Raw genomic sequence first — 51,359 nt, 5'->3', positions numbered from 1 at the left:
TGTCGCGAGTTCAAGTCTCGTCAACCGCTCCACTGAAAGCCCCGAGGTTCGCCTCGGGGCTTTTTCGTTGTCTCCAAAAGTTTTGTGTCTTAGTGAATAAATCTGCGAGGGGTGGGTGCGGGTGGAAGTGAAATCCCTGGAGAATGGCGAGGCGTTGAAGCGGGGGCGTGGGATGCGGTAATTCTGTGCTGGTCAATCTCGCACTAACCCTCTAGCTTGTCCGAGGTGTTTTCCGAATCGGATACCTTGAGTTGATTTCTAGGTAGTGGCTGGGATTCAAAAAAACCTCAAAAATTTTGGTGGGCAAATCGTGCGGGGGAGGGGTGGAAACTGCGTTCTGGACCCTCCTTCGACTGCTTTGAGGGGCTAAAATCGGCTCCAGAGCCCTCTCTTTGAGGTTTTTTAAAGAATTTTTTGACCCCAAAAACCCCGGAATTCTGCGGAAGTAGCGGATACCGGGGCGAGAGTGTGAGGCAGGTTACCGCATTTCGGCTTGCGTGCTTCCCGAAAGCCCCGTATAGTTATTACTCGTTCCGGTGATGAGCCGAAAGGCGAAAGGCGGAACGGTAACTCAATAGAGTAATGGGATATGGTGTAATTGGCAACACGAAGGTTTCTGGTTCCTTTGTTCTAGGTTCGAGTCCTGGTATCCCAGCTAACCTCCATCTGGAGGTTGCGGCCCCATCGTATAGCGGCCTAGTACTCCGCCCTCTCACGGCGGCAACACCGGTTCAAATCCGGTTGGGGTCACACTAGGAAAAAGCCTGGTTTCTTCGGAAGCCAGGCTTTTTTGTTTATGTCTTTATTCGTTAGAACTCTCTGGCTCTGCGGTGCCGTTCCGATGGGAGAGGGCGGCAAAGTTTTTCAAAAAAGTTGGTTCCTCAATTTGACCTCCCCTCAAACCGTCGGTATAGTCTTATCCGTAAGCGTGATTGGCGCAGTGGTAGCGCGCTTCGTTCACACCGAAGAGGTCACTGGTTCGAACCCAGTATCACGCACCAAAGAACCCCCGTTTCAAGGAACGGGGGTTTTATTGTGTCCACCCCGGCACCCCCTCCACAAAGGCTCCGAACCCCCGCAGACCGCTCGGTCGCCCCGCCGAGGGAACGCCAACCCCGACACGGCCCCACCACGAACGAGGTACCCCCGTGACATCACCCGAACTCGCAACCTCCACCGACTACGGACGAATGTACTCCCGCAAGCGCGGGGGAGAACTGCTCGTGCCCTCCATTACCACCGTCATCGGCCAGCACGCCACCGACCTGAGCGGCTGGCACGGATACATGGCCGCCAAGGCCGCACTCGAAGACCAGCGCGCCTACCGCGCCTCCGGATCCCACGGCCTCAAGTTCGCCATTATCCGCGACGCCGCCAACGCCTCCGAACGATACCGCGACGCAGCCGCCGCCCGAGGCGACCGTGTGCACAACTACGCCGAAAACGTCGCCCTGCGCGCCATGGGACGTGACCACGACGTCGCCGGATGCCGCGAGCTGCTCATCGCTAACGGCGAGCAAGCCTACGCCGACCGCTTCGACGAGTGGTGGGAAGCCTTCAACCCCCGCCCCCTCGCCGCCGAAATCACCATCTGGAACGACACCGTCGGCTACGCTGGCACCCTCGACCTCGTTGCAGAAATTGCGGGCCGCACCTGCATCATCGACTACAAAACCAAGGGCACCGACAAGCGCGGCCGCGTCAAAGCGCTCGACGAGAAGGTCGTCATGCAGCTCGTCGCCGGCCTCAAAGCCGAAGAATCCCTCGTCGACCCCGACGCCGGCACCTGGGAACCCTGGAAGTACGGGGACGCGCCCGTGCTCATGGGCGTGGCCCTCGGTGAGACGCAGGTTCTGCCACAGCAGGCGAACCCCGCCATCCTCGAACGCAACTGGTACAAGTTCTGCGCCCTGCGCCGCGTCTGGGAATTCGACCGTCAGGTGCAGGAATTCGAGGATCCCGCGCTCATGCCCGTGGTGCCGCCGCCCACCGAGCGACGCTCCGCCGCGTAGCATCACGAGGCAGGGCCGACCGGAACGAACCCCCGGCCGCTCCGCTCAGCTCCCGCGGCGACGACCGGCCCGGGGGTCCGGCTCGGAGACTCCTCCCGGGGACTCAACCCGGAGACTCAACCCGGAGACCTCGGCCCGACACCCTCTAGATTTACCCACCCCGATTCGGGGACAATGGGGGAGAGCCGCACCCCGCGGCACCCCACCGAATATCCGTTAGCACATTAGACCGGCCCGGCGCCGGCAGAGGAGAACTATGACCATCCTGAGCATCCGCACCGTGGGCGACCCGGTGCTGCGCAGCGTCTGCGAACCCATCACCGTCTTCGACGACGACCTGGCGCGACTCATCGACGACATGCTGGAAACCATGTACGACGTGGGCGGCGTGGGGCTCGCCGGACCGCAGATCGGCATCTCCAAGCAGATTTTCACCTTCGGTGGCATTGACGACCGTGAGGGCTACATCATCAACCCCGTGCTCGAAGTCGGCGAAGAAGACCAGGAAGGCGGCGAAGGCTGCCTGTCCGTGCCCGGCCAGAAGTCCGCGACCCCGCGCAAGAACTGGGCGCGCGTGACCGGCGTGGACCGCCACGGCGAACCCCTCGTGCTGGAGGGCGAAGGCCTGTTCGCCCGCATGCTGCAGCACGAGACCGACCACCTGCACGGCAAGCTCTTCATCGACCGCCTGGTCGGCGAGGACCGTCGACGCGTGATGCGTGCCTTGCGCGCCGCCGACTACAGCTCGGTCGCCGCGAAGACCGTGACCGAGCGTGCAACCCGCGTGGGCGGCGCCTTCGGCGGCGGCGGCTCGTTTGGCGCCGGTTCTGCTGGTTCCTCCTTCGGTAGCTTCGGAAAGTAGGCTCACATGCTCAACATCATTTACGCAGGCACCCCCGACGTTGCCGTGCCCCCGCTCGACTACCTCGCGAACTCCGATAAGGTGCGCGTGGTCGGCGTGCTCACCCGCGAGGACGCCCCCGTGGGCCGCAAGCGCGTGCTCACCCCCTCCCCGGTCGCGCAGCGTGCCGAGGAGCTCGGCCTGCCCATCGTGAAGGCAAACCGCTGGAACGACGAAGCCGCCGCAGCCATCGCAGAGCTGAACGCCGACGCAGCCGCCGTGGTTGCCTACGGTGCGCTGCTGCCCCTGTCCGCGCTCGAATCCCTGCGCTACGGCTGGGTGAACCTGCACTTCTCTAAGCTGCCCGCCTGGCGCGGCGCCGCCCCCGTGCAGCGCGCCCTCATAGCCGGTGAGCAGGAAATTTTCTCCACCACCTTCCTGCTCGAGGAGGGCCTGGACACCGGCCCCACCTTCGAACAGGAATCCACCCTCGTGGCCGCCGACGACACCGCCGGCAGCGTGCTGATGCGCCTGGCCACCAGCGGCGGCGCGCTGCTTGAACGCACCTTTGAGCGTCTCGAAGCCGGCGAGCACGGCACCGCGCAGGTCGAGGACGAGTCGGTCAGCTACGCCTCCAAGATGAGCATTGCCGACGGCCGCCTCACCTGGACCGAACCCGCCGAGCAGATTCTGGCACGCTTCCGCGGCGTGACCCCCGAACCCGGTGCATGGTGCGAACTGGGCGAAAACCGCTTCAAGATCGGTGGCCTGGCGGTTGCCGACAAGCGCCTGGTGGCCTCCCTGACCGAGGCAAACGGCGGCCCCCTGGCCCCCGGTGCGGTGCGCCTGCACGCGAAGAAGGTGCTGGTCGGCACCGGTACCGAACCCCTGATGCTGCTGCAGGTTCAGCCTGCCGGTAAGAAAATGATGGATGCGCCCGCCTGGGCTCGCGGCGCTGGCAAGGACATGGCGGAAGGCCTGGTGGTACTCGCATGAGCAACGAAAAGCGCCCCTACAAGGGAGGACACGGCAAGCCCGGTCACTCCGGTAAGCCCGGCAACGGCAAGTTCGGCCCGGACAAGTTCGGCCGCGGCGGCTTCAACCAGGCTGGCGACCAGGGCAACGGCCAGGGCGGCGCGAAGCGTAAGCGCCGCCGCCGCTCCGGCTCGGGTAATGGCTCGGGTGCAGGTGAGCAGAACCGCCAGCAGAAGTGGGATAACAACTCCCGCGGCGACAAGAAGCGCTTCGAGCCGCGCGGCGAAAATCGTCATGAGAACCGCGCAGAATCCCGCACCGGTCGCCGCTTTGACGGCCTGACCAGTGTGGAGCGTGCCGAACGCCGAGCCAAGACCGAACACGAGGACACCAAACGCGGTGGCGGCGGCACCTCCCAGCGCAATAAGAGCGGCCACGAACGCAACCGCCGCTCCATGTCCGCCCGCGAGTTCTCGGCGGCGGCACCCTCGGCACGCTCGCGCACCGCAGACACCGCACGCGCCACCGTCTTCGAGGTGCTGCGCTCCGTGGCGGAATCCGACGCCTACGCGAACCTCGTGCTGCCCAAGGCGATTCGTAGCCACCGCCTCGACCACCGCGACGCGGGCTTCGCAACCGAACTGACCTACGGCACGCTACGCCACCAGGGCACCTACGACGCGATCCTGCGCCACTGCGTGGACCGCCCCCTCGAGAAGGTCGGCACCACCACCCTCATCGTGCTGCGCATGGGCGTGCACCAGCTGCTGAACATGCGCGTTCCCGCCCACGCGGCGCTGAACCAGAGCGTGTCCCTGGCCCGCGAAAAGATCGGGTCGGGCCCGGCAAGCTTCATCAACGCGGTGCTCCGCCGCGTCTCCGAGCGAACCCCCGAAGAGTGGTACGAGCTCATCATCGAGGAGGCTAAGGACGACACCGAGCGCATGGCGCTGCTCGCCTCGCACCCCGCCTGGATTGTGCGTTCCATGCGCCAGGCACTCGTCGCGCACGGCCGCCCCGTCTCCGAAATTGAGCAGCTGCTTGAAGCGGACAACCTCGCCCCCGTGGTGAACCTGGTTGCGCTGCCCGGCCTGGGTAGCCTCGACGAGGCACGCGAACAGGGCGCCGTCGACGGCGAGCTGGTCGAGGACTCGGCGCTGTACGCCTCCGGCGACTTGGCACGCCTGGAATCCGTACGTGAAGGCACCGTCCGCGCCCAGGATGCCGGCTCCCAGCTGGTGGCTCGCGCGCTGGCCGCAGCCCCCCTGGACGGCCCCGACACCGCCTGGCTCGACCTGTGCGCCGGCCCCGGTGGCAAGGCGGCGCTGCTGGCCGCCCTCGGCGTGCAGCGCGGCGCATCCCTGATTGCCAACGAGGCGGCACCGCACCGCGCGCAGCTCGTGGAATCCTCCATGCGCCCCCTGCCCGAGGACAGCTACACGGTACTCACCGGCGACGGACGCGAAATCACCTCGACCCTGCGCAAGAACGCCTCCGACCTGCCCGGATCCAATGAGCCCGGTCAGCTCTTCGACCGCGTGATGGTGGATGTGCCCTGCTCCGGCCTGGGCGCCCTGCGCCGCCGCCCCGAGGCACGCTGGCGCAAGTCCCCGCGCGATATTGCCGAGCTGCTGCCCCTGCAACGTCAGCTCCTGGACGCAGCGATTGAGGCGACCCGCCCCGGCGGCGTTATCGCCTACGTGACCTGCTCCCCGCACGCGGCAGAAACCCAGAACATTGTTGCCGAGGTGCTCGAAAGCGGCGCGGTGAGCCTGCTCGACTCCGCCGCCGCACTGCGCGAAGTCGCCCTGCACACCGAAGGCGCGAACGGCGAACCCGTGAGCGTGCTGGCGGGGGAGAAGGACCCCGGCCACACCCCCGAAATCAAGGTCAAGAAGGGTGCCCCGGTCGTGAACGCCTCGGCGACCACCGCTCAGCTGTGGCCGCACGTGCACGGGACCGACGCCATGTTCCTGGCCCTGCTGCGCAAGAACTAGGCTCCGGAAGCCTCGGGCGTAAACCTGGGCGTTTCAATCCCGCAGATCCGGAATTGCAGACCCGAACCCGCGCAAAATTAGACCGTCACTCGCCCCGCCCGGCCCATGCTCCATTCCCCGGAGCGCGGGCCGAGCGCGGGGGAGTGCAACGTAAGGACAACACAATGGGCATTGCCATTAACCCGTCGATTCTCTCGGCGGATTTCGCGAACCTGCAGCGCGAGCTCGAACGCATCTCTACCGCCGACGCCGCGCATATTGACGTGATGGACAACCACTTCGTGCCGAACCTCACCTGGGGTCCGCCGGTGGTCAAGCGTCTGCGCGAGGTATCGCCGGTGCCGTTCGACGTGCACCTGATGATTGAGGACGCCGACCGCTGGGCGCCCCAGTACGCCAGCATGGGCTGCGAGTCGGTGACCTTCCACGCGGAGGCCGCGATTGCCCCCATCAAGCTGGCGCGCACCCTGCGTGCCGAGGGCGCGAAGGCCGGCATGGCGCTGCGCCCCGCGACCGCCGTGGAACCCTACCTGGACATGCTCAGCGAGCTGGACATGCTGCTGATTATGACCGTGGAGCCCGGCTTCGGCGGCCAGGCGTTCCTGGACGTGACCCTGCCGAAGATTGCCCGCGCCGCCAAGGCGATTGAGGGTGCGAACCTGCCGGTGACCGTGCAGGTGGACGGCGGCATCACCGAGGAGACCATTCTGCGTGCGGCCGAGGCGGGTGCGACCTGCTTCGTGGCCGGTAGCTCGGTGTACAGCGTGGACGAGGCGCTGGGCGGTCCGGAGGCGGCCATCGCCTCCCTGCGCGCGGCGGCCGCCTCGGTGCAGCGTTCCAAGACCGGATGCGGTTGCGGCCACTAACGGCCCTCGCCGGTAACGGCGCCCCGCATCGATGACACCCCCGCATCTATAAACATCAACGCCCCGTTGTGAAGACTGCGCCCCGTCGCGAACCCCGCGGCGGGGCGTTTGCGCGTTGTAAAGGGGCGGGGGAGAGGTACGTCTGCGCGCTCGATTATTTTGACACTCTGTCAGCAAAATTATGACAAATATATGAAAAGTAAAAACCTTGAAAATCCACGGTAGGGCGGGTCGTTACGTCGGGAATGTATGCGAGACTCTGAATATCTTGAAGTGACACTCAGATATCTGTAAGGTTAGGTATAGTTTAGTGATATCTAGGGAGAACTATGTCTTTCAACCGTTCCGAGCTGACCGACCCCGAGAACCAGGGCGCATCGGGCGTTAACCGCCGCGCCTTCTTTGGCCTGGCCCTCGCATCCTCCGCTGCCCTCGCCCTCGCGGCCTGCAGCAGTGAGACCACCACGACCACCACCTCCGGCGGCTCCGCATCGGGCGACTCGAACTCCGGTGGCACCCGCACCATCCAGGACGTCGATGACGAAAAGGTTGAGGTCCCCGCCAACCCCAAGAAGGTCATCGTGCTCTCCGAGCCGACCCTCGACGGCCTGCTGGCCCTGGGTGTGACTCCCACCGGTTCCGTCTCCGGTCGCGGCCAGTCCGGCGTACCCAACTACCTTGCCGACCGCGCCAAGGACGTTCAGATTATCGGCACCGTTGCCCAGGTGAACTACGAACAGATCGGCAACCTCGACCCCGACCTGATTCTGGTCGACTCCACCGGCGTGGACAAGCGCTCCGAAGCCTTCGAAACCCTCAAGAAGATCGCCCCCGTGGTCTACTGCGGCTACGCCGGCGGCGACTGGCGCATCAACTTCCGCAACGTTGCGAACGCGATGAACATGGTCGACAAGGGTGAAGAGGTCATCAAGGCCTACGAGGCAAGCGCAGCGGCTCTGAAGGAGCAGCTGGCCCCCAAGTACGGCGACAAGACCTTCTCCATCGTCCGCTGGGCGGGCAACGGCCCCGCCCTGATCCTCAAGGAACTGCCCGCCGGCCAGGTACTCAACGACCTGGGCCTCAAGCGCCCCGAGGCGCAGGACCGCAACGGCCAGGGCCACTCCGAACCGGTCTCTCTGGAGAACCTGGCAACCATCGACGCGGACTACATGTTCCTCGGCACCCTCGGCGGCGCAAGCCAGAAGAACCCGAACGCACAGGGTACCGCAGGTCTGCAGGGCGCCGAAGAAGCACTGAATAAGGCGAAGGAAACCTCCGGCTTCACCAACCTGAAGGCAGTCAAGGACGACCACGTGATTCTCGTGGACGGCTCCAAGTGGACCTCCACCGGCGGCCCGCTGCTGCTCAACGGCATTATCGAGGACGTCAAGAAGGCCCTGCCCCTCTAAGCCCTCACCCCCCCTCTGGCTTCCCGTAGCGGCCCGGTCGCTGCGGGAAGCTTGCACGACTCACCACCTCGCAAGGAACAACCACCATGACCGATCACCGCCCCGCCCGTGCCGCCGCACGGTACGGCGCTGTCGTTGCGCTTGCCGGCGCGCTCGTGGCTCCCGGTGCGGCCCTGACGGCACCGACCGCATTCGCGGATTCCAAACTGCCGATTGGAATCGCCTCGGATCCGGCGGCCAGCCCCTCGGCCACCCCCAGTGCCGAGCCCAGCAAGACCGCGGACCCCACCCAGTCTGTTGCGCCGAGCCCCACCTCCGCGTCACCGAAGTCCACCGACTCCAAGCCCGCGAACCCCGTGAAGGCGACCGTGACCATCTCCACCGAAAAGTGGCGCGAAGGCAAGCTTGTGGTGCGCGGTGAAGGCTTCGTGAGTAATGCCCCCGGCCGCGGTGCCGTATTTGCGGTCAAGTTCCTGGACGCCCGCCCCGATGAGGCTCACCAGGCCATTAACCCCCTGACCAAGAAGGGCGGAAACTCGCCCGCGAACTTCATGGCAATCGCTAATGAAGACGGCACCTTCGAGGTTGAGGTTCCCCTGCCCACCACCGAAAACACCGGTCTGAGTGCTGAAGAACTGGCTAAGGCAGGCTGGGCTACCGAAAATTCCGAGCACAACGTGCAGGTCCTCTCGGGCTCCCTGGGCGGAGCGGATGAGCAGGATAATAACTACGACCGTAGTGTGTCTATTCGACAGAAGATTAAGCTCAGCGACACCGCCCCCGAGTACAAGCCCACCGAGGCACCCGAAGCGATTCACGCGACCGCGCTGACCGACGGCAAGGGCGTGCAGGTGCGCCGCGATGGCTCCACCGTGACCGTGACCGTTCCGGGCGCGGAACCGGGCACCTGGGTGTACGCCGCAACCTACCTGGGGGATTCCCCGCAGGCGCTGTACGCCTCCGGCTGGAAGCGCCTGGACGATAACCGCAGCTTCAGCTACGAAACCAGCGAGACCATGCCATCGGCAACCTATCGCGTGGTCGTGCACAACGGTAACCAGGGCGCCGAGAATGCCGTGCTCGGCTTTGCCGACATGACCGTCGAGCGTGCCGCGGCACCCCGCGAGGACGCATCCGATGACGACATGGGATCCTACGAGGCAGAGCCGACGCTCGCCACGGTGGTCACCCCCGCCGAGACCGTCGTGAACCGCGTGCAGGCCAAAGCGAAGGAAAAAGCTCCCCAAAGCACCGCCGCGAAGCCCGAGGCTAAGGCGACCGCCAAGGCTACCAGCTCGCCTTCCGCCTCGCCGCGTTCGACCACCAGCGCCTCAGCCAGCCCCACGGCCCTGACCGCTCAGGGGCCGACCGTTGAGGGCACCGAGCTGACCGGCGCAACCAAGTGGTTCGTCAACAACGCGAATAATCTGCTGCTCTCCGCGGCCGGCCTGGTGATTCTGGCCCTGGCGCTGACCAGCCGACGCACGAACAAATAACCCCCCCCCAAGAGCCCGGGACCGCTCCCGATAGGGCTCACCCGACCTCCGCCGCCTTTTTCGAGAATGAGCGCGGCGGAGCCGGACCAGAACCAACGGGGCGCCCGGCAACGGGACCGTCGGCCGCCCCGGAAAAATGTGAAAGGACCACCATGCGTGCACCTTTTTCGGCTGCCTCCTCGAAGGCACCCTTCACCCGCAAAGCCCTGACCGCCTGCGCCGCGGCCTCCCTGGCCCTGGGCCTGGGAATGGGTAGCGCCTCCGCCCTGCCCCCGGGCGGCGCGAAGGCTTCCACCCCCGGTACCTCCTCGACCGTCTCCTCCTCTGTGACCGAGCACGGCGTGATTTCCTTTACTCTGAGCGGTTTCCCCGCGAACACCCAGGTGTCGGTGAAGGTTGACGACGGCAACCTGTGCCCCTCCGATGCCGCGCAGGGTGCCTGCGTGGTGCACCAGCAGATGAGCGATGGCAACGGTAACGTCTCCGGCTCCTTCGTGCTGCCGGATGTTGGCACCGGCACTCACACCCTGCGATTCCTGGCTACGGGTGAGAAACACGATAAGGACGGCAAGTACCTGGGTACCGAGGCGTACAGCAACCGTAGCCCCGAGTTCACCGTGACCTCCGAGGGCGGCTCCGATTCGTCGAACTCCTCGAAGTCTTCCTCGCGCCGCACTGGCTCCGAGGACTCCTCGAGCTCGCAGGGCGATGAGTCGAACGGCGAGGTCGAGACCGTGTACACCGATGCCGAGGGCAACGTCATCTCCAAGGAGGAGTACGACCGCCTGAACGCGGAGGCCGGTTCGTCCGAGTCTGCTTCCGCATCGGCTGAGCCGAAGGAAACCGTGAAGGCCACCGCAAGCGCTTCGGCCTCCTCGAGCGCCCCCGCACGCGGCAGCGCCTCGGTGCCTTCGGCCTCGGCATCCGCATCGGCTTCGAGCGTGAATAACGCCGAGAAGACCGTGCAGACCGTGACCTACGGCGCCGCATTCCCGTGGGTCGGCGTGATCGTTCTGGGTCTGAGCCTGGTCGCCGCCGCAGCCGTATTGGTGATTCGTAAGCGCTAATATCTCTGAACGTCGGAGGCGGGTGGGGGAGTGCCCCTCCCGCCCTCGGCGTTTTCTCGCGTCGGCACGCACCGTGCCTGCGTCCCCTGTTTTTGTCCTCATCGAGCATGTCTATAGGAGCAATGTGACCGTTAAGAGTGCATCGCCCAGGCCCGCTCCGCACGAGATGACGACGTCCCCGGCCCGCGTGAAGGATTCCGTGGTGCAGGGCCGAAAGCTGGGCCGCCGCCTGGCCTGGCTGGCCCTGCTGGCGCTCCTGCTGGTGGTCGCTGTGGTTGCCTCGTTGCTATTCGGGTCGAATAATTTGCCGCCGGATCAGGTGGTAGGTGTGTTGACCGGGAATGCCTCGGAGGAGGCCCGGACCATCGTCATGGAGCAACGCGTTCCGCGTACCCTGGTGGGAATTATCGTGGGCGCGGCCCTGGCGATTGCGGGTTCGCTTATGCAATCCCTGACCCGCAACCCGCTGGCCGAGCCCGGCCTGATGGGCGTGAACGCCGGCGCCTCGGTGGCCGTCATTGGCTCCGTGGTGGCGTTTGGCGTGATGGGCATTTGGCAGTACATGATTGCCGCGACGATTGGTGGCGCGCTGGCCGCGATGCTGGTGTATACCCTGGGCCGCGGCCGTGACGGGTCGATCGTGAAGCTGGCGTTGGCGGGTGTGGCGATTTCTGCCGCGCTGTCGGCGCTCGCGCAGGGTTTGCTGCTGGCCAATCAGGATGCGTACAACGAGTTCCGCCTGTGGGTTTCCGGTTCTCTGGAGGGCCGCGGCATGGATATCGTCTCGACCGTTGGCCCCGTGATTGCGGTGGGCGTGCTGATCGCCTTTGTGGTGGCCCCGGCCATTAACGCCCTGGGTATGGGCGAGGAGGCGGCCACGAGCCTGGGCGTGAGCGTGCGTACCACGCAGAACCTGACCCTGCTGTCGGTGACGGTGCTGGCCGGTGCCGCGACGGCCGCGGTGGGCCCCATCAGCTTTGTGGGTTTGGCGGTGCCGTTCGTGGTGCGCGCCCTGCTCGGTAACGATGTGCGCTGGGTGAACTACGGCTCGGCCCTGCTGGGGCCGGTGTGGCTGCTGGGCGCGGATATTCTGGCGCGCGTGCTGGTGGCCCCGCAGGAGACGCAGGCGGGCATCGTGGCGACCCTGGCTGGTGCTCCGGTCTTCCTGTTCCTGATGACCCGTCGCAAGGTGGAGGCGCTCTGATGTCGAATAGTTCTGTTTCGGCGCGCTCCGCGTCGACTGTTTCCTCGGGTGCTGTTTCGGCGGCAGCCGGGGCGGGGTATCCTCGCCGCGGTCGCGACCTGGGCGGTCGTCCCGTTCTGACCGTGCGCGGGCCGCTCAGCGCGCAGATTCCGTGGCGCGTGGTCATCCTGAACGTAATCCTGGTGGCGGCTATCGCTTCGCTGGCCTTCTGGGGCATGTTGCAGGGTGACTACAAGCTCGCCCCCGAGAAGGTCATCCCGGCGCTTCTGGGCGAAGGCAAGCCGATCGCGGTGACCTTTGCCCAGCAGCGTGCGGCGCGCATCGTGGCGGCCCTTCTGGTGGGTGCCGCGCTGGGCCTTTCCGGTTCGATCTTCCAGGTGATTTCGGGTAACGCCCTGGGCTCGCCGGATATTATCGGTTTCACGAACGGCGCCGCGACCGGTGCCCTGCTGCAGATTATTGTGTTCAACTCCGGGCCCGTGGAGGTTGCGCTGGGCGCGGTGATTGGCGGCCTGGCGACCTCGATTCTGGTGTGGCTGATGACGCGCAATACGGGTCTGCACGGTTTCCGCCTGGTGCTGGTGGGTATCGGCGTGGGTTCGACCCTGGCGGCCTTCAATGCGCTGCTGGTCGTGCGCGCCTCCCTGACGCAGGCGCAGACGGCGGCCTCGTGGCTGGCCGGCTCGCTGAACGATATGACCTGGGAGCGCACGTACTCGCTGCTGGGCCTGTTGCTGGTCGTGACTCCGTTGCTGCTGATGCTGGTTCGCCCGCTGGGAGCCATTCGTTTTGGTGATCAGGTGGCCTCCGGCCTGGGTGTGAGCGTGAACTCCTACCGCGTCGCAGCCCTCTTCATCGGTGTGCTTTTGGTCTCATTGGCGACCGCGACGACCGGACCCATCGCCTTCGTGGCCCTGGCCGCGCCGCACATCGCGAAGAGCCTGGGACGCATCGGCGGGGTGGGTTTCACCTCCTCGGCGCTCATGGGTGCGCTCATGGTGCTCGGTTCCGACCTCATCGGTCGATTCGCTATTCCGGGCCGCATCATTCAGGTGGGTGTGGTGACCGGCGCTATTGGCGGTCTCTACCTGATTTATCTGATTTATCGTGAAAGGACGAGGAGCTAGTGAGCACGAAGACTAGCGTGACCAGCCGCCTTGAGGGCGAGCAGATGGTGGTGGCCTACGGCGAGCACACGGTGCTCAACGGGGTGGACTTTCAGGTTCCCGAGGGTGAGCTGACCGTTATCCTGGGCCCGAATGCCTGCGGTAAATCGACGACCCTGAAAGCTCTGGCCCGCGTGAATCCGCTGAAGGAAGGCGAGGTGCGCCTGGACGGCACGCCGCTGCCGCAGATGAAGTCCCGGGCCATCGCCAAGATTCTGGCGATGCTCCCGCAGACCCCGGAGGCGCCCAGCGGCGTGACCGTGGCGGATGTGGTGGCGCGCGGACGTTACCCGCACCAATCGCTGCTGCGTTCCTGGTCCGAGGAGGATGAGCAGGCCTGCGTGGAGGCGATGAAGGCCGCGAACGTCCTGGAACTTGCGGAGCGTCCGATTGAGGCGCTCTCGGGCGGTCAGCGTCAGCGCGTGTGGATCGCCATGACCCTCGCGCAGCAGACCCCGCTGATTCTGCTCGATGAGCCGACGACCTACCTGGACATCACGCACCAGATTGAAGTGCTGAACCTGACCAAGAAATTGCACGCCGAGGGTCGAACTGTTGCCGTGGTGTTGCATGACCTGAACCTCGCTTTCAGGTATGCTACTCATGTTGTGTTAATGAAGCAGGGACGGATTATCGCTCAGGGTGATCCTCGTGCAATAATTACACCGGAACTAATTCAGGAAGTTTTTGATCTTCAATCGATCATTATTCCTGATCCGTGTACTGGAACTCCTTTGGTGATTCCGAAGGAACACCAGGACATCCATATCGCCGCCGACGCTATTTCGGCGGCCCGCGAAAGCGAATAGTTTTCGCCCCTAAGCCGCGTGGGAGTTGGCGCCACCCGTATCTATACGGGAGGAAAAGCCGGGCATTGCGCTCTGCAGCTAGCGAGAGGATCTGAGGGACCCAGGATCCCCCGCGCGTAGGGCGCCTACCCGGTGCTCGCCCGTCTTTGACGCATGAACGGACCCGAGCACTGGGTAGGTTCCATCTCTCATGGGAATCCCCTGAGTAAGGCACCGAGACTGCCGCATGAGGCGTACATTGTTGCGTTTGATGCACGGTCTCGGTGCCTTATTTGTTTCTGTGCCCTATGCGATTGCCCCCGCGGCTCTTTCGGGGCGTTTTTCTCTCTCAGATGACGTCATATTTTTGTTCGCTATTTCGCTCAGGTTTGGGTTAGGGATACCATAGAGTGAGGTAGGGGAGGCTAACCAATATTGATGTTCCTCCTCACCGCTAAAGGAGTACTACATCACGCTACGTTGCTCACGCGCAATATCACCGATGAGGAGGCATGGACAGGGACCGCACGACCCCGAATCCGAAAGCACCATGGAGAGCGCAACCACCACGCAGACTGACACCGCCCCGGCGGACACCACGCTGACCGCCACCCCGCAGGCCGCCGAGAAGGCCGCCGAGAAGGCCTCCGCACAGCAGGTTCGTCCGACCCCTCCCAAGACCCCGCGCCCCGTACCTGCGCCGCGCGTGGATAGCCCCCTCATTACCGCCCTGATTGCCGAGGCGGTCAGCTGTGAGGAGCTGAACGCCCGCATCGTCGAGGTCGTCTCCGAGGGCACCCCCATTATCGAGCCGGTGTACCGTGAAGACGGCAGCATCAGTGAGAACGAGCGCATCGTCACCTTCCTGTACCTCAACGAGCAGGCTGAGCAGGTGCTGATGTTCATCAACCGCCTGACCGACGAGAAGAACCTCGACCGTTCCCTCATGAGCCGCATCGAGGGAACCGGCTGGTGGCAGCTGAGCATGCAGATGGAAACCACATGGCGTGCCTCCTACAACTTCCTGCCCGCGCTGCCGGGGGAGCGTCCCGCCTGGCTGGGCGACGACGACCAGGTGCGCTTGCGCGCCGCCCTGGATTCCGGTGAGGGCGACCCGCTGAACCCCGAGACCGTGTGCAATCGCGTCGGTCGTTGCATGGGTGTGGTGCAGCTTGAGCACGCGCCGGTGCAGGAGTTCATCCTGACTCAGGAAGAGATTGACGCGCTGCCCGCCCCCGAGTGGATGCAGACCTCTGACGGTCACCGCTACGTTCTGGGCCGCGTGGGCGACCCCGCCCCGGACGCGCCGCTGTTCATCCAATTTGATGGTGAGATGTGGTTCAGCCAGGGCATGGAGCAGACCCTCAACCGTGCCCACGAGGCCGGTCGTATTCCGGCGATGCACGTGTTCTTCCTGCACTCTGGCGGCCGTGAGAACCGTTGGAAGGAGCTGAACGGCGACAACCCGATTGCCGACTACCTGGTGGATGTTGCGTTCCCGCACCTGGAGGCGGTGCACGGTATTAAGACCGACCCGCAGAACATTGTGATTAATGGTCAGTCGCTGGGTGGCCTGTCCTCCCTGTTGGCGGTTCTGAGCCGCCCGGAGGCGTTTGGCGGCGCGATTGCGCAGTCCTCGTCGCTGTGGCAGCCGCAGGTCATGGACCGCCTGGACGAGCTGGAGGCGGCGGGTGAGATTGACCGTCTGCGCCACCTGTACCTTGAGATTGAGGTGGGGGAGCAGGAGTGGATTCTGGTACCGCCTCACCGTGAGTTGAAGGCGCGCCTGGAAAAGCTGGGCTTGGAGAACGCGCATTGCACGACCTTCAACGGCGGTCACGATTATGCGTGCTGGCGCGGTGCCATTGTGCCGGCCCTGGAACGTATCATTGATGCTCATCAGCGGAATATTGAACGCAGCGAGGAAGACCTGCGACAAGCCGCGTAGGGTTGCACCCTCGTAAAGACAGCCTCGTCCCGCATCGTGCTCACCGTAGAGAACACCCTGAAGACCGAAACACAGAAATCGAGAGAAGATGACCGTAGAACGTAGCCCCCTGGCCCCCACGCCGCTCATCCCCGAGTCTTTTGCCGCGAAGTACCGCGAGGCCGGCTACTGGATTGACCAGACTATCCCCGAGTTCCTGCTCGATGCTTGCCGCGCTAAGCCGCACTTCCCGGCGTTGGTGGCGCTCTCGCACGCGCAGCTTGATGAGAACGGTAAGCCCCAGCAGATTCGCCTCTCCTACGGTGAGCTGGAGGCGGCAGGCCGTGCCGCTGCGGCGCGCCTCGTGAAGGCGGGCGTGCAGCCGGGTGACCGCGTGCTGCTGCAGCTGGGTAACACCGCCGAGTACCTGGTGTACCTGCTGGGTATTTTCTGGGCGGCGGCGCTGCCGGTGTTCTGCCTGCCGCAGCACCGCACCACCGAGCTCGTGCACTTCGCGACCCGCACCGATGCGGCGGCGCACGTGTTCTCTTCGCTGACCCCCGGCACGGATTTCATTGCACTGCACGAGGACGTTGCCGCCGAGCTGCGCAAGAACTCCCTGGAGCCGCCGGTTGCTATTGACGTTGCCGAGCCGCTGACCCCGCTGACCGAAGAGGAGCTCGCTGAAGAGTTCGTGCCCGGCGTCATCCAGAACACCGAGAAGACCCTCGCGAGCGAGCAGGTGGCGTTTCTGCAGCTCTCCGGCGGTACGACCGGCATTTCGAAGCTGATTCCCCGCACCCACGCCGCCTACCTGTACTCGGTGCGCGGCTCGGTGGATATCTGCAAGCTGAACAACAACACGACCATGCTCGTGGTGCTGCCCGCCGCGCACAACTTCACGATGAGCTCGCCCGGTATTCTGGGCGTCATGTGCGCCTCCGGCAAGCTGGTGTTTGCGGCGGATCCGTCCCCGCAGACCGCGTTCCACCTCATTGAGATGGAGGGTGTGACCACCTCCGCGCTGGTGCCGCCGCTGGCTCAGGCGTGGGTCGCCTCCGCGGAGAAGCGCGGCGTGTCCCTGCCCTCCCTGCAGACCCTGCAGGTGGGCGGCTCGAAGCTGGCACCGGCGGTTGCGGGCAAGATTGAGTCCGTGCTCGGCTGCACCGTTCAGCAGGTGTTCGGCATGGCTGAGGGCCTGGTGAACTACACCCGTTCCACCGACATGATTGAGCTGCGCCTGCGGACCCAGGGTTACCCGATTAGCCCCGACGACGAAATCCTGATTGTTGATGATCAGGACCAGCCGGTCAAGCGCGGCGAGAGCGGCCACCTGCTGACCCGCGGCCCGTACACGATTCGCGGCTACTACCTGGAGGAGAACGCGAACCGCTACGGCTTCACCGAGGACGGCTTCTACCGCACCGGTGATATTGTGCGCCTGGTCGCCGGCAAGTACCTTGAGGTGACCGGCCGCGCGAAGGACCAGATTAACCGCAACGGTGAGAAGATTGCCGTGGACGAAATCGAAGAGCTGGCGCTGACCCACCCCGACGTTTTTGACGCCGTGGTTCTGGGCATCCCGGACGAAACCGTGGGCGAGCGCGTGGGCCTGGTCATTGTGCCGAAGGAAGGCGCCGACCTGGGCGACAACCCGCGCCGCACGATGCACGAGTTCTTCACCTCGAAGAAGCTCGCCGACTTCAAGATTCCCGAGCGCGTGCAGGTTCTGCAGGAGCTGCCCACCACGAACGTGGGTAAGATTTCTCGCCGCGAGCTGCGCGCCAAACTGGCCGAAATTTTCGGCTAGGCACTTTTCGGCTAAGCCGGCTACGCCCCGTTTCTTTGAGGGATTTTGACCGATCCCGACCGACCCCAAAGAGGAGAAAAATGTCCGCAACCGAGACCCTGCGCCCCATCCTGGCGAAGTACATTGTTGAGCCCGATTCCCTGCAGGCAGCGTTCGACGACCCGACCACCGAGCTGTTCTCGCTGGGCCTGGATTCGATGGGTTCCTTCGCCCTGCTCGATGACCTGGCTGCCGAGGGTGCCGTCATCGAGTTCACCGAGCTGGTGGAGAACCCGACCGTGGAGTTCCTCGCCTCCCGCCTGGGCTAAGCCTTACCGCACCCCGGGTGCCTGCCTGCCGGTATTGCAGGCGGGTGCCCGGGGTGTTCTTTCGGTGTTCTACTTTCACCGTTTCGGCTGATTTCAGCTGAGAATCGCGGGGGAGTAGCCCCCACACGCACATCATCCCTAATCCAGACCTTGATTCAGACCTGAGAGGCCACCATGGGCGTAGCTGATACTACCGCACCCGCTAGCTCCGAGACTGCTTCCGACCTTCGCACCGCCGCGAACCCCTCCGCACAGCGCAGCGCTGACAGCCCCTGGCTGCCGCTGACCGCCAACGCACGCGGCATCTACTTTGCCGCCGCGATTGACCCGACGAACCCCTGCTACAACACGGCAGAGGTTCTGCAATGCCCCGCAGACACCGACCTCGCTCTGCTGCGTGGGGCTTTTGAACAGCTCTACCGCGAGAACGAGGGCTTCCGCGTGCGCACCCGCATTGCCGACGGCGCCGCCTCCCAACAGATTCTGCCGCTTGAGGTGTTCCTCGCGGGCATTGACCTGCTCGTGGACGAGGGAGAGCTGGAGGAGGGCGAGCTGAGCGGCACCGCCGAGGCGGGGGAGGAGAACGCCTCTGAGCTGCCCGAATCAGCCCTGCCTGACTCTGATTTGCCCGCGCCGGTACGCGCCTGGGCACAGCGCCTGCTCGCCCAGCCTCTCGCCACCGATGAGGGCGTGACCGTGCGCAGCGCAGTGGCGTGTTACGGCGGGTTCCTCTGGGTGTACCATTCCTTCTCCCACGTGGTTGCCGACGGATTCGCCGCGTTCAACGGCCTCTCCCGCGTGGCGGCGATATACCGCGCCCTGTCCGCTGGTCAGCCGGTTCCGGCAACCCGCCGCATGAGCCTGCAGCAGCTGCTCGACGCCGACGATGCCGCCTCCACCGCCCGTGACGAAGACGTCGCCTTCTGGGAGGCGAGCGGCGCCCTGGAGCAGGAAGACACCTCCCTGGCGGGTCGTACCGCCTCCCCGTCGGCGCAGTCTGTGCGCCTGGCGTTCAGCATTGACGTGCCCACACAGCAGGCCCTGCTGGATGCGGCAAAGCAGCACGCCGTCTCCTGGCCCGTGCTGGCGACTGCCGCCGTCGGCTCGTACCTGGCGCGTGTGGGCGGCTACCCACAGGCTTCGTTCGGCGTGCCGCAGATGAACCGCATGTTCGCCCGCACCCTGCCGGAGACGACCCGCGCCCTGGGTACGGCGAGCGCGCAGACCGGTTGTACCGCGGTGAACGTGCTGCCGGTGCAGGTTGCGGCGACCGGCCCCATCGCGGAGTCCCTGCACTCGGTGAAGGAACAGTACGCCCGCAACGCGGAGCACCCGCTGGCTCGTCAGGAAGACCTCGAGCGTACCGCACGTAACGCCCAGTCCAGGCTTTTTGGTGCGCAGATTAACGTGGTGCCCTTCGACGCGGTGCTGCCGCTGGCGGCCCCCTCCAAGGGCGAGTCCGGATCCGCGGTGCCGACTGCGCGCATCCACAATATCTCTGCCGGTCCCGTTGCTGACGCGACCTTCACCCTGCGCGGCATGCCCGGCCGCGGCAACAGCATCTCCTGCGAGATTGACATGAACCCGGCGCTCTACACCGCTGAGGAGCTGGAACGTCATGCAGCGCGCCTGAGCGAGTGGCTGCCCGCCTACGCCGCGGAGGCGCAGCGCGAGGACGCTTCCCTGAACAACCTTGGTTTGGCGACCGAGGCTGAACTGGCGACCCTGCGCGAGCTGACCGCCCCGGCGCTTACCGAGCACCCGATGGAGTACAAGACCCTGCTGGGTCGCTTCCGTGAAGCGGTGGCGGCGCATCCGCAGGCGCTCGCGGTGCTGGATTCCGCCCCCGCGCCCGGTGAGGTGCTCACCCCCGAGTCGGAGCGCGCCTACGCTTTTGACCGCGCCCTCACCTACGCCGAACTGGACGAGCGCGCCCGTGCGCTTGCCGCGCAGCTGCTGGACTGGGGCGTTCGCCCAGGGGATGCGGTGGGTCTGCGCGTGCACCGCGGCGCCGAGCAGTATGTGGCGCTGTACGCCCTGCTGTACGCTGGCGCCACCTATGTTCCGGTGCTTCCGGATCTGCCCGCCGAGCGTGTGGGGGTGATGATGGAGGACGCCGAGTGCTCCCTGCTGCTGCACGGCCCCGGTCTGCAGCCGCTGAGCGCGCAGGAGCTGAACCCGCAGGAACCGCAGCGTCACGCAAACCTGCCGCAGCATACTCTGCCCCTACTGAGCGACGAGGAACCCAACGGGGAACACTCCTCAGCACCCGCCGCCGAGGAGCTTCCGGGCACGAAAACCGGCCTGGACGAGGACGCTTACGTGCTCTTCACCTCCGGCTCCACGGGCAGGCCGAAGGGCGTTGCCATCAGCCACCGCTCGATTGACAACCGCCTGCGCTGGCAGCAGCACCAGATTCCGGTGGGGGAGGGTGACCGCGTTCTGCACAAGACCCCCATCTCCTTTGACGTGCACGTGTGGGAGCTGTACTGGCCGCTCGCCGAGGGGGCCGCCGTGGTCATTGCCGCCCCGGAGGGTCACCGCGACCCCGCCTACCTGGCGCGCGTGTTTGCCGAGCAGTCCGTCACGGCGGTGCACTTTGTGCCGACCATGCTGTCGGCCCTGACCTCTTCACCGGCGGCGCGCCGCATCCTGGCTGATGCCGGCTTCGGTCAGGATCGAGAGCAGCCCCTGCGCTACGTGGTCTGCTCGGGTGAGGCGCTGCAGAAGGACCAGGTGCAGGCCGCGGGCGAGGTCCTGGGCGTGTACCCGCTGAACCTGTACGGCCCGACCGAGGCAGCGGTGGACGTAACCTTCTGGGAGACGTCCAACGACCCGCAGCGCGAGAGCGTGCCCATTGGCGAGCCGGTCTGGAACACCGGCACCCTGATTCTTGACCCGACCGGCCACCCCGTGCCGGTGGGTGTGACGGGCGAACTGCACCTGTCGGGTGTGCAGCTGGCGCGCGGCTACAAGAACAACCCGCAGGCGACCGCCGCGGCTTTCGTGGAGCAGGCTCCTGCCGGTGCGCTCGCACTGCTGAACGGTGAGAGTCAGCGCCTGTACCGTACGGGCGATTTGGCGTGCTGGGAGATTCTTCCCGATGGCCGCGCCGTCATTGGCTACCGCGGCCGCACGGATTATCAGATTAAGGTGCGCGGTCAGCGCCTGGAGCTGGGCGATATTGAGATGGCTCTTGCCGCGGTTGAGGGTGTGAGCGCTTCGGTGGCTCTGCTGTACCGCGGCCTGCGTGAGCCTGCCCTGGCAGCGGTGCTGGAGGTCGGCGACGTGCCCGCTGAGCGTGCTGAGCAGCTGGTGGAGGCGGCGCGTGAGCATTGCGCGCAGGTTCTGCCGGACTACATGGTGCCGACCCTGTGGCATACCCTGCCTGCTCTGCCGGTGAGCCCCTCCGGTAAGGCGGATCGCAAGCTGTTGGCGTCCCTGAACCTGACCCCGCAGACTTCTGATGCTGAGGGCCCGCACGGTCTGCTGGAGCAGCAGCTGTGCTCGATTATTGCCGGTGTGCTGGGTCGTGAGCGTTTCGGCGTGGATGAGGACTTCTTCGCCTCGGGCGGTCATTCGCTGGCGGCTCTTGAGGTGATTGCCGCGGTGGAGGAGCAGCTGGGTCTGAGCGTGAGCATCGGTGCGCTGTTTGCGCATCCGACGGTGCAGGCTTTGGCGGCGTCCATTGCGGGTGAGCGTGGCGAGGGTGCGGAGTTCGCGCCGGTTCTGCCGCTGCGTGAGCACATTTTGACTCAGCGCGAACACGTTGTGACTCAGCGTGAGCAGCCCGTTGTTCCCGATACTACCGAGGCCCCCGCGCCGCTGTTTATCCTGCCGCCTGCGGGTGGTTTGGGCTGGTGCTATGCGGGGTACCTTTCGCATCTTCCGGCTCAGCAGGGTGTGTATGCTTTGCAAGCTGAGGCGTTCTCTGACCCGCAGGCTGGGTTTGCGTCGAGCCTGCAGGAGCTTGCTGAGGGCTACCTGAAGCTGATTGAGAAGACCCTGGCGGAGCGTTCGTTGCCGCGTCGTTTTGCGTTGATGGGCTGGTCTGTGGGCGGTACTGCCGCGGTGCAGGTGGCGGCTTTGGCGCAGGCTGCGGGTGCGCGGGTTGAGCGCGTCATCCTGTTGGATGCGTATCCTTCGGAGCAGTGGCAGGGTGTGCCTGCGCCGGATGAGCAGGAGAGCTTCCGCGCGCTGTTGCGTATGGGCGGTTTGCCGGAGCCTGCCGCCGGTGAGCAGCTTGATTTGCCGGGTACGTTGGAGCGTTTGCAGCGGGCGGGTTCGGCGATGGGTTACCTACCGGAGGAGAAGCTGGGCGTGTGCCTGGGTAGTATGCGTGCTTCGGCGGCGTTGATGCGTGGTGCTGAGCAGGCGTTCTTTGACGGGGACGTGTTGCTGGTGGGTGTGCCGCATGAGGATCAGCCGTACCTGGATGCGGAGGGTTGGTCGGCGCATGCGTCGTCGTTCCGTGCGGTGCTGCTGGAGGGTACGCACCCTGACCTGGTGAATCCGGCGCGTCTGGCGGAGGTAACCGGCCACTTCGCCGGCTAAACTCGCCAACGCCCACAAGTAACTGAATTAGCCCGGAGGTAATAGTCGTTACCTCCGGGCTAATTTGGTTAAAACATGCAGTTGCGTTAAAACACGAATGCCCCCGGTTGATGAATCATCAACCGGGGGCATTCGTTTAGCTTCTAACGCAGAACCGGGGTTCTACAGTCAAATGCTTAGTGCTGCTCCAGCTCGGAGTTAGCGTTCACGTTCAGCAGGTCGTACTTAGCGAATGCCTTCGCGGGAACGTCTGCTGCAACCTCGCCGCGCTTTGCCAGCATCTGCAGGGTGCGGACAACAACCGACTCTGCATCGATGTGGAAGAAGCGACGTGCACCCGGGCGGGTGTCTGCGAAGCCGAAGCCGTCGGCACCCAGGGTTGCGAAGTCGTTCGGCACGAACTGGCGAATCTGGTCGGGAACATCCGAGGTGTAGTCGGTGGTCGCGATGATCGGGCCAGCAGCGCCTGCCAGCTTCTGGGTCACGTAAGGAACGCGAGCGGGCTGGTTCGGGTTCAGCAGAGCCTCTTCCTCAGCGGCAATGCCGTCGCGGCGCAGCTCGGTCCACGAGGTGACGGACCAGACGTCTGCGGAGACGCCCCAGTCCTCAGCCAGCAGCTTCTGAGCCTTCTCAGCCCACGGAACAGCAACGCCGGATGCCAGCAGCTGTGCCTTGGGGCCGGAGGTCAGCGGGGACTCGCTGATCTTGTGGATACCCTTGATGATGCCCTCAACGTCAACGTTTGCCGGCTCAGCAGGCTGGTGAATCGGCTCGTTGTACACGGTCAGGTAGTACATGACGTTGTGGTCTTCGTCCTTGGTACCGTACATCTGCTCGATACCGCGCTCCACGATGTGAGCAATCTCGTAGCCGTAAGCCGGGTCGTAGATCTTGAACGCCGGGTTGGTGGAGGCCAGAATCGGGGAGTGGCCGTCGTTGTGCTGCAGACCCTCACCGGACAGGGTGGTACGACCAGCGGTTGCACCGATGACGAAGCCGCGGCACATCTGGTCGGCAGCAGCCCAGAAGCCGTCGCCGGTGCGCTGGAAACCGAACATCGAGTAGAAGATGTAAATCGGGATCATCGGCTCGCCGTGGGTGTCGTAGGACGAACCCAGAGCGATGAATGCAGCGGTTGCGCCTGCCTCGTTAATACCCACGTGAACAATCTGGCCCTCGGGGGACTCGGTGTAGGTGAGCATGAGCTGGTGGTCAACGGGCACGTAGTTCTGGCCGTTGGGGTTGTACAGCTTAGCCGAGGGGAAGAAGGAGTCCATACCGAAGGTACGTGCCTCATCGGGGGTGATGGGGGCGATACGGTGACCGAAGCCCTTCACACGCATGAGGTCCTTCATCAGGCGGACGAATGCCATGGTGGTAGCAGCAGTCTGCTTGCCGGAGCCCTTCTTGGTCTGTGCGTAGACCTTGGAATCGGGCAGGGTAATCTCGGGCTGGACGTTCGGACGACCGGGGACGTAGCCGCCGAGTTCCTTACGGCGTGCCTGCATGTACTGCAGTGCCGGGTGGTTTGCCTCGGGCAGGTAGTACGGCGGGTTGTACAGATCCTTCTCCAGCTCCTCGTCGGAGATGGGGATGTTCAGGTGGTCACGGAAGCCCTTCAGTGCTTCCATGGTGAACTTCTTAATCTGGTGGGTGGAGTTACGTGCCTCGAAGTAGGGGCCGAGCTCCGCGCCCTTAATGGACTGTGCCAGGATGACGGTGGGCTTGCCCTTGGTCTCCATAGCTTCCTTGTAGGCTGCGTAGAGCTTCTTGTCGTCGTGGCCACCCAGGCGCAGGTTGAAGATCTGCTCGTCGGTCAGGTCTGCAACCAGTTCCTTGGTCTCGGGGTACTTGCCGAAGAAGTGCTCGCGGATGTAGCCACCGTCTTCGCCACGGAAGGTCTGGTAGTCACCGTCGAGAGTCTCGTTCATCAGCTGGATAAGCTTGCCGCTCTTGTCCTTCTTGAGCAGCTCGTCGTAGTCGGAGCCCCACAGGACCTTGATGACGTGCCAGCCTGCGCCGCGGAAGAATGCCTCGAGCTCCTGAACGATCTTGCCGTTACCACGAACGGGGCCGTCCAGACGCTGCAGGTTGCAGTTGACGACGAAGGTCAGGTTGTCCAGGTGCTCGTTTGCAGCCAGCTGCAGTGCACCACGCGACTCGGGCTCGTCCATCTCGCCATCGCCCAGGAATGCCCAGACGTGCTGCTCGGAGGTGTCCTTAATCTTGTGGTTGTGCAGGTACTTGTTGAAGGATGCCTGGTGGATAGCGTTCAGGGGGCCCAGACCCATGGAAACGGTCGGGAACTGCCAGAACTCGGGCATGCAACGGGGGTGCGGGTACGAAGGAATACCGTTTGCGCCCTTGGTCTTCTCCTGGCGGAAGCCGTCCATCTGCTCTTCGGTCAGGACGCCCTCAACGAATGCGCGGGAGTAGACACCGGGGGAGGAGTGACCCTGGAAGAAGACCTGGTCACCGCCACCGGGGTGGTTACGGCCGCGGAAGAAGTGGTTCTGGCCCATTTCGTAGAGGTCAGCGACACCCGCGAAGGTGGAGATGTGACCGCCCACGCCGATGCCCTTCTTCTGGGCACGCTGCACCATGATTGCTGCGTTCCAACGGATCCATGCGCGGTACTGGCGCTCGAGTTCCTCATCGCCGGGGTACTCGGGCTGCTGATCAACGGGAATGGTGTTGATGTAGTCGGTCTTGACTAGAGTCGGGACCTTAACACCCTTCTCGCCAGCTTCCTTGAGCAGTGCGCGGAGGATGTACTCTGCGCGCTCGGTGCCGTGGGTCTTGATCAGGTCTTCGAGGGATTCAGCCCACTCCTGGGTCTCTTCGACGTCGATGTCCTTCAGGCCATCGAGAAGGGTGCTCAGGGAGTGCTCGTTCGGTACGTTAGCCAAACTAATCCAACCTCTCTTCTGTGCGGTTGTTCAGATGGTTCATGACGCGATTCTGCGTCGTTTGAATCATCTCTATGTTTAAGCGCGGCAGACCGTTAGGCCTGCTGCGCTTCTTTCTCTACTATCTTAGACCTAAAAATGGCCTTCATGGCATCAAAATGATGTTTTTGTGATGTTGTTTTCGCACTCTGGGCATCATTGAGGAAAACGGGGCTCAAAAGAGGGGGTGTTAGGGTCTAAGTGAACCTATATATCAAGGGAAAACGGGTGACATGGAATTGCCGCGAAGTACCGCTTTTTACCGGGATTTTGGTTGGGGTGAAGGTGTTGTGTTCCGTGGGGTTGTGTGGGGTTGGGTAGGACGCAATGAATCCTGGTTCGCGAGCCGGTCAAAAGCGGTGAGATGTATAACACATGTAGATGGTTTGCGTACCCAGAAGTCGGTCTGTATAGTATTACCTTGTGTTCGGCTGACATTCGTTCAGTAGGAACTATGGGTCTTTAGCTCAGCTGGTAGAGCGCCACGTTTACACCGTGGATGTCATCGGTTCGATCCCGGTAGGACCCACCACTAACCCCGGTACCGCACGGTACCGGGGTTTTTGTTTACCCTCAGCGGTTTACCCACCCGGGCCGTATTCCCCCGCGAGTATCCCGATGCGTGCCCCGGTGCATTTCTCCAAGAGTGAGAAGAACAGCCCATCAGGGCTTAAAAGTACACTCTACCTGTATATAGCCTGTCCTCAGCGCGTATCCTTATATACATGACTGAAAACAAGAAGGCACAGATTGGTGTTACCGGCCTTGCTGTCATGGGTGCAAACCTCGCCCGCAACCTGGCACGCAACGGCTACACCGTGGCACTGCACAACCGTTCCGCTGAGAAGACCGACGCCCTGCTCGCCGAGCACGGTGCAGAGGGTGACTTCATCCGCACCGAGTCCCTGCAGGAACTCGTCGACTCCCTCGAATCTCCCCGCCGCATCCTGATCATGGTGAAGGCGGGCGCACCCGTCGACTCCGTGATCGAGCAGCTCACCCCCCTGCTGGACGAGGGTGACATCATCATCGACGGCGGCAACTCCCACTTCCCCGACACTATCCGCCGCGAGCGCGCACTGGCCGAGAAGGGCCTGCACTTCGTGGGCGTCGGCGTGTCCGGCGGTGAGGAAGGCGCCCTCTGGGGCCCCTCCATGATGCCCGGCGGCTCCGCCGAGTCCTACAAGCACATCGGCCCCATGCTCGAGAAGATTGCCGCTAAGGCTCCCCAGGACGGCGCACCCTGCTGCGCATGGATCTCCACCGACGGCTCCGGCCACTTCGTGAAGATGGTCCACAACGGCATCGAGTACGCCGACATGCAGGTGATTGGCGAGGCCTACGACCTGCTGCGTTCCGTGGCCGGCATTGAACCCGCCGAGCAGGCAGAGATTTTCAAGGCCTGGAACAAGACCGAGCTGAACTCCTACCTGATCGAAATCACCTCCGAGGTGCTCGCACAGGTGGACGCCAAGACCGGCAAGCCTCTGGTCGACGTAATCGTTGACGCCGCCGGCCAGAAGGGTACCGGCCTGTGGACCGCTAAGGCCGGCCTGGACCTCGGTTCCCCCGTCTCCGCCATCGCAGAGTCCGTTTTCGCCCGCGCCCTGTCCTCCGTCGATCGTGAGCAGCGCGAGCAGGCTCAGCGCGAGCTGCCCGCCGGCCTGATTGCCACCACCGGTGTGGGCGCCGGCGACCCCGAGTTCGTTGAGGACGTGCGCCGCGCACTCTTCGCATCCAAGCTCGTGGCCTACGCACAGGGCATGGACCTGCTCACCCGCGCAGGCAAGGAGTACGGCTGGGACCTGAAGCTGGACACCATCGCATCGCTGTGGCGCGCCGGCTGCATCATCCGCGCCGAGCTGCTGGGCGACATCATGGCTGCCTACGCTGACGAGGCCCCCGCGAACATGCTGCTCGCCCCCGCCTTCAAGAACCTCATGGAGGAGCTCGTTCCCTCCTGGCGTCGCGTGGTGGCTAAGGCAACCGCACTGGGCATCCCCGTGCCGGTCTTCGCCTCCGCCCTGTCCTACTACGACGGCCTGCGCCGCCACCGCCTGCCCGCCGCCCTGATTCAGGGACAGCGTGACTTCTTCGGTGCGCACACCTACGGTCGTATTGACGAAGAGGGCGCCTTCCACACCATGTGGAGCGGTGACCGTTCCGAGGTGAACGCAGCGGATATCCACGTTCACTAAGCTCCCGTAGCTGAACGCGAAAGGCCCGCCCCGGCCGGATTTCACATCCGGCGGGGGCGGGCCTTTGCTATGTATTCTTGATGTCTCGGCTATGCGCCGTTGTTCACGGCGCCGAAGAGCACCGCAGGGAGCCTCTCAACGCGCCGCTACGGGGCGCAGAAAGCGGGGAGGAGCTAAATCCACATCGCCGGGTCGATGTACGCCACGGCGTCCACCAGGGGCTTCTTCTTCTCGGGGGTGCGCGGGCGGTGCTTCGCGGGAATACCGGTAATAATCGAATCGGCCGGGTGATCGTTGACGACCACGGCGTTCGCACCAATCGCGCTATCGGAGCCGATCTCCACCGGCCCCAGCACCTTCGCGCCGGCACCAATGGTCACGCGGTCACCAATCGTGGGGTGACGCTTCACCTTTTCGAGGGAACGGCCGCCCAGGGTTACGCCGTGGTAGAGCATCACGTCGTCGCCAACCTCGGCGGTCTCACCAATCACGATACCCATGCCGTGATCGATGAAGAAGCGGCGGCCAATCGTGGCGCCCGGGTGAATCTCCACGCCGGTCAGAAAACGGGCGAACTGCGAGAGCGTACGCGCCAGCGACTTCGTCTCTTCCTTCTGCCAGAGCTTATGCGTGAGGCGGTGCGCCCAGATGGCGTGCATGCCCGAATAGTTCAGAGCGATCTCGACAGCGCCACGGGCAGCGGGGTCGTGCTGGCGGACGTTCTCAATATCTTCACGCAGGCGCGCAATAAAACTCATGGGGTTCCCTTTCCCTCAACGGTCGTGCTCTGTGTGTGCGACCTTTCCAAAGGTACCAACAACGGTGCTCATTCACCTATTCCCGAACTCTGTCGTCGTCATAGTGAGCGCTCTCTTTAACATCTCGGTCACAATTGCGTGCGGAACGTAATATTCGGGCTCGGGCGGGCCCTAAGCGGGGGAGCATCGCGGGGGAACGCAAACGCTCCGCCCCGGCGTGCAACCGGGACGGAGCGTCGAACACTGCGTACTGTTCTAGACGGCGGCCCCACGGGGGGCCGAAGACCGGGGTCTACTAGCCGCGGATGTCCTCGTAGAGGGCGGTGGAGATGTAACGCTCACCGAAGTCGGGAACGATAGCCACGATCAGCTTGTCCTTGTTCTCGGACTTCTTGGCCTCTTCCAGAGCTGCCCAGACGGCCGCGCCGGAGGAGATGCCGCCCAGGATACCTTCCTGGGTGGCCAGCTGGCGGGAGGTGCGCATTGCGTCCTCAGCGCTGACGGCGGTCACGGAGTCGTAGATGCCGCGGTCCAGGGTCTCGGGAACGAAGTTAGCGCCCAGGCCCTGAATCTTGTGAGGGCCAACGCGACCCTCGGAGAGCAGCGGGGAGTCCTTGGGCTCCACGGCGACAACCTTAATGTTGGGGTTCTGCTCCTTCAGATACTTACCCGAACCGGAGATGGTGCCGCCGGTACCGATGCCGGCCACGAAAATGTCGACCTTGCCGTCGGTTGCTTCCCAAATCTCGGGGCCGGTGGTCTTGTAGTGAATGGCGGGGTTAGCCTCGTTGGAGAACTGAGACGCCAGGATAGCGTTCTCGGTGTTGGCAACGATTTCCTTAGCCTTCTCCACTGCGCCGCGCATACCCTCGGTACCGGGGGTCAGCACGATCTGCGCACCGTATGCGCGCAGCAGGACGCGGCGCTCAGCGGACATGGTCTCGGGCATGGTCAGGATGACGCGGTAGCCACGAGCCGCACCGACCATGGCCAGGGCGATACCGGTGTTACCGGAGGTGCCCTCGACGATGGTGCCGCCGGGCTTCAGAGCGCCGGACTCCTCGGCGGCGTCGATGATGGCGCGGCCGATACGGTCCTTGACGGAACCTGCGGGGTTGTAGAACTCGAGCTTGACGGCGACGTTACCGGGCAGGCCCTCGTCCAGACGGTTCAGGCGGACCAGGGGAGTCTCGCCGATAGCCTCGACGATGCTGTTGACAATCTTTGCCATGGAGGTGCTCCTTCTGAGCATGGGGGAGGGGACTACCGGAATAGCTGGGCCTCCCCAGTGAATAATTTGGGTACGTGGACACTCTACTACTCGGCGGCGGCAGGTTTAAACCTGCGGTCACAGTTCGTAACATGACTTTTCGTGACCGGGAAGCCTGCACGAGCGCGCATCAACGGGGTGCCCCGGCGGTGCCTCCACGCCGGATCCCTCGAGGCTTCCGCCGGATGCATCGCCTCAACCTATGCCGTGACCGGAACCTCGGCGGGTACCTTGAGTGGGCAAAAAGAAAAGCACCGCGCCTCACCTTTGTCCTAAAGGCTCTCCCTCACGGAGAATGCGCGGTGCTTTCTTGAAACATTATGTAGCCCAAAAAGACAACCTCTGTATACAAGAGTAGTGGTTAACCCCGTTCACCGCAAGTCTAGGCGGGCCATTTTATTGCTACTGGATGAAAAAATATTTGCGGCTCGCGTTACGGCTCCTGTTACGGAGGGCGCAAACCTCTCACATACACTCCGCGGACGGCCCAAAAAGCGCATCCGCGGAGCGCCCCCGGAACGAACCTTCGAGTGAACAACCGGTCCGAGAGCGAGGACAAACGCGAGGGCAAACCGACTAGTTGATGTCCATGTGGAGGTCCCACTTATTGTTCAGGTAGCGGCCCACGGCCTCACCGAACATCTTCACGTGACGCTTATCAGCTGCCACGGTCTGCTCCTTGCCGTCCTTGAACAGCTTCTCACCCAGATCCACGTTCAGGGTCACGGTCCAGTTGTACGCACCCTGAGCCAGAACCGGCTGCTTGGTTTCAATGGTCAGGGTAGCGGTCGGGTTCACGTACCAGGTCTTCTTCTCATCAATACCGGACTTGGTGGAATCTGCGTACTTCTTCATCGCGGCCAGGGTCTCCTGGTCGGTACTGACCTCGTTCATGTAGCGCATATCGCCGGTGCGCAGCAGGTACTCAAACGCCGCACCAAAGTAAGCCAGCGCCGAGGCAAAACCGGCCACCGAATTCTGGTGCATGGTCTCCGGCACGACCGGGGAGGGAACATTCTGCGGCGGGTGCTCAGCGTTACCCGGCTGGTACTCACCGTGGTCTTCCATCTTCTCCAGCTTTGCTACACCGCGGTAGTCCTTATCGTCGTTGGGTAGCGGCGAGTTCGTTGCGGTCGCCGATGCGCTCGCCGAGGGCGAAGCGGAAGCGCTCGGAGAGGCAGTCTCGGAGGCGCTAGCCGAAGCAGTCGTCTCGGAGGTAGCGGAGGGGGAATCAGAGGGGGATGCGGAGGCCTCGGAGGAAGCCTTCGAACCGCAGGCCGCCAGTAGCGCCATGGAGCTGACGCCCAGCACACCCAGCGCCGCGCGGCGGGTCAGAATCTCAGACATAGTGATACCTTTCAAACATTCGGTGATTGCAACCAGTTTAACCGCAAACGCGCCTCAATACAGAGTCCGGACCGGCCTGAAGACGCGGCCGCGTGAGAAGTATCTCGTTCGGCGAGGAACGAACGAAAGCCCGGCCAAACGGCGAACCAGCTCGCGAACGCGGGACGCAATCCGGGCTAGGGCTGGCCAGGGCTGGCTCGAGCTAGGAAGCGGAAGGAGAGCCCGCCGCGGAGCTCTCCACGGCGGAACCCGCAGAGGCGCTGGCCGAACCCGCAGGGGTACCGGCAGAAGCCGAAGCCGTGCCTCCCTGCAGAGTGGCACCGTACGCAACGCTCAGCTCCCACATCTTCGAGTCGGCGTGGTAGCGTCCGCGGAAGTCGCACTCCTGAACCGTCACCTGAGAAGCAGGGCCCGCGGCGGAAGGAGAAGCCGAAGCCGTGGTAGCCTCACCGGAAACCAGCGCGTCCTCGGAAGGCTCGGTAGCCTCGGCCGATGCGGAGGCGCTCGCAGAAGCAACCACCGGCTGCACCTTGCCCTCGGCCACCGCCTCCGCGCCAAAGTCAAGGGTGTACTGACCCTTGAAGAGCAGGTTGCCGTCACTCATGATGGACGGCTGCGCGCTCGAAAGAGCGTAAGAAGCCGAGGGGTTTACGTACCAGGAGCCCTTCTCAACACCCGCCAGAATCGACGCCGAGAGGGCGTCCACCTCGGAGCGGGTCTTCGAAGCCAGGGTGATACCCGTCGAGAACGCCTCAGTGCTACCGGTCTTCACCAGGTAATCCATCGCCGCCGCAAAGTATGCAATGGCCTCGTGAAAACCCGTCACCGTATTCATAGAAAGTGCGTCGGTCACCTGCGGCTTAGGCGCGTTACGCGGCGGGTGATCAACGGTGCCCGGCTCATAGTCCAGAGCACCCTCAAAGTGGGTGTACTCCACCGTTCCGGAGTAGTTCTTACCGTCGTCGGTGTAACCGTTCGGGTTAGCGCTCGACTTCGAGCCCGAAAGGCTACCACCCTGGTTACCGCTTCCCTGCGACCCCGAATTTGAGGAACCGCAAGCGCTCAGCAGGAGCGCGGCGGCGGCTGACCCCGAAAGGCCCAGACCCGCGTGGATGAGAGAACGGCGGGAGACACCGCGCGAAACCCGAGCGGACGCGGGGGAAACGGAAGAATCGGAAGGAAAAGTCATCGGAAATACACCTCACGTAGATGGGGTATGGGGCGTGACGTAATGATCTATAATTACAGGCCCCGACTAGAAGTCATGCCCTAACCCGACGGGCAGGTTAGGGCATGGGCGCCATTCGGCAAAGATTTAGAGCTTATCATCGGAACCGCTACCACCGGAGCTACCGGGGTTGCTGTTGCCGGAACCGTCGTTACCGCCGGTCTGCGAGCCCGCGCCGCCACTTGCCGGCGCCGAGGCCTGAACCTCGTACTCGTCCTGGATAGTCAGAGCCCAGTCGTTCTCCTGGCGCACACCCGTGACAACCAGACCGCGCTCAATGCGACGTTCCTTCTCGGAAATCGACACCGGGGCACCATCCAAGACCATGGTCGGGCCCAGATCAATCACCAAGTCGAAGGTCCACTGAACGCTCTTCTTCACCAGGGTCGGAAGGGCCGTGTAGGCCTTCAGAGTCACCTTGGGTGATACGTACCAGTCGCGTGCCTGGGTGCTTGCGTTGCCCTCGTCCATGAACATCGAAAGGGAAGAAATAAACTTCTCATCGACCTTCGATTCGCGCAGGGGAGCGGGGTCACCGGTCAGCACCAGGTAGTTGATGGCCGCGTAGACAAAACCGATTGAATCGTACAGGCCCTGCATCGAGTTCTGCGCCGCGCTCTCGGGACGCTTGGGCACCGGCACGTTCTGCGCCGGGGCAGACTCCGTGGCCGCAACAAATTCGCCCTTGGACTCGAAGTGATCGAAGGTTACCTCACCGCTAAAATCGGTGCGAGCCGACGCGGAGGGAGTCACCACCGGCTCATCGGGGTCAGCCGACGCGGAGGGGTTGGAGCTACCACCGCAGGCGGCCAGCAGAGCACTCAGCGACACGCCCGCAACGCCAACACCGGCATACCGCAGGGCGGCTCGTCGGCTCAGACCGGACGCGGAACGGGGGGACTGCCCGGAGGCATGGGGGAAAAGTGCCACGGAGTACCTTTCGCGTGAAACTCTCGTACGAGAGGAGTGAAGGAGTGAGAGGAAAGCCCGTCGCCGACGGCGCGAGATGCCGGATGGCCGTACCGAATCGTCGTCGAACGAGACAGTCCTAAGTATAACGCGCACGCGCACCCGCGGCCGGGCACATCACCGACGCGCAGGGGGTGATATGCCGCCCATCGTAGGCTCGGGTCCGTCCACACTCCGACCCGTGTAACGTCGGTGGGGTGGCCGGGACTTGCGGACCGCTCGCTCGTTCGTCCTCTCGGCGGGCTATCGGGCCGCCGGAGCCTCGGCCGCAGCGGGGTTGGCAGCGGCGGCATCGCCCGCGGGATGATCCGCGGCACCACCGGCGGTCGGAGCCGCGGGGTTCTGCTGAGTCGGGTTTTGCTGGGCCGGATTCTGCTGGGCGGGGGCCTCAGCGCTCTGCTGGCCGGCCGGAGCCGCGGGGGTCGCAACATTCTGCGCGGGGGCGTTCTGTGCACCACCGTTCTGGGCGCCGGTGTTAGCCGCGCCGTTCTGCGCGCCGGTATTCGCACCGCTTCGCGCGGAACCACCCGCGTTAGCGTTGGCGCCAGAACCGGCGTTGGAACCCGAACCGGTGTGAGCCGCCGCGGTGCTGTCATCGGTCACCGTCGGCGTGTAGGTCGAGGAGGGCTGCGGGCGCGAGGTATGCATCGGCTTAGGCGTCATCGACGGATCGTATTGCTGCGCCGAAATCACCGTCCAGCGCTTCGCCTCTTCGTCGTACTCGGCGTAGAGGGCCGTGATGTCCTGCGCCTCGGTGTTCTCGAGAGGCTTGGTCGTGTTGGTGGCCTTTTCCACCACCAGACCGTGCTCCTGCGTCACCGAGCAGGCCCACGAGTACTTCGTGCCGCGCGTAACCGGCTGCTTCTCGGTCAGACGGTAGGTCCAGCCGCCGTCCACAAGCCAGTTCGTGCCCGGTGCGTAGAAGGCGCGTAGCTTCTCGAGCGAGGCGCGCTGCGGGGCGTTGTCGGGATGCACAACCTGCAGGGCCGGACCCGTGTCACCCGTGGTGCGCGCATAGTTCACGGCCGCCGCGAAGTACGCGAAGGTCGCGCGCAGGCCGCGAGCGTTCTTGTCGTACATGGTCTCATCCTCGATGGGAATCGGCACCGAGCTCGCCTTGGCATCCACCGAAGCCGGGCCCGCGGTCGGCTCAATCGTGTACACCTCGCCGGTGGTCGGGTCGGTGCTACTGATCGCGGAGGCGCCGTGGCCCGGAACGAACTTGGTCCACTTCAGCTCGCCGGAGAGGTTATCGTACGCGCCGGCAATCGTGGCGGAGGCAGTGGCGGAGGCGGTGGCCGTCGAAGTGCTCTTCGACCCGCAGGCGGCAAGCATCGCGCCCAGGGCTGCGGTGCCCGTGACGGCGAAGAAGCGGCGGCGGCTGTGAATCATGATGATCCCCTCGAACATGATGTGAAACGGAAGTATCGGTGGTGTGTTGCGAGGCCCGCACACGATGCCCCCCGTCGATGCTGAAGGAAGCACAGGCGCGAAGCCCGTATAGCCCTAAGCCTATAGAGTTCGCGCCCGGCACACAAATAAACCCCCACGTCCGTGCCCTATGTCACCTGCAACGGGAGGATTTACTTGGAGCCCTGAAGATATCGGGTGGCCTTCGCCGTGGCCTGCGCTGAGGGGGTCGCGTTAGGGGTTGGCTGAGCACTCGAACCGGTCGAGGGAGTGGCGATCGCGCTGGGGGAAGCCTGCGGATCCTCCAGCATCTGCCAACCCTCCTCGCCAAAGTACACGTAGACATCAGCCTGAGATTTGTGACCGTACACCTTGGTGAGAAGCTCGCGCTGAAGCGTCTCGTGATTGAAGAGGAACGCCGACTCATCCACCTTGAGCGTGGCCTTCCAACAGTACACGTCTGCCGTCGAAACGGGAACCGGCTGGGCGCTGTCCAGGTTGATGCACAGGGGAGCGTTGCTCTTCGACACGAGCCAACCGATGTTATAGCGGTAAATATCGCGGTACATGTTGGTCATGTGGTTGAACCGTTCCTGGCCGGGCAGATCCATGAAGGGTTCGGTGTTGCCGGTGAGGAACATGTAGTTCTGCGCGGCGCTCCAGTACTGCAGGAACGAGTGCAGACCCTCGACGCTACGCTCACCCAGCTCCTTGGGCTTGAGGGGACGGGGAACGTTGACGGCGCGGTGGCTGAGCGTTCCGGAGGAGAAGACACCCTCGCGTTCAAAATAGCGGTCGGGGAGAATCACGGGGCCGCGACCGTCCAACGCCGAAGCCGGCAGCGGCTCGGCGCGACGAATACTGCGAGAAACGGCAGCCGAGGTCGGGCTGGTCGAAGCGGTGGGCTCGGGTGCTGAGTCGTCCGACGCCTTACCGGTGGACTCCTTAATATCGGAAGATGATGCGCCGCAGGCAGTTGCGAGTACGCTAAACGCCGCCCCGGAGGAGAGCGCCAGAAGGCGGCGGCGAGAGAGCGATTCGGGCATGCAGACCTTTCGCGGTGAGTGTGTAGTATGGGCAGGTTGAGACCCCTCGGTTCGGCGGGCCGGTGAGAACCTTGCGGTGAACCGTAGGGGAACCGGGTGTGCACCGGGCGGTTATAAACCGGTGCGCACCGTATGCGCGGGAAGGCGAACGCGGGAGTGAACCGCGACCCGACCCGAAAAGTAAATGGGTCGTGTCAGATGATTTTAGGGACTTTTTTGGGGCCCTCACGCGAGTATATGCCTCTCAGGGTAAAAAGTTATCAAATCTTTATTTTTCTCCTTTCAATAGGGCGGGAGCGAACGAACCAATGTGTTCGGAACAACCCCTATAAAATTGCCCCCGCTGACCTCCATAACGGTGTGACGGCGTGAGCTGTGGGACAATAACGCTGTGACTACCACCGATTATGCGCAGCTTCAGGCAGTGCGCGAACTCCTCACTCGCATCCCCCTCTCACTGGACGTCGACCCCGAAGAAACCGGCCTTCCTCGGGAGGGGCACGGCGGCGCTCGCGAGGCCGCCTCCGCAACGATAGACACAGCCTCCGCCCGGGCCCTAATCGCCTCCATGGCCCGGCAGCTTGACGATTACATCCTGCCCCGCAGCGCCAGCATGGACAGCCCGCTTACCATCGTGGTTGGCGGATCCACCGGCGCCGGCAAATCCACCCTGGTCAACACCCTGTTGGGCGAACCCCTCACCCAATCCGGCGCGATTCGACCCACCACCCGCCACCCCGTGCTGCTCTACCGCGCCGAAGACGAGGCCGCCCTGACCCCCGACCGTTTTCTGCCGACCCTGCCCCGCACCCGCGTGCAGAAGGGGGAGGGCCTGCCCGGTGCCGACCCGCTGGTTCCGCAGGCGCTCGTGCCCGTACCCACGGCGGCCCTGCCGCGCGGCATCGCGCTCATCGACGCGCCCGATATCGACTCGGTCTCCGAAGAAAACCGCACCCTGGCCAAGGAACTGCTTTCCGCCGCCGATCTGTGGCTCTTCGTCACCACCGCCAACCGCTACGCCGACGCCGTGCCCTGGGAACTGCTCCACGCGGCGGCCGCGCGCTCCATCGCAATCGCCGTGGTGCTCAACCGCGTTCCCGAAGGGGACGAAGAAGCCATCGAGACCGACCTGCGCCGCATGCTCCGCGAGGCCGGGATCGAGGCCGTGCTGATCCACAGCGTGACCGAGCAGCCGCGCGACGATCGAGGGCTTATCAACCCCATCAGCCTGGCCCCGCTCACCCTGTGGATTCGCGAGCTCGGGGCCGACGCGCCCGCCCGCGCCGCCATCGCCCGCACGACGCTTGCAGGAACCGTCGAGACGCTCGCCCGGAATCTGCGCACCCTCGCCCTCGAGCAGGAGGGGCAGCAGGCCTCCCATCGCGCCCTGGCCCAGGTCGCCTCCGAAGAGTACGAAAAGGCCCTGGCGGGTATCGACGCGGCGCTCTCGGACGGCTCGCTGCTGCGCGGCGAGGTGCTCTCTCGCTGGCACGACTTCGTGGGCACCGGCGACTTCTTCCGCTCCCTGGACAGCACCATCGGCCGCCTGCGCGACCGCGTGGGCTCGGCGCTGCGGGGCCAACCCGCCGCCGCGCAGAAGGTCGAGGACGCTCTCGAAAGCGGCATCTACGCCGTGGTCGTGGATGCGGCCTCCCGAGCCTCCGAAGGCACCCGCGCCCGCTGGCGTTCGACCCGTGCCGGCCGCTCCCTGCTGCACCGGCTGGACGCGGCCCCCGCCCCGACCGCCGGCGCCACGCCCGAGGAAGAGTTCTCGGCCGCCGTGGCCGCGGAAATCCGCCTCTGGCAGGCCTCGGTGCTCGACATGATTCGCGAGGAGGGCGCCGGCAAGCGCCAGCGCGCCCGATTCCTTTCGCTGAGCGTCAACGCCGTGGCCGTGCTCATGATGGTCGCCGCGTTCAGCCTCACGGGAGGTCTCACCGGCGTGGAGGTCGGCATCGCCGGCGGTAGCGGCGTGGTCGGCGCCAAGCTCCTCGAATCCATCTTCGGCGAGGACGCCGTGCGCCGCATGGCCACCCGGGCCCGCACCGACCTGCTCGAACGCATGGGTGCCCTGCTACGCGAGCACGGACGCCCCTTCACCGAATTGTTGGCGGAAACCGAACCCGAAGTGCCCGCCGAAACGGTCTGGGACGCGGCCCGCAGCGTGCAATCGCTTGCCGAGGCCATGACCGCCGAGAGCGCCTAGCCACAGGAACCACCTTTTCCCGGCAGCGGTTCTTAGCTCCCAGCCAAAACCCACCAGACCTTCCAGAAAGCCCACTATGACCACCCACAACCCCCGAGGTGACCGCCCGAACCCGCCGGCGGAACCCCAGGCTCCCCGGGCCGTCTCAACCTTTGCCCGGGCCGTCGCGAGCCTCAACGACGCGCTGGACTACGGCCGCGACCGCCTCCCCGAATCCGTGGTGCTCGAAGCCTCCGAGGCCCTCGAACGCCTGAGCCGCCGCCGCGAGCTCTCCACCGAGCACACCATCATCGGCTTCTTCGGCGCGACCGGCAGCGGCAAATCCACGCTCTTCAACGCCGTGGCGGGGTACCCCATCGCCCGCTCGGCGCCCACGCGCCCCACGACCTCCGCGGTGCAGGCCGCCGTCTGGGGCGCCGAGGACAGCGACGAACTGCTGGACTGGCTGGGCATCGAGAACCGCGTGTACCCCCAGAGCACGGAATTTATCCGGGACGTCGAGGGACAGACTCAGAACGCCGCGAGCGCGCAGTCCGCCCCCAACGCGGTGACCGAGCCGGCCCCGGGCCTCTTCAACCGCATCCGGCGCATGGTGGGCCGCGGCGAAACCCGCACCCGCACCGGCGGCCTAATTCTGCTGGACATGCCCGACTTCGATTCCGTCACCACCGCCAACCGCGAGATTGCCGCCCGCATGATGCGCTACGTGGATGTGCTCGTCTGGGTTGTCGACCCCCAGAAGTACGCCGATGCGGTGATTCACAGCGAGTTCATGGTGCCGCTGGCCGCCTCCGGCGCGCAGACCCTCTGCGTTCTCAACCAGGCCGATAAGCTTGAGCCCTCCGAGGTGCCCGCCGTGCTGGCCTCCCTGACGCACCTGATGCAGGCCGAAGGTACCGACCGGCACCTGCTGGCTCCGCCCCTGGCTGTCTCGGCCCGAACCGGTGAGGGAATGGACGCGCTCCGCGATCTGCTGGCTCAGGTGGCCGCCGCGAAGAGTGCCTCGCTGCAGAGCACGGACGCCCAGCTGCACGCCATCGCCAACGATTTGCGCGCCTACGCCGGGGGAGAGGGGACGGTCCTGGCCGGAACCTACGCGCTGAACGCCGAGCGGGAGCTGACGCAGGCCTGCTACGATGCGAGCCCCGCCGCCCAGGTTTTGGAGGCGGCCACCGAGTCGTACCGCCGTGCGGCCCGCACCCGCACCGGCTGGATCGCCACGCGCTGGGTGGGACGCCTGAAGGCCGACCCCCTGCGCCGCCTTCACCTCGGAACCGGTTCTGAGGGAAAGAACGGCACAAAGAGCGACGCGAAGGGCGGGCGCGAGAAGGGTGCCGGGGCCTCGAACCCCGGGATGCTGGGCGGGTACGCCCAGGATTCCGCGCCCGAGCTCGTGGCCCCTTCGCTGCCCCCGCTGAGCGCCGCGCAGAAGGCAAACACGGCCAACGCGGTGCGCCGCTACGGCTCGCGCATGGGACAGAACGTAGGCGAACCCTGGAAGCGCTCCCTCGGCGAGGCAGCCCTCTCGCGGGAGTCCGAGCTGCCGACCCTGATTGAGCGTGACATCGCGCGCATCGACTACACGCGCGGCCGCCAGCGTGCCCCGTGGGCGGTCTTCAACGTGTTGCAGTGGCTGGCTCTGCTCAGCGCCCTGGTGGGCGTGGCCTGGCTGACCCTCATCGCGGGGCTGGGCTATCTGCAGATTCAGCTGCCGCCGCCTCCTGCCCCCGAGGGGTTCCCGGTGCCCCTGCCGACCCAGCTCGTCATCCTGGGCGTGCTGCTGGGCATTGCCGCCGCCGGACTGGGGCGGCTACTGACGGCCTGGGGTGCCCGACGCTACGCTCGCCGCCTGCGCGTCCGCCTGAACGCTGGGGTCGAGGAGGCGGTCCGCTCCTGCGTCATCGAGCCCGTGCGGGCGGAGGCTCAGCGCCTGCAGGCCTACCGTTCGGCACTCGAGATCCGGCCCTAGCGGGATAGTCGGGACCTCTCAGGCCGGCGCCTATACCAGGGGGTGCTGACTCGGAGCCCAGCGCTGGCACCCACCAGCCCAGCCCCGGCGCGCGCCAGCCCGAATACGAATAGTCCCTCCCCGCCGGAAAATGTGGGGAGGGACTATTAGTCTGCACAATGCTGTTTCTGCGAGGTGCCGCTGAAACTAGCCGACCTCGTTGGGATCGGCGGGGGTTTCCGCCTCGCTGTCAACGTGTTCGTGCGAGGCCGAAAGCTCGCGCAGGCCCTCGGTGATGGCGTGCGCGGCCTTGAAGACCAGCTCGGGGTAGTTGCGGTTGGGCTGACGGGTCATGCGGTCGATCGGGCCCGAGATGGACACGGCCGCAATCACCTTGCCGCCGGGTGCGCGCACGGGGGCCGAAACCGAGGCGGTGCCGCGTTCGCGCTCGCCCACGGACTGTGCCCAGCCGATGCGGCGCACGGCCGCGAGCATGGCGGCGCTGAAGTGGGCGTCGCGCAGGCCCTCGACGATGCGGTTCTGGTCTTCCCACGCCAGCAGCACCTGTGCGGCGGAGCCGGCCTGCATGGACAGCTGGGTGCCCAGGGGGATGGACTCGTGCATGCCGGAGGGGCGGGGGGCGGTCGCGACGCATACGCGCCAATCGCCCTGACGGCGGTACAGCTGGGTGGACTCGTCGGCGTCGATGCTGAGCTGCTGCAGAATCGGGTTGGCCACGGTGGTGAGCTCGTCAGAAATCGTAGCGGAGGCCAGCTCGGTCAGGCGCGGGCCGAGCATGAAGCGGCCCTGCACGTCGCGGGCCACGAGGCGGTGGTGGGCCAGGGCCACGGCGAGGCGGTGCGCGGTGGGGCGTGCCAGGCCGGTGGCCTTGACGAGATCGCCCAGGGAGACGGGGCCGGCCTCGAGGCAGTCGAGGATGAGCGTGGCCTTGTCGAGCACACCCACGCCGGAGGAACCGTGGGAGTGTACCTCTACCACTTGCTCATCTGCGTTCATGTGCTCGGGCGGCTTGACGGGGTCGATGATCGGTGCGTTGTGTTGTGTGGATGCGTTGACGTGACGCATTCCGTGTGCGCTGAAACGTGATGCGGAAGGAGTCATTCCTTCATTCTATCTCAGAATATGAAAGATAACCCGGACTTTGTGGACTCATAGGTGTGCAGAGTCGAAGATTGAAGGACCGCCTTCGGTGTAAATTATGAATGTTTCATAATAAGTGTTTGTGTGGGTTTATCGTCGAAAATATGCGAAAATCCCCGCTCGATACCGGGAAAATTCGTGAATTTTTGATAGGTTCACGGATGAAGCCCACACAAAAACACGGGGTGTTCGGAGTGAGTTTCGGCCCGTCTCACGGGCTAAGAACTCATGAAAATTTATGCGACACGCCGTAGGAAAATACTGGTTTAACGGTAGTTGCGGGTACATAATCCGCTCCCCACCTGCCGTTCCGGAAGTCCGAGCCCAAAAGCCCGAACCGCCTCTCGGCCATCGCGCCCCACACCGCAGCAACGCATCACAGCAGGAGAAACTATGACTAGCGAACAGAACGCACACCCCGCGGACGCTCGTCCGCGCACCCTCGCCGAAAAGGTCTGGGACGCCCACGTTGTCGTCCCCGGCGAAAACGGCAAGCCCGACCTGCTCTACATCGACCTGCAGCTTCTGCACGAGGTGACCTCGCCCCAGGCCTTCGAGGGCCTGCGCATCGAGAACCGCCCCCTGCGCCGTCTCGACCTGACCATCGCCACCGAGGATCACAACACCCCCACCGACAACATCTTCGGCACCATCGCCGACCTGACCAGCCGCACCCAGATTGAGACCCTGCGCCGCAACGCCAAGGAATTTGGCGTGCGCATCCACTCCCTGGGCGACAAGGAACAGGGTATTGTGCACGTGGTCGGCCCGCAGCTCGGCCTGACCATGCCCGGCATGACCATCGTCTGCGGTGACTCCCACACCTCCACCCACGGTGCGTTCGGCGCTCTCGCGTTCGGTATCGGCACCTCCGAGGTGGAACACGTCATGGCCACCCAGACCCTGCCCCTGGCACGCTTCAAGACCATGGCCATCAACGTTGAAGGCACCCTCAAGCCCGGCGTGACCGCTAAGGACATCATCCTCGCCGTCATCGCGCAGATCGGCACCGGCGGCGGCCAGGGCTACGTGCTCGAGTACCGCGGTTCCGCCATCCGCTCCCTCTCCATGGAGGGCCGCATGACCATGTGCAACATGTCCATCGAGGCGGGTGCACGCGCCGGTATGGTCGCCCCCGACGAGACCACCTTCGAGTACATCAAGGGCCGCCCGCACGCCCCCAAGGGTGAAGAGTGGGACAAGGCCGTGGAGTACTGGAAGACCCTGCCCACCGACGAGGGTGCCGTCTTCGACAAGGAAATCTTCATCAACGCCGACGAGCTCGAGCCCTTTGTTACCTGGGGCACCAACCCCGGCCAGGGCGTGCCGCTGAGCCAGTCCGTGCCGTCCCCCGACGACTTTGAAGACGAGAACGACAAGGTTGCCGCAACCCGCGCCCTCGAGTACATGGGCCTGGAGGCGGGTACCCCCATGAAGGAAATCCCCGTGGACGTCGTCTTCCTGGGTTCCTGCACCAACTCCCGCATCGAGGACCTGCGCGCCGCGGCCGACATCGTGCGCGGCCGCACCATCGCCGAAAACGTGCGCATGATGGTCGTGCCCGGCTCCCAGAAGGTGCGCGCACAGGCCGAAGAAGAGGGCCTGGACAAGGTCTTCAAGGACTTCGGCGCCGATTGGCGATTCGCCGGCTGCTCCATGTGCCTGGGCATGAACCCCGACCAGCTGGCCCCCGGCGAGCGCTGCGCCTCCACCTCGAACCGTAACTTTGAAGGACGCCAGGGCAAGGGTGGCCGCACCCACCTGGTCTCCCCGGTGGTTGCCGCCGCAACTGCCGTGCGCGGTACCCTGTCCGCACCGTCCGACGTTCTGGCGTAATACGCCACCGACGCTATAAAGGAGAGCCATTATGGAACCCATTATTAAGCACACCGGTATCGGCGTACCGCTGCGTTCTTCGAATGTTGATACCGACCAGATTATCCCCGCGGTCTACCTCAAGCGCGTGACCAAGACCGGCTTCGACGACGCGCTCTTCGCCAACTGGCGCAAGGACCCCGAGTTCATCCTGAACCAGGAGCCCTACAAGCACGGTAGCGTTCTGGTGGCCGGCCCCGACTTCGGCACCGGTTCCTCGCGTGAGCACGCCGTGTGGGCGCTGCGCGACTACGGTTTCAAGGTCGTTATCTCCGCTCGCTTTGCCGATATTTTCCGCGGTAACTCGGGCAAGCAGGGCCTGGTGACCGCCCAGGTCGCCCAGGATGACATCGAGCTGATTTGGAAGGCCCTGGAGCACGAGCCCGGCACCGAAATCACGGTCGACCTGGAGTCGAAGACCGTGACCGTGGGTGCGCTGGTCGTTCCCTTCGAGATTGACGACTACGTGCGCTGGCGCCTCATGGAGGGCCTGGACGACATCGGCCTGACCCTGCAGAACATTGACGCCATCGAGGCGTACGAGGCGAAGCGCCCCTCCTGGATGCCGCGCACTCAGGAGCTCTAAACGCCTTCACCTCGCTGCCGCGAGAGTACCGAATAGCTAAAAGCTCGGGGTGGTCACCGAAAAGGTGACCGCCCCGAGCTTTTGTCATGCGCGTGGAATACCGCGGAATAGCGTTAGGCGGCCTCTCCCGTGATGGGGGAAGCGAGGGATGCGTTCTCCGAGCAGGTGTACAGCTGCACCGAGCCGGGGGAGCGCACGCCCACCTGCGAGTTCGCGTTCTTTGCGGTGGACAGGCTGAAGTCGCTCACCAGCTCGTGGTTGATGTAGCTGCCGCCCGCGCCGCCGCCGCTGCTCATCGCGGTGACGGAGGTGATGCTGCCTCCCTCGCTGAACTGCACCTGGCGGCCGAAGACGTCGTCAAAGTAGGTGGCGGCCGTCCAGATGTTCAGAGCCGCGCCGCCGCCGCCGTATCCAGCGCCGCCACCCGAGGCGATGCTGGTCAGGCTGAACCTATCCTGATCGTGGGCGATGAGGGCACCAGAGCCGCCTCGACCCTTGTACCCGGAGGTAGCCTCGGAGCCTCCGGTGCCTTTGACGCCGGTGACCACGGAGTCGCCGTCGTAGCTGTAGTAGGGCGGGAAATCGACGTTCTCAAACCAGGGGGTCTTCATGTCCTTGAGCGTCAGCTGACGATCGGCGCCGAGTACGCCGATGAGGGCCTCTCCGGTCGTGCCGGGTACGCCCGCGCGGCCCGGGGTGCCTCCGGTGACGCTGATGCGCAGGTCCATGTCTTCGTCCCAGGTGGTGACGGGGTGGAGAATCTGGTAGGGTCTCGCCATGAGCATGCCGCCCTGGCCGTCGTTATCCTGGCTCGCGTCGGCCCCGGCGTTGCCGCCGCCGATAGCGGTGCCGGCACCATCTGCGGCAATGCGCATGGCCGGGTTGAGCTGGTCATCGGGGGCTTCCGAAAAGACCGCGAAGTGGCTTGCGAGGGTCGCGAACTGCGCGCCGCCTCCGCCAGCGCCGGCCACGGCTACCACGGTGACGGTGCCGTTGCGGACCAGCTCGATAGCGGAGGAGCCGCCGCCGGAGGCTCCGTAGACGATGCCGGAGGTGCTTTCGGGGGTCTGCGCCTGGCCGATTTGCGTGCTGGAGCCGGTGGAGTCGCCGCCCGCCGCGTAACCGCCGCCGCCGAGTGCGGGGCGGGTGCCGGATGCGGCACCGACGCCGCCGTTGCCGGCCCAGACGCGCAGGATATCGCCCTCCGAGACCTTCAGGATGCCGCTGAGCTGGGCACCCGCGCCTCCGCCGATGAGGTAGGAGTTAGTCTCTTCGGCAAGGTACGAGGGGGTAAAGGAGGAGGTGGCTCCGCCTGCGCCGCCAATCAGATCGAAACGCACGCGGCCGGTGCCCTGCGGAACGATCCATTCGCTGTAGGCCCCCTTCACGTCGTCGTAGCCGGTGGCAGCGGGCTTGAGGGAGAGGGCGGGGATGCAGGCCTCGACGCTAGCTGCCCACGCCGGGATGGCGGAGCTTGCGAGAATGACGGGGGTGCTCCAGGCAGCTCCCCGAACGAGGTTGCGGCGCGACATCTTCGGCGATGCTACGGCTCGGGTGCCGGTGGTTCGGGAATCGGTGTGATGTGCGGTGTTTTGTGATGCGTGATTGTATTTCATGGGGTTCTTTCGGTGTAGCGCGCAGGTGCAGCTGCGCACGTTATTGTAGGGGTGAAACGCGAGTAAGGTTCAAGTTCCGGGTTATGTTCAGGGTTTTCGACGATATATTTAGCCCCAATCCCGTATTTATTTGCAATGTAATGAATTTTCAGGTATGTTGACTTATTTTTCCAAGCGTTTTCTCAAGTATTTTTCGGGGCGAGGTCTTGACCGCACCCAGGTACCTCAGAAACGTCAAGCGTCGAATCCGCGAGGTGGTATCCGTGCCGCCAAGCACCACAATCTGTCTGGCGGGGCGGGGGAGCGAGGCAGGCGTAGCGCCGCGTATCAGAGGTGCACTCTCCGCATAGTGGGCCCACTACGGGGGAACGTCCTTCCTTGTTTGGAGCACCTTTACACTGGGGCTTAGAATAATGATGAATATATGCGCCCGTTTCACCTTCGCGCTCGAAGGCACGGCACGTACACAACGCTGGCGCAGTTACACACGGTTTTCCGGTTCGGGTCGCACCGACCGACGCTCCAAAGGATTTTTAATGACTGAGAACATCAGCAAGCTTCGCATCGAAGGTGGCACCCCGCTCGTCGGTGAGGTTCACGTACGCGGCGCCAAGAACCTGGTGCCCAAGGCGATGGTCGCAGCACTACACGGTTCGACCCCCTCGACCCTGCGCAACGTCCCCGACCTGAGCGACGTGGAGATCGTTACCACCCTGGTCGAACTGCACGGTGCGAAGGTTGACTATGATCCCGAGTCCGGTGTTCTCACCCTCAACCCCGCCCAGGACGCGACCACCGCGGCCAAGAACGCGGAGGAGATTCAGCTCTTCGGCGGTAACTCGCGTATTCCGATTCTGATGGTGGGCCCGCTGCTGCATACCCTGGGCACCGCGCGCATCCCCAACCTGGGCGGCTGCAAGATCGGTGACCGCCCCATCGACTACCACATGGCCGCGCTGCGTAAGTTCGGCGCCGTCGTCGAGAAGGACGACGAGACCGGCACCACCCTGATCGTGCCCGAAGAGGGTCTGAAGGGCGCCGAGATCGTGCTGAACTACCCCTCCGTAGGCGCTACCGAGCAGGTTCTGCTCACCGGCGTGCGCGCCAAGGGCAAGACCGTTCTGCGCAACGCCGCGATTGAGCCCGAGATTATTGACCTCATCGCCGTGCTGCAGAAGATGGGCGCCATCATCTTCATCAACGAGGACCGCACCATCGTCATCGAGGGCGTGGACGAGCTGACCGGCTACGACCACACCTCCCTGCCCGACCGCAACGAGTCCGCTTCCTGGGCCTCCGCGGCCCTGGCCACCGGCGGCGACATCTTCGTGCGCGGCGCGGCTCAGAAGGACATGACCGCGTTCCTGAACCAGTTCCGCAAGATGGGCGGCCTGTACGAGGTGACCAACGAGGGCATCCGCTTCACCCACCCCGCCCGTCGCACCCCCGGCGCAGAGCTCAAGCCCATCGTCTTTGAAACCAACGTGCACCCCGGCTTCATGACTGACTGGCAGCAGCCGCTCGTCGTGGCGCTGACCCAGGCTAAGGGTGCCTCCATCGTGCACGAGACCGTGTACGAGGAGCGCTTCGGCTTTACCAACGCCCTCAAGCAGATGGGCGCCGACATTGTGGTGATGCGCGATTGCGTGGGCGGCGCACCCTGCCGTTTCGAGGGTAAGGGCTACGGCCACTCCGCCATCATCTCCGGCCCCACCCCGCTGACCGGTGCCGACATCGAGGTTCCCGACCTGCGCGGCGGCTTCTCCCACATCATCGCGGCGCTGACCGCCAAGGGTACCTCTCACGTGAGCGGTGTTGAGCTGATTGCCCGCGGCTACGAGAACTTTGAGCAGAAGCTCAAGAACCTGGGCGCAAACTTTGAGGTACTCAAGCGCAAGGCTTCCAAGGCCCCCAAGCCGGACGCCGCCATCGTCGTGGTGGAGCCCGAGGAAGTTGAGGTCCAGGGCTAATGAGCGGGCAGAAGGGAAAGAAGGCACTGCCGGAAATTGAACCCACCGCCTACGGCGATGCGCTCTACAAGGTGCTCGGTAACGCAGCGCGCGGGGTGTACAAGCTCATCGCGCGCGTCGAAATTACCGGCCGCGAGAACCTGCCGAAGAATGGCGGGTACATCATCGTTGCCAACCACACGACCGAGCTCGACCCGGTCACCGTGGCTTTCCCCGCGTTCGTCAACGGAGCCCTGCCGCGCTTCTTGGCGAAGGACTCGCTCTTCCGCGCTCCCGTGCTCGGCTACATCATGCGCAAGCTCGCGCACATCCCCGTGGTGCGCGGCTCGGTGGATGCCCGCAAGTCACTGATTACCGCTCGCAAGGTCGTGGAGGCCGGCGGCGCCGTCGTGATTTTCCCCGAGGGTACCACCACCCATGACCCGCAGCTGTGGCCCATGCAGGCCCGCACCGGCGCGGCTCGTCTGGCCCTGTCCACCGGCGCGCCCGTCTACCCGGTGGCGCACTGGGGCGACGAACAGATTCTCGGCTATGTGGATGAGCCCGGCGAGGACGGTCGCGTGAAGGAAAAGCGCAAGGTTTCGCTCTTCCCCCGCAAGACCGTGCAAGTAAAGGTCGGACCGGCCCTCGACATCGCCTCCCTCGTGGCCGACCCCAGCCCGGAGGCGAAGCACACCCGCACCGAGCTGGGCGTGGTCACCGACGCGATGCTGGACGCCATCACCGCCGAACTCGAGGAAATCCGCGGAGAGAAGGCCCCCGAGGGACGCTGGAACCCGCGCACCAAGCGCCGCGAAGCCCCCGGCACCCCCTCGGGTCCTGTCGGCGGCGCCCTCGGCGAACCGGACGCGAAGTAGACCTTCGCCCCGGCTGCCCGCGCGATTCCGGCTCGCACCCTCCCCCTACCAGCCACACCAATGCCCGCACCCCGCATCCGTGGGGAAGCGCGAGAGAGACAGGTTCCCATGAGCTTCTTTGGACGAACCCCGGCACCGAGCCCCGAGTTCACCCTCTCACCCACCGTGGAATCCATTGCGATTCTCGGCGCGGGTAGCTGGGGCACGGCCTTCGCCAAGATCGCGGCGGACGCCGCTCGCGAGCGCGGCGACGACACCCGCGTGACCCTCATCGGTCGCGACGAGCAGGCCATGGCCGAGTGCGAACGCACCCGCGAGAACTCCCGCTACTTCCCGGGCATTAAGCTCCCCGACAACCTGCACTTCACCGCGGACGCGCCCTCGGCGCTGACCGGGGCGGACCTGGTGGTCCTGGCTCTGCCGGCACAGGTTTTGCGCTCGCAGTTGCAGAACTACGCCCGCTTCATCGAACCGGATGCGTTGCTGGTCTCCCTGGCCAAGGGCCTGGAAACCGGCACAGGTCTGCGCATGTCGCAGGTCATTACCGAGGAGCTGGAGGAGGCCCTCGCGATGCGCGGCGCGGATGTGCGCGCGATCGGCCACATTCCGCACCGCGTGTGCGTGCTCTCGGGACCGAACCTGGCGACCGAGATTATGGGGGAGGAGCCCACGGCCTCCGTCGTGGCGGCCCGCACCCTGCCCGTGGCCGAGGCCGTAGCCCGGGCCATTGCCTGCGGCTACTTCCGCCCCTACACCAACACGGACGTGGTCGGCACCGAAATCGGCGGCCTGGTCAAGAACGTGATTGCCCTCTGCGTGGGTATCTGCGAGGGCCGCAACTACGGCGATAATTCGAAGGCCTCCATCATGACGCGCGGCCTGGCGGAGATTACCCGCCTGGCGGTGGCGCTGGGTGGCGAGGCCTCGACCATGAGCGGACTGGCCGGCATGGGCGACCTGATTGCGACCTGCTCTTCGCCGCTGTCTCGTAACCACACGGCCGGCCGCCTGCTGGCCGAGGGTGTTGCCCCCGACCGCCTGCACGAGCACATGAGTCAGACGGCCGAGTCGATTAAGTCGGCTCCCGTGGTGGCCGAGCTGGCTCGCCGCCACGGCGTGGAAATGCCTATCGTGGAGGCCGTGGTGGCGGTGCTTTCGGGCCGCATCAGCATTGAGGACCTCGCCCCGAAGCTGCTGGGCCGCCGCCTCAAGCACGAGGGGCACTAGGGTTAAAGCTTTCTGATGTGCTGGCACCCCTTGATTCGGGTTGTGTGCCAGGACATACTAGAAGAAGATTGAATGTAAACATCCAAGGACGGATACCGTTGCGGAAAACCGGTGCGTGAGGAACGCATCAGTGACCGCGACGGTATTCGTGCGTTAGGATTATTGATGCATTGCCGTTCCACCTTCCGGACCTAATGGTAGGGGAACATTGACTAGGAGAAACACATGACCGAGAAGAAGACCGTCGCCCTGCTGTGCGGTGGCCGCTCCTCCGAGCACCCCATTTCGCTCATCACCGCCGCCGGCGTGCTGGGCGCTATTGACCGCACCGCCTACGACGTCATCACTATCGGTATTACCCGTGACGGCCGCTGGTACCTGACCGACGAGCAGCAGCTTGCCGAGCTGACCGCCGGCACTCGCGGTACCGCAGAGTTCCCCGAGGGTACCCAGCAGGTGTTCCTGCCGATGGGCGCCGGCGATTCCCGCCTGACCCTGGTGGATGCTGAGGGTAACGTTACCCGCACCGCACCGGTGGACGTTGTGTTCCCGCTGCTGCACGGCCCCTTCGGTGAGGACGGCACCGTGCAGGGTCTGCTGGAGATGGCCGACCTGCACTACGTGGGTTGCGGAGTGACCGCCTCAGCCGTGGGCATGGATAAGCACTTCATGAAGGTTGCTTTCGAGTCCGCCGGCCTGGAGGTCGGCCCCTACGAGGTTGTCACCAACCGCCAGTGGGAGCACGAGGACCGCAAGCAGATTCTGGAGCGCGTGCTGAAGCTGGGCTTCCCCATGTTCGTGAAGCCGACCCGCGCAGGTTCTTCCTTCGGCATCACCAAGGTGGATTCGGTGGAGGAGCTCGTGCCCGCCATCGAGGAGGCTCGCCGCCACGACCCGAAGATCATCATTGAGGCGGGTATTGTGGGCCGCGAGATTGAGTGCGCCGTGCTGGACGGCCACCACGGCGAGATGCCCCGCGCATCCTACCCCGGCGAGATCGAGGTTGTGGACCAGGACCACGGCTTCTACGATTTCGAGGCGAAGTACGTTTCTGAGTCCTCCGCTGTGACCGTGTGCCCTGCGAACCTGCCGCAGGATGTGCAGGATCGTCTGCGTGAGCTGGCTGTGAAGGCGTTCCTGGCGCTGGATGGCGAGGGCCTGTCTCGTGCGGACTTCTTCTACACCGAGGACGGCCGCCTGGTCATCAACGAGGTGAACACCATGCCCGGCTTCACCCCGATTTCGATGTACAAGACCATGTGGGAGAACACCGGTATTTCCTACACTGACCTGATTAGCGAGCTGCTGACCCTGGCGATGGAACGCCCCCTGGGTCTGCGCTAGTTTCTGCATTAGCCGGGGCACCGTATTCTGTCTTCCGTACGGTGCCCCGGCTTGTGTGCGCTCTCTCGGAGCCATCGCGCCCCACCGGCCGAGCCGCAGGGGGATTCTCAAGAATATATGAGAGACATTCTAATTTCTCTGGTGTGAAAAATCACTTGACGGTTATACTTTTAGGATGCCTTTGCGATTTATCGAGTAAAAGTGCATACCGATTAGGGGTAACGCAAATTTTCTCGCAAGTGAATGTAGCGCCCGCAAAGGGTAATAAACCCGGATAAGCGGTCGTAAAAATTCATGACAAGCCCCGAAGACATACCCAAAGCGATAAGATAGACAGGAAAGAATCCGCTAATTCGGTAGAATAACTGATGGTGTTCCGTCGCTCACTGATGGGATACCTATTCACTCACGAAATATCAGAAAGTCAAGGACAACCTTTTGGGAAAACGAAACCGTAAGGTGGTCTCTGCGAGTCTGGCGACAGCACTGGTTGCTTCCGGAAGCCCCTTTGTAGCCTCGTTTGCGCAGGATATACAGGATGCCGCCCAGGTACCGGTGCACCCCGAAAACGCTGCAGACCAAACCCTAGACCCCGCCGTTGACGAACATTCGCAGACTACAGTTCCTACCCTAGCTACGGTGAGTGCATGGCCTACCACTGAAGCTACTTCCTCCGCGACGGCCGATGCTGAGGCATCCCCTCGCGCTACTTCTGATGCCCAGCCGACCCCGTCCGAGAGTGCTGAGCCGACCAAGGAGGCCGCTCCGGCACCTTCTGAGAGTGCGGACCCCACCCCCGAGCCTTCTAAGAGCGCCGAGCCGACCCCGGAACCGTCGAAGACTGCTGAGCCCACCCCCGAGCCTTCGAAGAGTGCCGAGCCGACTCCGGAACCGTCGAAGACTGCCGAGCCCACCCCCGAGCCGTCGAAAACTGCTGAGCCCACTCCGGAGCCGTCGAAGAGCGCCGAGCCGACC

At 64.4% G+C, this 51,359-nt stretch carries 34 protein-coding genes, 4 tRNA genes and 1 pseudogene; 29 read left to right on the top strand and 10 right to left on the bottom strand.

From position 1 onward, the window contains the following. Window positions 1–583 precede the first annotated feature (583 nt). From HMPREF2674_RS07175 to HMPREF2674_RS07090, 18 genes are all read left to right on the top strand, one after another. Window positions 584–655 (top strand) — tRNA-Gln (locus HMPREF2674_RS07175). Window positions 656–677: 22 nt separating this feature from the next. Then, window positions 678–750, top strand: a tRNA-Glu gene (locus HMPREF2674_RS07170). A 176-nt stretch (window positions 751–926) separates the two neighbouring features. Continuing rightward, window positions 927–1,001 (top strand) — tRNA-Val (locus tag HMPREF2674_RS07165). A gap of 147 nt (window positions 1,002–1,148) precedes the next feature. Next, window positions 1,149–2,012 (top strand): hypothetical protein, encoded by an 864-nt coding sequence (locus HMPREF2674_RS07160; RefSeq protein ID WP_049333199.1) that lies wholly within the window; start codon window positions 1,149–1,151, stop codon window positions 2,010–2,012. Between the two features lie 256 nt (window positions 2,013–2,268). Continuing rightward, a complete protein-coding gene (gene def, locus HMPREF2674_RS07155; protein WP_070825280.1) occupies window positions 2,269–2,874 on the top strand; it encodes a peptide deformylase in 606 nt (201 codons plus the stop codon). A gap of 6 nt (window positions 2,875–2,880) precedes the next feature. Continuing rightward, a complete protein-coding gene (gene fmt / locus HMPREF2674_RS07150) occupies window positions 2,881–3,849 on the top strand; it encodes a methionyl-tRNA formyltransferase (protein ID WP_070825279.1) in 969 nt (322 codons plus the stop codon). Next, window positions 3,846–5,825 (top strand): RsmB/NOP family class I SAM-dependent RNA methyltransferase, encoded by a 1,980-nt coding sequence (locus HMPREF2674_RS07145; protein WP_070825278.1) that lies wholly within the window; start codon window positions 3,846–3,848, stop codon window positions 5,823–5,825. Before fmt ends, HMPREF2674_RS07145 begins: the two co-directional genes overlap by 4 nt. Before the next feature lie 164 nt (window positions 5,826–5,989). Next, entirely contained in the window at window positions 5,990–6,691 is a 702-nt protein-coding gene (gene rpe / locus HMPREF2674_RS07140) for a ribulose-phosphate 3-epimerase (protein ID WP_070825277.1), read from the top strand. Between the two features lie 329 nt (window positions 6,692–7,020). After that, a complete protein-coding gene (locus HMPREF2674_RS07135) occupies window positions 7,021–8,100 on the top strand; it encodes an ABC transporter substrate-binding protein (RefSeq protein ID WP_070825276.1) in 1,080 nt (359 codons plus the stop codon). 86 nt (window positions 8,101–8,186) lie between these two features. Further along, complete coding sequence (locus tag HMPREF2674_RS07130; RefSeq protein ID WP_070825275.1) at window positions 8,187–9,596, top strand: hypothetical protein; 1,410 nt, start codon at window positions 8,187–8,189, stop codon at window positions 9,594–9,596. Window positions 9,597–9,748: 152 nt separating this feature from the next. After that, window positions 9,749–10,663, top strand: coding sequence for a plasmid partitioning protein (locus tag HMPREF2674_RS07125; protein ID WP_070825274.1), 915 nt, complete (start codon window positions 9,749–9,751; stop codon window positions 10,661–10,663). Window positions 10,664–10,787: 124 nt separating this feature from the next. After that, complete coding sequence (locus HMPREF2674_RS07120) at window positions 10,788–11,867, top strand: FecCD family ABC transporter permease (protein ID WP_239662793.1); 1,080 nt, start codon at window positions 10,788–10,790, stop codon at window positions 11,865–11,867. Next, entirely contained in the window at window positions 11,867–12,994 is a 1,128-nt protein-coding gene (locus HMPREF2674_RS07115; RefSeq protein WP_070825273.1) for a FecCD family ABC transporter permease, read from the top strand. Before HMPREF2674_RS07120 ends, HMPREF2674_RS07115 begins: the two co-directional genes overlap by 1 nt. Window positions 12,995–13,038: 44 nt before the next feature. Next, window positions 13,039–13,842, top strand: coding sequence for an ABC transporter ATP-binding protein (locus tag HMPREF2674_RS07110; protein ID WP_070682546.1), 804 nt, complete (start codon window positions 13,039–13,041; stop codon window positions 13,840–13,842). Window positions 13,843–14,371: 529 nt separating this feature from the next. After that, complete coding sequence (locus HMPREF2674_RS07105; protein ID WP_070825272.1) at window positions 14,372–15,769, top strand: enterochelin esterase domain-containing protein; 1,398 nt, start codon at window positions 14,372–14,374, stop codon at window positions 15,767–15,769. A gap of 88 nt (window positions 15,770–15,857) precedes the next feature. Then, complete coding sequence (locus tag HMPREF2674_RS07100) at window positions 15,858–17,558, top strand: (2,3-dihydroxybenzoyl)adenylate synthase (protein WP_049343419.1); 1,701 nt, start codon at window positions 15,858–15,860, stop codon at window positions 17,556–17,558. An 80-nt stretch (window positions 17,559–17,638) separates the two neighbouring features. Further along, window positions 17,639–17,866 (top strand): phosphopantetheine-binding protein, encoded by a 228-nt coding sequence (locus tag HMPREF2674_RS07095; RefSeq protein WP_049333182.1) that lies wholly within the window; start codon window positions 17,639–17,641, stop codon window positions 17,864–17,866. Window positions 17,867–18,040: 174 nt separating this feature from the next. Beyond that, window positions 18,041–22,420, top strand: a complete 4,380-nt coding sequence (locus HMPREF2674_RS07090) for a non-ribosomal peptide synthetase (RefSeq protein ID WP_210400127.1) — start codon at window positions 18,041–18,043, stop codon at window positions 22,418–22,420. Between the two features lie 176 nt (window positions 22,421–22,596). On the opposite strand, the gene aceE is transcribed toward HMPREF2674_RS07090, so the two are convergent. Beyond that, a complete protein-coding gene (gene aceE / locus HMPREF2674_RS07085; RefSeq protein WP_070825271.1) occupies window positions 22,597–25,329 on the bottom strand; it encodes a pyruvate dehydrogenase (acetyl-transferring), homodimeric type in 2,733 nt (910 codons plus the stop codon). A 495-nt stretch (window positions 25,330–25,824) separates the two neighbouring features. Between aceE and HMPREF2674_RS07080 the strand changes: the two genes are divergently transcribed. Then, window positions 25,825–25,900 (top strand) — tRNA-Val (locus tag HMPREF2674_RS07080). A 193-nt stretch (window positions 25,901–26,093) separates the two neighbouring features. Beyond that, window positions 26,094–27,566, top strand: a complete 1,473-nt coding sequence (gene gndA, locus HMPREF2674_RS07075; RefSeq protein ID WP_070825270.1) for an NADP-dependent phosphogluconate dehydrogenase — start codon at window positions 26,094–26,096, stop codon at window positions 27,564–27,566. A gap of 173 nt (window positions 27,567–27,739) precedes the next feature. Here gndA and epsC read toward each other — a convergent pair whose 3' ends face one another. The 7 genes from epsC to HMPREF2674_RS07040 form a co-directional block, all read right to left on the bottom strand. Further along, window positions 27,740–28,324, bottom strand: coding sequence for a serine O-acetyltransferase EpsC (epsC, locus tag HMPREF2674_RS07070; RefSeq protein ID WP_070825269.1), 585 nt, complete (start codon window positions 28,322–28,324; stop codon window positions 27,740–27,742). A gap of 295 nt (window positions 28,325–28,619) precedes the next feature. Next, complete coding sequence (gene cysK, locus HMPREF2674_RS07065; RefSeq protein ID WP_049343414.1) at window positions 28,620–29,555, bottom strand: cysteine synthase A; 936 nt, start codon at window positions 29,553–29,555, stop codon at window positions 28,620–28,622. A gap of 615 nt (window positions 29,556–30,170) precedes the next feature. Beyond that, window positions 30,171–30,941 carry a DUF6318 family protein gene (locus tag HMPREF2674_RS07060; RefSeq protein ID WP_049333169.1) on the bottom strand — a complete coding sequence of 257 codons (771 nt, stop codon included), beginning with the start codon at window positions 30,939–30,941 and terminating at the stop codon, window positions 30,171–30,173. Window positions 30,942–31,143: 202 nt separating this feature from the next. Continuing rightward, window positions 31,144–32,130, bottom strand: coding sequence for a DUF6318 family protein (locus HMPREF2674_RS07055; RefSeq protein ID WP_070825268.1), 987 nt, complete (start codon window positions 32,128–32,130; stop codon window positions 31,144–31,146). 126 nt (window positions 32,131–32,256) lie between these two features. Next, window positions 32,257–33,099 (bottom strand): DUF6318 family protein, encoded by an 843-nt coding sequence (locus HMPREF2674_RS07050; protein WP_049345544.1) that lies wholly within the window; start codon window positions 33,097–33,099, stop codon window positions 32,257–32,259. A gap of 282 nt (window positions 33,100–33,381) precedes the next feature. Then, the gene (locus HMPREF2674_RS07045) at window positions 33,382–34,530 is read right to left on the bottom strand and encodes a DUF6318 family protein (protein WP_246826196.1); all 1,149 of its coding nucleotides are present in this window, start codon (window positions 34,528–34,530) and stop codon (window positions 33,382–33,384) included. 191 nt (window positions 34,531–34,721) lie between these two features. Beyond that, window positions 34,722–35,594, bottom strand: a complete 873-nt coding sequence (locus HMPREF2674_RS07040; RefSeq protein WP_070825267.1) for a DUF6318 family protein — start codon at window positions 35,592–35,594, stop codon at window positions 34,722–34,724. Between the two features lie 391 nt (window positions 35,595–35,985). Between HMPREF2674_RS07040 and HMPREF2674_RS07035 the strand changes: the two genes are divergently transcribed. Continuing rightward, window positions 35,986–37,800, top strand: coding sequence for a GTPase (locus tag HMPREF2674_RS07035; protein WP_070825266.1), 1,815 nt, complete (start codon window positions 35,986–35,988; stop codon window positions 37,798–37,800). 76 nt (window positions 37,801–37,876) lie between these two features. After that, a complete protein-coding gene (locus HMPREF2674_RS07030) occupies window positions 37,877–39,769 on the top strand; it encodes a GTPase (RefSeq protein WP_070483937.1) in 1,893 nt (630 codons plus the stop codon). Between the two features lie 186 nt (window positions 39,770–39,955). Here the strand turns inward: HMPREF2674_RS07030 and HMPREF2674_RS07025 are convergent, their stop codons facing one another. Then, a complete protein-coding gene (locus HMPREF2674_RS07025; RefSeq protein ID WP_168165823.1) occupies window positions 39,956–40,765 on the bottom strand; it encodes an IclR family transcriptional regulator in 810 nt (269 codons plus the stop codon). Window positions 40,766–41,302: 537 nt separating this feature from the next. Between HMPREF2674_RS07025 and leuC the strand changes: the two genes are divergently transcribed. Both leuC and leuD read left to right on the top strand, forming a co-directional pair. Next, entirely contained in the window at window positions 41,303–42,745 is a 1,443-nt protein-coding gene (gene leuC / locus HMPREF2674_RS07020; protein ID WP_070649299.1) for a 3-isopropylmalate dehydratase large subunit, read from the top strand. A gap of 31 nt (window positions 42,746–42,776) precedes the next feature. Continuing rightward, on the top strand, window positions 42,777–43,370 hold the full coding sequence (gene leuD / locus HMPREF2674_RS07015; RefSeq protein ID WP_049333154.1) for a 3-isopropylmalate dehydratase small subunit: 594 nt from the start codon (window positions 42,777–42,779) through the stop codon (window positions 43,368–43,370). A 113-nt stretch (window positions 43,371–43,483) separates the two neighbouring features. Here leuD and HMPREF2674_RS07010 read toward each other — a convergent pair whose 3' ends face one another. After that, window positions 43,484–44,986: a transcriptional initiation protein Tat gene (locus HMPREF2674_RS07010; protein WP_246826195.1), complete on the bottom strand. Its 1,503-nt coding sequence runs from the start codon at window positions 44,984–44,986 to the stop codon at window positions 43,484–43,486. A 536-nt stretch (window positions 44,987–45,522) separates the two neighbouring features. Between HMPREF2674_RS07010 and murA the strand changes: the two genes are divergently transcribed. The 5 genes and pseudogenes from murA to HMPREF2674_RS09415 all read left to right on the top strand — a co-directional run. Next, window positions 45,523–46,956, top strand: coding sequence for a UDP-N-acetylglucosamine 1-carboxyvinyltransferase (gene murA / locus HMPREF2674_RS07005; RefSeq protein ID WP_049333152.1), 1,434 nt, complete (start codon window positions 45,523–45,525; stop codon window positions 46,954–46,956). Further along, complete coding sequence (locus HMPREF2674_RS07000; RefSeq protein ID WP_070825265.1) at window positions 46,956–47,813, top strand: lysophospholipid acyltransferase family protein; 858 nt, start codon at window positions 46,956–46,958, stop codon at window positions 47,811–47,813. Before murA ends, HMPREF2674_RS07000 begins: the two co-directional genes overlap by 1 nt. Window positions 47,814–47,921: 108 nt before the next feature. Then, window positions 47,922–49,040 carry an NAD(P)H-dependent glycerol-3-phosphate dehydrogenase gene (locus HMPREF2674_RS06995; protein ID WP_070682253.1) on the top strand — a complete coding sequence of 373 codons (1,119 nt, stop codon included), beginning with the start codon at window positions 47,922–47,924 and terminating at the stop codon, window positions 49,038–49,040. A gap of 225 nt (window positions 49,041–49,265) precedes the next feature. After that, window positions 49,266–50,384, top strand: a complete 1,119-nt coding sequence (locus HMPREF2674_RS06990; RefSeq protein WP_070825264.1) for a D-alanine--D-alanine ligase family protein — start codon at window positions 49,266–49,268, stop codon at window positions 50,382–50,384. A gap of 459 nt (window positions 50,385–50,843) precedes the next feature. After that, window positions 50,844–51,359: pseudogene (locus HMPREF2674_RS09415) on the top strand (hypothetical protein); the annotation flags it as partial.

This window comes from Rothia sp. HMSC062F03 (assembly GCF_001836905.1).
Taxonomy (GTDB): Bacteria; Actinomycetota; Actinomycetes; order Actinomycetales; family Micrococcaceae; genus Rothia; species Rothia mucilaginosa_A.
The sequence above is the reverse complement of the archived record's forward strand: the minus strand, read 5'-3'. Positions and strand labels throughout refer to the sequence as shown.

Coding starts and splice junctions, on each gene's coding strand:
- murA (WP_049333152.1), top strand. CDS start 45,523: ATGACTGAGAACATCAGCAAGCTTCGCATCGAAGGTGGCACCCCGCTC.
- HMPREF2674_RS07125 (WP_070825274.1), top strand. CDS start 9,749: ATGCGTGCACCTTTTTCGGCTGCCTCCTCGAAGGCACCCTTCACCCGC.
- HMPREF2674_RS07045 (WP_246826196.1), bottom strand. CDS start 34,530: ATGATTCACAGCCGCCGCCGCTTCTTCGCCGTCACGGGCACCGCAGCC.
- leuD (WP_049333154.1), top strand. CDS start 42,777: ATGGAACCCATTATTAAGCACACCGGTATCGGCGTACCGCTGCGTTCT.
- def (WP_070825280.1), top strand. CDS start 2,269: ATGACCATCCTGAGCATCCGCACCGTGGGCGACCCGGTGCTGCGCAGC.
- fmt (WP_070825279.1), top strand. CDS start 2,881: ATGCTCAACATCATTTACGCAGGCACCCCCGACGTTGCCGTGCCCCCG.
- HMPREF2674_RS07100 (WP_049343419.1), top strand. CDS start 15,858: ATGACCGTAGAACGTAGCCCCCTGGCCCCCACGCCGCTCATCCCCGAG.
- leuC (WP_070649299.1), top strand. CDS start 41,303: ATGACTAGCGAACAGAACGCACACCCCGCGGACGCTCGTCCGCGCACC.
- HMPREF2674_RS07145 (WP_070825278.1), top strand. CDS start 3,846: ATGAGCAACGAAAAGCGCCCCTACAAGGGAGGACACGGCAAGCCCGGT.
- HMPREF2674_RS07040 (WP_070825267.1), bottom strand. CDS start 35,594: ATGCCCGAATCGCTCTCTCGCCGCCGCCTTCTGGCGCTCTCCTCCGGG.
- HMPREF2674_RS07010 (WP_246826195.1), bottom strand. CDS start 44,986: ATGAAATACAATCACGCATCACAAAACACCGCACATCACACCGATTCC.
- rpe (WP_070825277.1), top strand. CDS start 5,990: ATGGGCATTGCCATTAACCCGTCGATTCTCTCGGCGGATTTCGCGAAC.
- HMPREF2674_RS06995 (WP_070682253.1), top strand. CDS start 47,922: ATGAGCTTCTTTGGACGAACCCCGGCACCGAGCCCCGAGTTCACCCTC.
- HMPREF2674_RS07095 (WP_049333182.1), top strand. CDS start 17,639: ATGTCCGCAACCGAGACCCTGCGCCCCATCCTGGCGAAGTACATTGTT.
- HMPREF2674_RS07110 (WP_070682546.1), top strand. CDS start 13,039: ATGGTGGTGGCCTACGGCGAGCACACGGTGCTCAACGGGGTGGACTTT.
- HMPREF2674_RS07105 (WP_070825272.1), top strand. CDS start 14,372: ATGGAGAGCGCAACCACCACGCAGACTGACACCGCCCCGGCGGACACC.
- HMPREF2674_RS07030 (WP_070483937.1), top strand. CDS start 37,877: ATGACCACCCACAACCCCCGAGGTGACCGCCCGAACCCGCCGGCGGAA.
- HMPREF2674_RS06990 (WP_070825264.1), top strand. CDS start 49,266: ATGACCGAGAAGAAGACCGTCGCCCTGCTGTGCGGTGGCCGCTCCTCC.
- gndA (WP_070825270.1), top strand. CDS start 26,094: ATGACTGAAAACAAGAAGGCACAGATTGGTGTTACCGGCCTTGCTGTC.
- HMPREF2674_RS07060 (WP_049333169.1), bottom strand. CDS start 30,941: ATGTCTGAGATTCTGACCCGCCGCGCGGCGCTGGGTGTGCTGGGCGTC.
- HMPREF2674_RS07135 (WP_070825276.1), top strand. CDS start 7,021: ATGTCTTTCAACCGTTCCGAGCTGACCGACCCCGAGAACCAGGGCGCA.
- HMPREF2674_RS07130 (WP_070825275.1), top strand. CDS start 8,187: ATGACCGATCACCGCCCCGCCCGTGCCGCCGCACGGTACGGCGCTGTC.
- cysK (WP_049343414.1), bottom strand. CDS start 29,555: ATGGCAAAGATTGTCAACAGCATCGTCGAGGCTATCGGCGAGACTCCC.
- epsC (WP_070825269.1), bottom strand. CDS start 28,324: ATGAGTTTTATTGCGCGCCTGCGTGAAGATATTGAGAACGTCCGCCAG.
- HMPREF2674_RS07000 (WP_070825265.1), top strand. CDS start 46,956: ATGAGCGGGCAGAAGGGAAAGAAGGCACTGCCGGAAATTGAACCCACC.
- HMPREF2674_RS07055 (WP_070825268.1), bottom strand. CDS start 32,130: ATGACTTTTCCTTCCGATTCTTCCGTTTCCCCCGCGTCCGCTCGGGTT.
- HMPREF2674_RS07090 (WP_210400127.1), top strand. CDS start 18,041: ATGGGCGTAGCTGATACTACCGCACCCGCTAGCTCCGAGACTGCTTCC.
- HMPREF2674_RS07025 (WP_168165823.1), bottom strand. CDS start 40,765: ATGAACGCAGATGAGCAAGTGGTAGAGGTACACTCCCACGGTTCCTCC.
- HMPREF2674_RS07115 (WP_070825273.1), top strand. CDS start 11,867: ATGTCGAATAGTTCTGTTTCGGCGCGCTCCGCGTCGACTGTTTCCTCG.